The organism is Allobosea sp. GW823-FHT02B03, from assembly GCF_058797755.1.
The window spans coordinates 115,344-172,304 of sequence record NZ_JBXAJY010000003.1 but is presented as its reverse complement, the minus strand read 5'-3'; the positions used below and the strand labels follow the sequence as shown (position 1 = coordinate 172,304).

Annotated in this window: 46 protein-coding genes (1 of these 46 cut by a window edge); 20 read left to right on the top strand and 26 right to left on the bottom strand. The window is 67.2% G+C overall.

All coding sequences use genetic code 11. The annotated features are described in order from the left end of the window. Window positions 1–39: 39 nt before the first annotated feature. The 3 genes from AC1REK_RS10425 to AC1REK_RS10415 all read right to left on the bottom strand — a co-directional run bounded on the left by AC1REK_RS10425 (window position 40) and on the right by AC1REK_RS10415 (window position 5,280). Window positions 40–1,176 (bottom strand): DUF2778 domain-containing protein, encoded by a 1,137-nt coding sequence (locus AC1REK_RS10425; protein WP_492268094.1) that lies wholly within the window; start codon window positions 1,174–1,176, stop codon window positions 40–42. A gap of 245 nt (window positions 1,177–1,421) precedes the next feature. After that, window positions 1,422–2,369, bottom strand: a complete 948-nt coding sequence (locus AC1REK_RS10420) for a ring-cleaving dioxygenase (protein WP_492268095.1) — start codon at window positions 2,367–2,369, stop codon at window positions 1,422–1,424. Between the two features lie 556 nt (window positions 2,370–2,925). Beyond that, window positions 2,926–5,280 (bottom strand): bifunctional salicylyl-CoA 5-hydroxylase/oxidoreductase, encoded by a 2,355-nt coding sequence (locus AC1REK_RS10415; RefSeq protein WP_492268096.1) that lies wholly within the window; start codon window positions 5,278–5,280, stop codon window positions 2,926–2,928. Window positions 5,281–5,514: 234 nt separating this feature from the next. On the opposite strand from AC1REK_RS10415, the gene AC1REK_RS10410 reads away from it, so the two are divergent. The 6 genes from AC1REK_RS10410 (at window position 5,515) to AC1REK_RS10385 (ending at window position 11,106) form a co-directional block, all read left to right on the top strand. Beyond that, entirely contained in the window at window positions 5,515–6,276 is a 762-nt protein-coding gene (locus AC1REK_RS10410) for an SDR family NAD(P)-dependent oxidoreductase (protein WP_492268097.1), read from the top strand. A 2-nt stretch (window positions 6,277–6,278) separates the two neighbouring features. Beyond that, window positions 6,279–6,824: a MarR family winged helix-turn-helix transcriptional regulator gene (locus AC1REK_RS10405; RefSeq protein WP_492268098.1), complete on the top strand. Its 546-nt coding sequence runs from the start codon at window positions 6,279–6,281 to the stop codon at window positions 6,822–6,824. Next, entirely contained in the window at window positions 6,821–7,654 is an 834-nt protein-coding gene (locus AC1REK_RS10400) for an enoyl-CoA hydratase family protein (RefSeq protein WP_492268099.1), read from the top strand. Before AC1REK_RS10405 ends, AC1REK_RS10400 begins: the two co-directional genes overlap by 4 nt. A 1-nt stretch (window position 7,655) precedes the next feature. Further along, a complete protein-coding gene (locus AC1REK_RS10395) occupies window positions 7,656–8,846 on the top strand; it encodes an acyl-CoA dehydrogenase family protein (protein WP_492268100.1) in 1,191 nt (396 codons plus the stop codon). Between the two features lie 155 nt (window positions 8,847–9,001). Further along, the gene (locus tag AC1REK_RS10390) at window positions 9,002–10,648 is read left to right on the top strand and encodes a benzoate-CoA ligase family protein (protein ID WP_492268101.1); all 1,647 of its coding nucleotides are present in this window, start codon (window positions 9,002–9,004) and stop codon (window positions 10,646–10,648) included. A gap of 26 nt (window positions 10,649–10,674) precedes the next feature. After that, the gene (locus tag AC1REK_RS10385; RefSeq protein ID WP_492268102.1) at window positions 10,675–11,106 is read left to right on the top strand and encodes a RidA family protein; all 432 of its coding nucleotides are present in this window, start codon (window positions 10,675–10,677) and stop codon (window positions 11,104–11,106) included. A 172-nt stretch (window positions 11,107–11,278) separates the two neighbouring features. Here AC1REK_RS10385 and AC1REK_RS10380 read toward each other — a convergent pair whose 3' ends face one another. From AC1REK_RS10380 to AC1REK_RS10370, 3 genes are read right to left on the bottom strand one after another with little or no spacing between them, the layout of a single operon-like run. After that, a complete protein-coding gene (locus AC1REK_RS10380) occupies window positions 11,279–12,925 on the bottom strand; it encodes a sulfate adenylyltransferase subunit 1 (RefSeq protein WP_492268103.1) in 1,647 nt (548 codons plus the stop codon). Further along, entirely contained in the window at window positions 12,925–13,893 is a 969-nt protein-coding gene (gene cysD / locus AC1REK_RS10375) for a sulfate adenylyltransferase subunit CysD (protein WP_492268104.1), read from the bottom strand. The genes AC1REK_RS10380 and cysD overlap by 1 nt, the downstream gene beginning before the upstream one ends. Beyond that, window positions 13,824–14,582 (bottom strand): phosphoadenylyl-sulfate reductase, encoded by a 759-nt coding sequence (locus tag AC1REK_RS10370; RefSeq protein WP_492268105.1) that lies wholly within the window; start codon window positions 14,580–14,582, stop codon window positions 13,824–13,826. The genes cysD and AC1REK_RS10370 overlap by 70 nt, the downstream gene beginning before the upstream one ends. 313 nt (window positions 14,583–14,895) lie before the next feature. Between AC1REK_RS10370 and AC1REK_RS10365 the strand changes: the two genes are divergently transcribed. Both AC1REK_RS10365 and AC1REK_RS10360 read left to right on the top strand, forming a co-directional pair. Next, complete coding sequence (locus AC1REK_RS10365; protein WP_316020836.1) at window positions 14,896–15,081, top strand: hypothetical protein; 186 nt, start codon at window positions 14,896–14,898, stop codon at window positions 15,079–15,081. A gap of 71 nt (window positions 15,082–15,152) precedes the next feature. Then, complete coding sequence (locus AC1REK_RS10360) at window positions 15,153–15,554, top strand: nuclear transport factor 2 family protein (RefSeq protein ID WP_492268106.1); 402 nt, start codon at window positions 15,153–15,155, stop codon at window positions 15,552–15,554. A gap of 107 nt (window positions 15,555–15,661) precedes the next feature. Here AC1REK_RS10360 and AC1REK_RS10355 read toward each other — a convergent pair whose 3' ends face one another. The 10 genes from AC1REK_RS10355 to AC1REK_RS10310 form a co-directional block, all read right to left on the bottom strand. After that, entirely contained in the window at window positions 15,662–16,999 is a 1,338-nt protein-coding gene (locus tag AC1REK_RS10355) for a M23 family metallopeptidase (RefSeq protein ID WP_492268107.1), read from the bottom strand. 153 nt (window positions 17,000–17,152) lie between these two features. Beyond that, complete coding sequence (gene tssH, locus AC1REK_RS10350) at window positions 17,153–19,837, bottom strand: type VI secretion system ATPase TssH (protein ID WP_492268108.1); 2,685 nt, start codon at window positions 19,835–19,837, stop codon at window positions 17,153–17,155. A 9-nt stretch (window positions 19,838–19,846) separates the two neighbouring features. Further along, entirely contained in the window at window positions 19,847–20,962 is a 1,116-nt protein-coding gene (gene tssG / locus AC1REK_RS10345) for a type VI secretion system baseplate subunit TssG (protein ID WP_492268109.1), read from the bottom strand. Then, window positions 20,959–22,920, bottom strand: a complete 1,962-nt coding sequence (tssF, locus tag AC1REK_RS10340; RefSeq protein WP_492268110.1) for a type VI secretion system baseplate subunit TssF — start codon at window positions 22,918–22,920, stop codon at window positions 20,959–20,961. The genes tssG and tssF overlap by 4 nt, the downstream gene beginning before the upstream one ends. A gap of 6 nt (window positions 22,921–22,926) precedes the next feature. Further along, window positions 22,927–23,472 carry a type VI secretion system baseplate subunit TssE gene (locus AC1REK_RS10335; protein ID WP_316020830.1) on the bottom strand — a complete coding sequence of 182 codons (546 nt, stop codon included), beginning with the start codon at window positions 23,470–23,472 and terminating at the stop codon, window positions 22,927–22,929. Between the two features lie 219 nt (window positions 23,473–23,691). Then, complete coding sequence (locus tag AC1REK_RS10330; RefSeq protein ID WP_316020829.1) at window positions 23,692–24,174, bottom strand: Hcp family type VI secretion system effector; 483 nt, start codon at window positions 24,172–24,174, stop codon at window positions 23,692–23,694. Between the two features lie 156 nt (window positions 24,175–24,330). Then, complete coding sequence (gene tssC / locus AC1REK_RS10325) at window positions 24,331–25,833, bottom strand: type VI secretion system contractile sheath large subunit (RefSeq protein WP_316020828.1); 1,503 nt, start codon at window positions 25,831–25,833, stop codon at window positions 24,331–24,333. An 11-nt stretch (window positions 25,834–25,844) separates the two neighbouring features. Next, complete coding sequence (gene tssB / locus AC1REK_RS10320) at window positions 25,845–26,381, bottom strand: type VI secretion system contractile sheath small subunit (protein WP_316020827.1); 537 nt, start codon at window positions 26,379–26,381, stop codon at window positions 25,845–25,847. A 235-nt stretch (window positions 26,382–26,616) separates the two neighbouring features. Continuing rightward, window positions 26,617–28,047 (bottom strand): type VI secretion system protein TssA, encoded by a 1,431-nt coding sequence (locus tag AC1REK_RS10315; protein ID WP_492268111.1) that lies wholly within the window; start codon window positions 28,045–28,047, stop codon window positions 26,617–26,619. A 52-nt stretch (window positions 28,048–28,099) separates the two neighbouring features. Further along, window positions 28,100–28,579 carry an OmpA family protein gene (locus AC1REK_RS10310; RefSeq protein WP_492268112.1) on the bottom strand — a complete coding sequence of 160 codons (480 nt, stop codon included), beginning with the start codon at window positions 28,577–28,579 and terminating at the stop codon, window positions 28,100–28,102. Between the two features lie 145 nt (window positions 28,580–28,724). On the opposite strand from AC1REK_RS10310, the gene AC1REK_RS10305 reads away from it, so the two are divergent. The 3 genes from AC1REK_RS10305 to tagH all read left to right on the top strand — a co-directional run bounded on the left by AC1REK_RS10305 (window position 28,725) and on the right by tagH (window position 32,640). Next, window positions 28,725–30,623 carry a type VI secretion system Vgr family protein gene (locus AC1REK_RS10305; protein WP_492273792.1) on the top strand — a complete coding sequence of 633 codons (1,899 nt, stop codon included), beginning with the start codon at window positions 28,725–28,727 and terminating at the stop codon, window positions 30,621–30,623. Window positions 30,624–30,645: 22 nt separating this feature from the next. Continuing rightward, window positions 30,646–31,203, top strand: coding sequence for a DUF6931 family protein (locus AC1REK_RS10300; protein ID WP_492268114.1), 558 nt, complete (start codon window positions 30,646–30,648; stop codon window positions 31,201–31,203). A gap of 63 nt (window positions 31,204–31,266) precedes the next feature. Further along, window positions 31,267–32,640 carry a type VI secretion system-associated FHA domain protein TagH gene (tagH, locus tag AC1REK_RS10295; RefSeq protein ID WP_492268115.1) on the top strand — a complete coding sequence of 458 codons (1,374 nt, stop codon included), beginning with the start codon at window positions 31,267–31,269 and terminating at the stop codon, window positions 32,638–32,640. Window positions 32,641–32,652: 12 nt separating this feature from the next. Here tagH and AC1REK_RS10290 read toward each other — a convergent pair whose 3' ends face one another. Further along, window positions 32,653–33,426, bottom strand: a complete 774-nt coding sequence (locus tag AC1REK_RS10290) for a hypothetical protein (RefSeq protein ID WP_492268116.1) — start codon at window positions 33,424–33,426, stop codon at window positions 32,653–32,655. Window positions 33,427–33,698: 272 nt separating this feature from the next. Between AC1REK_RS10290 and tssK the strand changes: the two genes are divergently transcribed. Genes tssK through AC1REK_RS10260 form a run of 6 tightly spaced genes read left to right on the top strand, consistent with a single transcriptional unit; the run spans window position 33,699 to window position 43,748 of the window. Continuing rightward, window positions 33,699–35,036, top strand: a complete 1,338-nt coding sequence (gene tssK / locus AC1REK_RS10285; RefSeq protein ID WP_492268117.1) for a type VI secretion system baseplate subunit TssK — start codon at window positions 33,699–33,701, stop codon at window positions 35,034–35,036. Continuing rightward, complete coding sequence (tssL, locus tag AC1REK_RS10280) at window positions 35,033–36,502, top strand: type VI secretion system protein TssL, long form (protein ID WP_492268118.1); 1,470 nt, start codon at window positions 35,033–35,035, stop codon at window positions 36,500–36,502. The genes tssK and tssL overlap by 4 nt, the downstream gene beginning before the upstream one ends. A 46-nt stretch (window positions 36,503–36,548) precedes the next feature. Beyond that, window positions 36,549–40,196, top strand: a complete 3,648-nt coding sequence (gene tssM / locus AC1REK_RS10275) for a type VI secretion system membrane subunit TssM (protein WP_492268119.1) — start codon at window positions 36,549–36,551, stop codon at window positions 40,194–40,196. A gap of 2 nt (window positions 40,197–40,198) precedes the next feature. After that, entirely contained in the window at window positions 40,199–40,903 is a 705-nt protein-coding gene (gene tagF, locus AC1REK_RS10270; protein ID WP_492268120.1) for a type VI secretion system-associated protein TagF, read from the top strand. Further along, the gene (locus AC1REK_RS10265) at window positions 40,900–41,694 is read left to right on the top strand and encodes a PP2C family protein-serine/threonine phosphatase (RefSeq protein WP_492268121.1); all 795 of its coding nucleotides are present in this window, start codon (window positions 40,900–40,902) and stop codon (window positions 41,692–41,694) included. Before tagF ends, AC1REK_RS10265 begins: the two co-directional genes overlap by 4 nt. Continuing rightward, on the top strand, window positions 41,691–43,748 hold the full coding sequence (locus AC1REK_RS10260; protein WP_492268122.1) for a serine/threonine-protein kinase: 2,058 nt from the start codon (window positions 41,691–41,693) through the stop codon (window positions 43,746–43,748). The genes AC1REK_RS10265 and AC1REK_RS10260 overlap by 4 nt, the downstream gene beginning before the upstream one ends. 9 nt (window positions 43,749–43,757) lie before the next feature. On the opposite strand, the gene AC1REK_RS10255 is transcribed toward AC1REK_RS10260, so the two are convergent. The 5 genes from AC1REK_RS10255 to AC1REK_RS10235 all read right to left on the bottom strand — a co-directional run bounded on the left by AC1REK_RS10255 (window position 43,758) and on the right by AC1REK_RS10235 (window position 50,246). Beyond that, on the bottom strand, window positions 43,758–44,078 hold the full coding sequence (locus AC1REK_RS10255) for a hypothetical protein (RefSeq protein ID WP_327520507.1): 321 nt from the start codon (window positions 44,076–44,078) through the stop codon (window positions 43,758–43,760). A gap of 27 nt (window positions 44,079–44,105) precedes the next feature. Further along, window positions 44,106–45,746: a transglycosylase SLT domain-containing protein gene (locus tag AC1REK_RS10250; RefSeq protein ID WP_492268123.1), complete on the bottom strand. Its 1,641-nt coding sequence runs from the start codon at window positions 45,744–45,746 to the stop codon at window positions 44,106–44,108. Between the two features lie 109 nt (window positions 45,747–45,855). Then, entirely contained in the window at window positions 45,856–47,403 is a 1,548-nt protein-coding gene (locus AC1REK_RS10245; RefSeq protein WP_492268124.1) for a methyltransferase regulatory domain-containing protein, read from the bottom strand. A 43-nt stretch (window positions 47,404–47,446) separates the two neighbouring features. Then, window positions 47,447–48,688 (bottom strand): OmpA family protein, encoded by a 1,242-nt coding sequence (locus AC1REK_RS10240; RefSeq protein WP_492268125.1) that lies wholly within the window; start codon window positions 48,686–48,688, stop codon window positions 47,447–47,449. A gap of 34 nt (window positions 48,689–48,722) precedes the next feature. After that, complete coding sequence (locus AC1REK_RS10235) at window positions 48,723–50,246, bottom strand: caspase family protein (RefSeq protein ID WP_492268126.1); 1,524 nt, start codon at window positions 50,244–50,246, stop codon at window positions 48,723–48,725. Between the two features lie 263 nt (window positions 50,247–50,509). Between AC1REK_RS10235 and AC1REK_RS10230 the strand changes: the two genes are divergently transcribed. From AC1REK_RS10230 to AC1REK_RS10220, 3 genes are read left to right on the top strand one after another with little or no spacing between them, the layout of a single operon-like run. After that, entirely contained in the window at window positions 50,510–51,643 is a 1,134-nt protein-coding gene (locus AC1REK_RS10230) for a DUF4399 domain-containing protein (protein ID WP_492268127.1), read from the top strand. Beyond that, window positions 51,640–52,122 (top strand): DUF4399 domain-containing protein, encoded by a 483-nt coding sequence (locus tag AC1REK_RS10225; protein WP_492268128.1) that lies wholly within the window; start codon window positions 51,640–51,642, stop codon window positions 52,120–52,122. Before AC1REK_RS10230 ends, AC1REK_RS10225 begins: the two co-directional genes overlap by 4 nt. Window positions 52,123–52,171: 49 nt before the next feature. After that, window positions 52,172–53,950, top strand: a complete 1,779-nt coding sequence (locus tag AC1REK_RS10220; RefSeq protein WP_492268129.1) for an SUMF1/EgtB/PvdO family nonheme iron enzyme — start codon at window positions 52,172–52,174, stop codon at window positions 53,948–53,950. Between the two features lie 81 nt (window positions 53,951–54,031). On the opposite strand, the gene AC1REK_RS10215 is transcribed toward AC1REK_RS10220, so the two are convergent. The 4 genes from AC1REK_RS10215 to sufD form a co-directional block, all read right to left on the bottom strand. Then, window positions 54,032–54,370, bottom strand: a complete 339-nt coding sequence (locus AC1REK_RS10215; protein WP_316020763.1) for an SUF system Fe-S cluster assembly protein — start codon at window positions 54,368–54,370, stop codon at window positions 54,032–54,034. Between the two features lie 70 nt (window positions 54,371–54,440). Then, entirely contained in the window at window positions 54,441–55,679 is a 1,239-nt protein-coding gene (locus AC1REK_RS10210) for a cysteine desulfurase (RefSeq protein ID WP_492268130.1), read from the bottom strand. A 3-nt stretch (window positions 55,680–55,682) separates the two neighbouring features. Further along, window positions 55,683–55,889 carry a tautomerase family protein gene (locus AC1REK_RS10205; protein ID WP_316020755.1) on the bottom strand — a complete coding sequence of 69 codons (207 nt, stop codon included), beginning with the start codon at window positions 55,887–55,889 and terminating at the stop codon, window positions 55,683–55,685. Further along, a protein-coding gene (gene sufD / locus AC1REK_RS10200) for a Fe-S cluster assembly protein SufD (RefSeq protein ID WP_492268131.1) crosses the window boundary here: on the bottom strand, window positions 55,889–56,961 show its 3' portion. 277 nt of this gene lie beyond the right edge of the window; the window shows 1,073 of its 1,350 coding nt (coding positions 278–1,350); its start codon lies off the right edge, out of view; the stop codon is at window positions 55,889–55,891. The genes AC1REK_RS10205 and sufD overlap by 1 nt, the downstream gene beginning before the upstream one ends.

The window sequence follows — 56,961 nt, the reverse complement described above, 5'->3', positions numbered from 1 at the left end:
AACCGCGCCTTCGCGGTTCACGATCCGATCAGCTGCCGATCAGCCCCGGCCGGGCACCACGACGAGCCGCGTGATCTCGCCGCGCAGGAAAGCCTGCAGGAAACGGTCATAGTCCTTGACCGAGACGCAGCCATTGGAGTCGCCGCGCGGGCCGAGCAGGTAGCTGTGCACCAGGAGGCCGGTGCGGCCGAAGATCTTGCCGGCGCCGCCGACAGGATGCATCCGGATCGCCCTCACGCCATGGAACAGCGCCTCGCGCTCGGTCAGCGTATAGACATGCGGCGGCGTCGGCCCGTGCATCCGCACATGGACATAGCGCAGATCGTTCATCTTCTCGCCGAGGCCGGAATTCGCCACGAGCCGCTCGCCATTCGGCAGATAGAGCGTGCGGGCGCTGATGTCGTAGACCGCCGTCTTGGGGCCGACGCTCATCGGCGAAGCCATCGGAGATGGCGCCGGGGCCGGCTCGGGCGCCACCGTCAGGCCGCTGCCGCGACGCCCAGAGATATCGTCCTGCGGGGCGGCATAGGCGAGCTGCGTGCCGGTGGTCGGCGTCCTCGCGCCGAAAATCTTCTCGAGGAAGGACCGGTTGTCGACGGGCGGCTCGGCCGCGGCGGCGACATCCTTGCTCCGGCGCGAGGCGCTGCGGGCCGCGGCACGCGGCTCGGGCACCGACGGGAGCTTGAGATCGGACGGGCGCGGCACCGGCAAGGGGCTGATCAGGGCGATCTTCTGTGCCGGCTCGGCTGCCGGCGGGACAGGCGGCAGGATCGCCGCGACCGCGGGGCTGGAGACCGTGGACGGCGCGATCGAGCCGGTCGTCTCAGGATCGAGCGCGGCAAGCTTCGGCGCCGGCTTCGCTGACTGGAAGCCTCCGGCAAGCGGCCGGCTTTCGGCCATCGGCCGCGCGACATAGCCGGCGACATAGCCGGGTCGTAGCACTGGCAGCGCAGCGACGCTCGCAGGAGCGGCAGCCTTGACCGGCAACGTCCGAGCGACCTGCGTGGGCGCATCATGCGCACCACCGGCTTCGCCACGCGTGCCCTGCCAGAACGAAACACCTGCGGCGGCAGCCCCGCCGATCGCGAACAGCATGGCTAGCCGCAGGAACGGACCGGAGCGGCGCCGACGCCCGAGGCTATAGGCATAGCCGGTCGACCTGTTCGAATAACGCATACGCAACGCCTCGGGACACATGAGCACGCCGCCAGGACCCAGTGACGACACCCGTCGCTTATCCAGCGATCAGGGCGTTGCCGGCCGATCCGTGGTTTCGGGAAGCGCCCAACCTCGTGCCTTCATTGAGCGCGCGCTTGGTTAATCCTGGATGAATCGCAACGAAAAAAATCGACGCGACATCCGGCAACGAAAAGGCCGGTGCACCCGCCGACGGCAGGTGCACCAGCCCGTTCGGGACAGTGCTAGAGCGGCTTCAGCCCAGCCTCGATCGCCGCCCGCTTCGCTTCGAGGAAGGGCGGCAGCGACAGGGCTTCGCCCATGGTCTCGGCCGGCTCGTCGGTGGCGAAGCCCGGGCCGTCGCTGGCGATCTCGATCAGGATGCCGTTCGGCTCGCGCAGATAGAGCGAGCGGAAGTAGAACCGATCGACCGGCCCGCTATTGGGATAGCCGGATTCCCGCAGCCGCTCGGCCCAGGCGTCGTATTCGCCGAAGCTCGGCGTCCGTAGCGCCAGATGATGCACGCCCCCCGCCCCTTCGCGGGCCTGCGGCAGGCCGGGCTCGACCGCGACGTGCAGCTCCGCGGCAGGGCCACCCTCGCCGATCTTGAAGACGTGGATGTCCCCGGAAGCATGCGGCGCGTGCTGGTAGTTCGAGGCCCGCTCCAGCCCGAGAAGCTTGGTCAGCACGAGTTCCGTGCGCTCGATCTGCGGCACGGAGATCGTCACCGGCCCAAGCCCGCGAATCTGGTGCTCGGCCGGAACCGAACTCTTCTCCCAGACCGCGAAGGGAATCTCGCCGCCATCCGCGACGAGCGTCAGGCGCTGCCCCTCGGGATCCTCGAAATCGAGCGCCGCCCGACCATTGATCGTGACGATGTCCGAGACCGCGACGCCCGCCGCCGAAAGCCGCTGCCGCCACCATTCGAGCGAGGCTTCGTTCGCGACGCGCAGGGCGGTGCGGACGATCGAATGGGTGCCGCGCCGCGCCGGAGCCGTCGGCCAGTCGAAGAAGGTCAGATCAGTGCCGGGCGAGCCGGCACCGTCGGCATAGAACAGGTGATAGGCCGAGGTGTCGTCCTGGTTGACGGTCTTCTTGACCAGCCGCAGGCCGAGCGTCTCGACATAGAAGCGGTGGTTCTGCGCGGCCTGCGCGGTGATCGCGGTGACGTGGTGGATGCCTGTGAGTTGCATGGCGTGAGCCCCTATCCTGGCGGCGTCACCTTTTCGGCGACGCACGCTGTTGCATCGGTCGCCACCAAGATAGGCATTGCCGCTACGCCATAAACCCGGGCCCGCGACAATCGTACATTGCAAGAACGCAATGAACTCTATGGCTTCGCAGGCGGCGCTCCGGCCGGGGGCGGCGACAATGCCGGCTTGTCAGCCTGATCGCCTGGGTTAGTCGGGGTAGTGCAGTCCTGAGGCTTCTTCTCGCAGTCATACACCATCGTTGGCGCTGCCGACTGGCCCGCCTGCCCAGCCGAGGGCAGGATCATGTTCTGCCCCTTGTCGACCTGGGTGGGATGGGTCGTCTGCGGACCCACACCGGGCTGCTCGGGTGGACTCGGCGTGGTCGAAGGCTGGGCCGGCGTTGTGGTCTGGGCGAAAGTCTGGCCTGCGCCGAGCGCGAAACCGATGAGCAGTGCGAGTACGGTCGTTCCAGTGCGGCCTCGTGCCATGGCCTTGCCTCCCATCATCCGAAATGAGCTTCGGACGACAACCCACCGGCAGGCCGCGAGGTTCCGCGTTATTCCGCGGCCCGGGCCGGCTGCGCCGCGACTGCGCCCTCGCCATGGCGGCTAGGCTTTGCCTTGAGCTTGAGCTCGCGCAGCTCCTCGCGCTCGCGCGGCGTGTTGCGCATCAACTGGTCCTTGCCGGGCAGGTACTGGACCGGCTGGGCGACATCAGCCTCGTACCAGGCGGCCGCGCGCAGCACGAAGGAGGGGTCCGCCAGATGTGGACGCCCAAGCGCCACGAGATCGGCCCGGCCGGCCGCGACGATGGTGTTGGCCTGGTCGGCCGAAGTGATCGCGCCGACGCACATCGTCGCGACACCGGCCTCGTTGCGGATGCGATCGGAGAACGGGGTCTGGAACATGCGGCCGTAATGCGGCCGGGCCTTGGGCGTGGTCTGCCCGGTCGAGACGTCGACGAGGTCGCAGCCAGCCGCTGCGAACGCCTCCGAGATCGCCACCGCGTCCTCGGCGCTGATGCCGCCTTGCTGCCAGTCGGTCGCCGAGATGCGGACTGACATCGGCTTGTCGGCCGGCCAGGTTTCGCGAAGCGCGGCAAAGACTTCAAGCGGATAGCGCATCCGGTTTTCGAGCGGGCCGCCATAGGCGTCGCTGCGCCGGTTGGTCAGGGGCGAAAGGAAGCTGGCGAGCAGATAGCCATGGGCGCAGTGCAGCTCCAGCATGTCGAATCCGGCGCGCAGGCCACGCTCGGCCGCCAGCACGAAATCGGCCAGGACCCGGTCCATGTCGACCCGCGTCATCTCGCGCGGAACCTGGCTCTCGGGATAATAGGGCAATGGCGAGGCGGAGAGGATTGGCCAGGCGCCCTCTTCCAGAGGGCGGTCCATGCCGTCCCACATCAGCTTGCTCGCGCCCTTGCGCCCGGCATGGCCTAGCTGGAGGCAGAGCTTCGCCGCCGAATTGGCGTGCACGAAGTCGACGATCCGCTTCCAGGCCGCCTCCTGCTCGTCGCTGTAGAGCCCCGCGCAGCCGGGCGTGATCCGGGCATCGGCCGAGACGCAGGTCATCTCGGTGAAGACCAGCCCCGCCCCGCCGATGGCGCGGGCGCCGTAATGCATGAGGTGCCAGTCGCCCGGCAGGCCCTCCTGCGCCGAGTACTGGCACATCGGCGAGACGACGAAGCGGTTCGCGACCTGCATCTCGCGCATCCGGAAGGGCTGGAAGGCCGGCGGCACCGGCGAACCGTCCCGTCGCACCGCCTGGTCCGCGCCGAGATCCTCAGCGACGAGCCTGTCGACGGCCGCGACGAATTCCGGTGCGCGCAAGGCGAGATTGTCATAGGTGATCGCCTTGGAGCGGGTCATCAGCCCGAAGGCGAAGCGCAGCGGCTCGAAATCCCAGAAGCGCTCGAGCTGCTCGAACCAGACCAGCGAGACATCGGCCGCGTGTTGGGTCTTCTCGACCTCCTCGCGTCGTGTCGCCTCGAAGGAAGCGAGCGCCGCCTTCACGTCGAGCCCGGTCCTGCGGAAGGCGCCGTGCAGCGCGATCGCATCCTCCATGGCGAGCTTGGTGCCGGAGCCGATCGAGAAATGCGCGGTCGCCTTGGCGTCGCCGAGCAGCACGACATTGTCGACCACCCAGTTCTGGCAGCGGATCATCGGGAACTGCCGCCAGAGCGAGCGATTGGTGATCAGCCGATGGCCCTGAAGCTCCTCGGCGAAGACATTCTCCAGGAAGGCAGCCGAGCCCGCCTCGTCCATGGCCTCGAGTCCGGCGCGGGCGAAGGTCTCCGGGTCGGTCTCCAGCACCCAGGTCGATTGCCCCGCCTCGTACTGGTAGCAATGCGCGATGAAGACGCCGTGCCGCGTCTCCTTGAAGAAGAAGGTGAAAGCGTCGAAGGGCCGGGTCGAGCCCATCCAGACGAAGCGGTTCGGCCGCAGATCGACCTCGGGCGCGAAGCGCTCGCGATCGCCCTCGCGAATGCGGCTGTTGATGCCGTCGGCTCCAACGACGAGGTCGTAATCGCGCTTCAACGCGGCAATGTCGACGACCTCCTCGGTGAAGCGCAGCGCGACGCCGACCTGCCGCGCCCGCTCCTGCAGCAGCATCAGCAGGGTGCGCCGCGAGCAGCCGCAGAAGCCATTGCCCGAGATCCGCTGCTGCGTGCCTTTGAAATGGATCGAGATGTCGTCCCAATAGGCGAAGCGCGAGACGATCGCCTCATAGCTCGGCTGATCCGCCGCCTTGAACAGATCGAGCGTCTGGTCGGAGAAGACGACGCCGAAGCCGAACGTGTCGTCATGGCGGTTGCGTTCGAACACCGTGACGTCGAGCGCCGGCCAATCGCGCTTCATCAGGAGCGCGTAATAGAGCCCCGCCGGTCCGCCGCCCACCACCGCAATGCGCATGACGCCTCTCCGCAAGCTGACCGAGTTATTTTAGGTCTGAAATAATTTTCTTTCAACAGGAACGCGAAAGGTCAAGGGCGCCGGCGCGAAACGCCGTCGCACAGGAGACTCAAGGCACTGCAAAATAAGTTCATTTCTTAATTCCAATCACGATGGGTCCGGCATCCCTCCAGTCTCTTGCAAAATGCTTCAGACCTAAAATATATTGACCCGCAAGACGGGAGTGGCGGCTTCATGGCATCGACTCTGGCGGGACAGCATGCCCTGGTGAGCGGCGGCGGACGCGGCATTGGCCGCGCGATCGCCGCGGCGCTTCACCATGCCGGCGTCCGGGTCTCGATCATCGGTCGCAACGCCACCATCCTGCAGCAGGTTCTGGACGCTGGCGAGGCCGACCGGGCCGCGACCGTCGACGTCACCGACGAGGCCGCAATGGCCCGGGCCCTGGCGGAACTCTCGGCCGAGAAGCCTTTCGACATCGTCGTCGCCAATGCCGGCGCGGTCGAGACCTCCCCCTTCCGCAAGAGCGATGCCGCCCTGTTCCGGCGCATGGTCGAGATCAATCTCGTCGGCACGGTCAACAGCTTCCGCCCGACCCTGCCGGCGATGCTGGAGCGCGGCTCCGGCCGGCTGATCGCGATCGCCTCGACCGCCGGGCATCGCGGCTACCCCTATGTTTCCGCCTATGTCGCAGCCAAGCACGCTGTGGTCGGGCTGGTCCGTTCGCTTGCGCTTGAAACCGCCCGCAGCGGCGTCACCGTCAACGCCATCTGCCCCGGCTATACCGATACCGACATGGTTGCCGGCAGCATCGCCACGATCACCGGCAAGACCGGCGTGACGGCGCAGGATGCGCTGGCGCAGTTGGTGAAGGATAATCCGCAGGGCCGGCTGATCACCCCCGAAGAGGTCGCGGCGAGCGTGCTCAACCTCTGCCAGCCCGAAAGCCGCGGCATCACCGGCCAGTCCCTCCTGATCAATGGCGGGGAGTTCTGAGCATGGAAATCCCCGTCAATGCCCTCATGCTCGACCGCGAGACCAAGGCGAGCGAGCGCCCCGGCGACCACAAGGACGAGCTGCGCCTCTGGCTCCGGCTCCTGACCTGCTCGACCCTGATCGAGAGCGAGATCCGCACCCGCCTGCGCGAGGACTTCAAGACGACGCTGCCGCGCTTCGACCTGATGGCCCAGCTCGAAAAATCGACCACCGGCATGACGGTCGGCGAGGTCTCGCAGCGCCTGATGGTCTCGAACGGCAATGTCACCGCCGTCGTCGCGGGCCTCCTCGCTGACGGGCTGGTCGACAAGCGCCCGGCCGCCCAGGACCGACGCGTGCAGGTGCTGACGCTGACCGCCCAGGGCCGCCGGGCCTTCAAGGCGATGGCGGAGCGGCACGAGGACTGGATCGCCGAGCTCTTCGCCGGGCTCGAGCCTGCCGAGACGGCGCAGCTCTTCCATCTGCTCGGCCGCACCAAGGCCTCGCTGCACAACGCCATCGGCCGCCGCCAGAGCGGCACGCCTGATCCGGCGGGAGACCAGACATGACCAGCGCCAACCCCGTGACCCTGCCGCTCGCCGGTTTCACGCCGCAGCATTTCCAGCTTTCGGTCGCCGGAAAGGTTGCGACCGTGACGCTGAACCGGCCGGAGAAGAAGAACCCCCTCACCTTCGAGAGCTATCGCGAGCTCGCGGACTTCTTCCTCGCGGCGCAGAAGGAAGAGGATATCAAGGCCATCGTCGTGACCGGCGCCGGCGGCAATTTCTCCTCGGGCGGCGACGTCTTCGAGATCATCGGGCCGCTGGTCGCGATGGAGACCAAGGACCTTCTGAAGTTCACGCGCATGACCGGAGAACTGGTCAAGACGATGCGTGCCTGCCCGCAGCCGATCATCGCCGCGATCGACGGCATCTGCGCCGGCGCCGGCGCGATCATCGCCATGGCCTCCGACCTGCGCCTCGGCACCGCCGAGACCAAGGTCGCCTTCCTGTTCAACCGCGTCGGCCTCGCCGGCTGCGACATGGGCGCCTGCGCGATGCTGCCGCGCATCGTCGGCCAGGGCCGCGCTGCCGAGCTGCTCTACACCGGCCGCATCCTGCGCGGCGACGAGGCCGAGCGCTGGGGCTTCCTCAACCGGCTCGTCGCCCGCGAGAACGTTCTGGCGGACGCCCAGGCGCTCGCCGCCGAGCTCGCGGACGGCCCGACCTTCGCCAACGCCATGACCAAGCGCATGCTCGAGATGGAATGGGCGATGTCGGTGGAATCCGCGATCGAGGCGGAAGCGGTGGCTCAGGCGCTGTGCATGCAGACCGAGGATTTTGCCCGCGCCTACCACGCCTTCGCCGCCAAGCAGAAGCCGGTCTTCGAGGGCAACTGACATGGTCTCGCTCGGGGATACGCTGGACTGGCCCTTCTTCGAGCCGCACCACCGCGACTTCGCCGGGAAGCTCGCGGCCTGGGCGGATGCGACCCTGCCCGGCCTGCCGCATGACGATGTCGACGCCGCCTGCCGCGCCCGCGTGAAGGCGCTGGGCGAGGCCGGCTTCCTGCGTGCCACGGTTCCGGCCGCCCATGGCGGGCTGCACGCCGCGCTGGATGTCCGCACGCTCTGCCTTGCCCGCGAGATCCTCGCCGCCCGTGACGGCCTCTCCGATTTCGCCTTTGCCATGCAGGGCCTCGGCACCGGCTCGATCTCGATCGCCGGCAGCGAGGCGATGCGGCAGCGCATCCTGCCCGGCGTGCGCGACGGCAAGCGCATCGCCGCCTTCGCGCTCTCGGAGAAGGAAGCCGGCTCCGACGTCGCTGCGATGGCGACATCGGCGACGCCGGACGGCAATACGCATATCCGCCTCGACGGCGAGAAGACCTGGATCTCGAATGGTGGCATCGCCGACCATTACGTCGTCTTCGCACGCTCGGGTGAGGCGCCGGGCGCCCGCGGCCTCTCCGCCTATCTGGTCGAGGCCGACACGCCGGGACTCAGCGTCACCGAGCGCATCGACGTGATCGCGCCGCATCCGCTGGCGACTTTGCGCTTCGATGCCTGCCGCATCCCCGTCGAGAACCGCATCGGCGGGCCGGGCGACGGCTTCAAGGTCGCGATGGCGACGCTCGACATCTTCCGCTCGACGGTCGGCGCCGCCGCGCTCGGCTTCGCGCGGCGCGCCCTGCACGAGACGGTGAGCCACGCGAACGGCCGCAAGCTGTTCGGCGGCACGCTCGGAGACCTCCAGCTTTCGCAGGCCGCCATCGCCGACAGCGCGGCGGAGGTCGATGCGGCGGCGCTGCTGGTCTACCGCGCCGCCTGGACCAAGGATCGAGGCGCGCCCCGCGTCACCCGCGAGGCTGCGCTCGCCAAGCTCGTCGCCACCGAGAACGCCCAGCGGGTCATCGACCGCGCCGTGCAGATCCATGGCGGGCTCGGCGTCACGCGCGGCGTCAAGGTCGAGGAGCTCTACCGCGAGATCAGGGCGCTGCGGATCTACGAAGGCGCCAGCGAGGTCCAGAAGATCGTGATCGCGCGGGACCTGCTGAAAAACATCGACGGACAGAACAAGGGCAAGATCTAGCTCCAGCCCTCATCCTGAGGAGCCGCGAAAGCGGCGTCCCGACGGATGATCGGGGAGACTCCGGAACCAACCGGAGCATTCTTCGAGACGTGCTCCTGGGGGGCGCTCCTCAAGATGAGGGCTGCGGACAAGACAGACGAAGCCAGGGGAACGAGATGGGTACCGCAGATCTCTTGCGGTCGGGACATGTGGACAGCTTTGCGCGGGACAACCTGCCGCCGCGCGAAAGCTGGCCGCGTCTCGACCTCGCAGCCGCCGGGCTGAGCTATCCCGAGCGGCTGAACGTGGTCACCGAGCTGGTCGACCGTCATGTCGCCGAGGGACGCGGCGACCGCCTCGCCGTGATCGGACCGAGCGAAACCTGGAGCTATGTGCAGCTCGCCGAGACGGTGAACCGCATCGCCAATGCGCTCACCCACGATCTCGGCCTCATCCCCGGCCATCGGGTGCTGCTGCGTGCCGCCAATACGCCGATGATGGTCGCCGCCTATCTCGCCGTGCTCAAGGCCGGTGGCGTTGCCGTCGCGACGATGCCGATGCTGCGCACCGGCGAACTGCTCTACCCGATCCGCAAGGCGAAGATCGCGCTTGCCCTCTGCGACCATCGCGTGGTCGCCGATCTCAATTCTGCTCAATCGCTTGCGCCGGAACTCTCGACCATTGTGTCATGGGGAGACGGCGCGCTCGAAGCCCTGATGGCGAAGCCCGGTTACGAGGCGTTCGCCGCCGCGGACACGGCGCAGGACGATGTCTGCCTGATCGCCTTCACCTCCGGCACGACCGGAGAGCCCAAGGGCACGATGCACTTCCAGCGCGACCTCCTGGCGATCTGCGACAGCTATGGCGCGCGGGTGCTGCAGGCCTCGCCGGATGATCGCTTCATCGGCTCGCCGCCGCTTGCCTTCACCTTCGGCCTCGGCGGCATCGTGCTGTTCCCGTTGCGCATCGGCGCAGCCATCGTCCTGCCCGAGAAGACCGCGCCAGCCGATCTTGCGACCGCGATCGAGCAGGACCGGGCCAGCGTCTGCTTCACAGCGCCGACCGCCTATCGCGCCATGCTCGCCCAGGCCGAGGGGCGCGACCTCTCCTCCCTGCGGATCTGCGTTTCGGCCGGCGAGACCTTGCCCAAGGCGACCTTCGAGGCCTGGCAGGCCAAGACCGGGCTGCCGCTGATGGACGGCATCGGCGCGACCGAGATGCTGCACATCTTCATCGGCGCACCGCGCGACAAGATTCGGCCGGGCGCGACCGGCCTGCCGGTCCCTGGCTACGAGGCCAGGATCGTCGACGAGGAGGGCAAGGAAGTGCCCGACGGAACGCCCGGACGCCTCGCCGTGCGCGGGCCGACCGGCTGCCGCTATCTCGCCGACAGCCGCCAGGCTCGCTATGTCGAGAATGGCTGGAACATCACCGGCGACACCTATTTGCGCGATGCCGACGGCTATTTCTGGTACCAGGCCCGCTCCGACGACATGATCGTCTCGGCCGGCTACAACATCGCCGGCCCCGAGGTCGAGGCCTGCCTCATAGCGCACGAGGCGGTGGCCGAATGCGGCGTCGTCGGCGCGCCCTGCCCGGATCGCGGCCAGATCGTCAAGGCCTATGTCCTGCTGCGGCCCGGATTCACTGCCGACGCGGCGATGGCGAAGACGCTGCAGGAGCACGTCAAGGCGACGATCGCGCCCTACAAATACCCGCGCGCCATCGCCTTCGTGACAAGCCTGCCGAAGACGCCTACCGGGAAGCTGCAGCGTTTCGCGCTGCGCGAGATGGCCCGGGCCGAGGCCGCCGACGCATCCTGAAGACCAGACCATTGCAGGAAGACGCCATGTCCAGCGGTGCGCCGCCCTCCGACCTCGCCACGCGCAAGCCCCGCCCCGTCCTGCCGGAGGGCTGGCCGCAGCCGCGCGGCTATGCCAACGGCATGATCGCGCAAGGAAAGGTCCTGACCACGGGCGGCCTTGTCGGCTGGGACGTGAACGGCGTCTTCGCCAGGGATTTCCTCGGCCAGGTCGGCCAGACGCTCGCCAATATCAAGGCCGTCGTCGAGGCCGGCGGCGGCGAGGTCACCGACATCATGCGCCTGACCTGGTACGTCACCGATATCGAGGCCTATCGCGGCTGCCTCGCCGAGCTCGGACCGGTCTACCGCGCCCATCTCGGCCGGCATTTCCCGGCCATGGCGGTCGTCGCCGTCTCTGCGCTGGTCGAGCCCGAGGCGATGGTCGAGATCGAGGCCACGGCCGTGCTGGCTGGCTGAAGACCGGCCTGATCCAGCACCCTCTCCAGGACGGTCATCCCGGACAAGCGGCAAGGCCGCGCCGATGCGGGATCCATGCCTGAGCCTGTCCGCATGATGCTCCAGCATGGGTCCCGGATCTATGCTGCGCTTCGCCCGGGATGACAGGAAAAATGGGGCGCGCAGAAGAATCTCAGATCCCCGCCCCATCCTGCAGTTCGCCAACTCCCTCTCGGCGCCAGAGCCGTTTATGCGCGCGGTGGGCCAGCGGCCGCAGGACGAAATCGCCGACCGCCAGCGTCGCCGCGACGCCGCCAGAGGCGCCGAGCGCGATCGTCGCCCCGGCCAGCATCAGGCTCGACCCGGCCCGCCAGCTCAGGCCGCTCGCGAAGGCGCGGCGCTGGGCCGAGCCCGGCCGGCCGACCTCGTGCGCGAGCGCACGGCGCAAGCGTAGCGGCAGGCTCGTTTCCTGCCCTGTGGCACCTGCCCCGAGCCGCGCCGCCGGTCGCAACTCCTCGACGAAGCCGAAGGCGACGGTCTGGTTGCTCAGCCGCTCGATCAGGATGAAACCGCCGAGCTCGCGGCTCCCCGCATAGTCCAGCACGGCCAATGGCCGGTCGAGCCGCAGCATCGCGAGACCGATCGCGTTCATCGGCAGGTCATCGGCCGGCACTTCGGCGAAGCTCTCGACATCGAGCCTGTGCTGCAATTGAGTGACGCTGGCATTTGCCGTCGCGGTGCCGAGCTTCAGGATGAACTCGGCGCCCTCGCGCAGGGGTGCCTCGCCGGTCCAGAGCAGCCGTGCCCGCAATTCCTGCCGGGCGACAGGGCCATCGGCGAGCGAGGCGATGACGTCGCCGCGCGAGACGTCGACCTCGTCGGCAAGCGTCACGGTGACGGACTGCCCGGCGCTCGCCTGCGAAACCTCGCCGGATGGCGCGAGGATGCGGGCGATCGTACTGGGACGCCCGGTAGGCAGCACTGCGACACTGTCGCCAATGCGGAGGCGGCCCTGCGCGACCATGCCGGCATAGCCGCGAAAGTCGAGATCAGGCCGGTTGACCCATTGCACCGGCAGGGCGAAGCCTGCCTCGTCGCGCGCCTCGGCCGCAACGGTCACAGCCTCGAGGAAAGGCAGCAGCGCCGGCCCGCGATACCAGGGCGTCAGGCGCGAAGCCTGCGTGACGTTCTCGCCGTCGCGGGCCGAGACCGGGATGAAATCGATCGTGCTGAAGCCGAGCCCCGCCGCCATGGCGCGGTAGTCCTGCTCGATCCGGCGGAAGACCGCCTCGTCATAGCCGACGAGGTCCATCTTGTTCACGGCCACAACGATCCGGCGCACACCGACAAGCGAGACGATGAAGGAATGGCGCCTTGTCTGCGGCAGCAGCCCCTTGCGGGCATCGACCAGGATGATGGCGAGATCGGCGGTGGAGGCACCGGTCGCCATGTTGCGGGTATACTGCTCGTGGCCGGGCGTGTCGGCGACGATGAAGCTGCGCTGCTCCGTCGAGAAATAGCGATAGGCGACATCGATGGTGATGCCCTGCTCGCGCTCGGCCGAGAGTCCATCGACCAGCAGCGCGAAATCCGGCGCCTGCCCTTGCGTGCCGAACCTGCGGGAATCGGCATCGAGCGCGGTCAATTGATCGTCGAAGACCGCACCGGCCTCGTAGAGGATGCGCCCGATCAGGGTCGACTTGCCGTCGTCGACCGAGCCGCAGGTGATGAAGCGCAGCAGGGCGCGGGCGCTGCCCTCGGCGTTCTGGCCTTCGTCATTGGCCGGGCGGAATGCGCCCACGGGCGCCGGCGCGCCCCTTGTCTCGGCGAGCGCGCCCATCAGAAATAGCCTTCCTGCTTCTTCTGCTCCATCGAGCCGGAACCGTCATGGTCGATGACGCGGCCTTCCCGCTCCGATGAGCGCGAGGAGCGCATTTCGGCGATGATGTCGGTGAGGCTCGCCGCCTCGCTCTCGACCGCGCCGGTCAGCGGGTAGCAGCCGAGCGTGCGGAAGCGGACCATACGGGTCTCCACCACTTCGCCGGGCAAGAGGGCCATGCGCTCGTCGTCGCGCATGATCCAGGCGCCGTTCCGGTGCACCACCGGGCGCTGGGCGGCGAAATAGAGCGGCACCACCGGGATGTTCTCGAGCGCGATGTAGTCCCAGACGTCCTTTTCGGTCCAGTTGGACAGCGGAAAGACGCGAAAACTCTCGCCTGCCGCCTTGCGCGTGTTGAAGAGCCGCCACGGCTCCGGCCGCTGGTTCTTCGGGTCCCAGCGATGCTGGGCCGAGCGCAGCGAGAACACCCGTTCCTTGGCCCGGCTCTTCTCCTCGTCGCGACGGGCGCCGCCGAAGGCCGCGTCGAAGCCATATTTGTCGAGGGCCTGCTTCAGCCCCTGCGTCTTCATGACGTCGGTGTGCAGGCGCGAACCGGAGCTGAACGGGTTCACGCCGGCGCGCACGCCTTCCTCGTTGATGTGGACGATCAGGTCGAGCCCGAGCCGGCGCGCCGTCTCGTCGCGAAAGGCGATCATCTCCCGGAACTTCCAGGTCGTATCGACATGGAGCAGCGGGAAAGGCGGCTTGCCGGGTTGGAAGGCCTTCATCGCGAGATGGAGCAGCACGGCCGAGTCCTTGCCGATCGAATAAAGCAGCACCGGTTTCTCGCAGGTCGCGGCGACCTCGCGGATGATGAAGATCGCCTCGGCTTCGAGCTTCTGCAGATGGCTGAGCTGGATCACGCCGCGACCTCCGCAGTCGGCTTGGCGCGGACCAGCCGGCCATCGGGGCCGAGATGCAGCCCGCATTCCTTCGCAGCCTCCCCCTCCCACCACCAGCGCCCGGCCCGCTCCGGCTCACCGGGCCGGATCGCGCGGGTGCAGGGCTGGCAGCCGATCGAGAGGAAGCCCTGCTCATGCAGTGGGTTGAGCGGCACTTCGTTCGCCCGCGCGAAGGCGAGCGCCTGCTCGCGCGTCCAGTCGAGGAGCGGGTTGAACTTGATGAGGCTGCGCTCGGCATCGGCCTCCGCAAGTGCGACACCGCCGCGCGCCGCCGACTGATCGGCGCGCAGGCCGGTGATCCAGGCGGCAGCGCCCTCCAGCGCGCGGCCGAGCGGCTCGACCTTGCGTACGCCGCAGCAGGCCTTGCGGGCCGCGATTGAGGCGTAGAAGCCGTTGATGCCATGTTCGCGAACGAAACCTTCGACCTCGTGATGGCGCGGATAGAACGGCTTGATGGCGAGCCCGTAGCGAGCCTCGGTCTGGGCCCAGAGCGAGTGAACCTCGGGAAAGAGCCGTCCCGTATCGAGCGTCACGATCTCGACCGGCAGGCGCTGCGTGGCGATCAGATGGGTGACGACCTGATCCTCGAGGCCGAAGCTGGTGGTGAAGACGAGCCGGCCGTCGATCGTCTCGCAGAGCCCAGCAAGTCTTGCAGCGGCATCCGTCGTTCCGAACGAGACAATCAGCTCCTCGGCCTGATGGCTGAGCGCTTTCACGAGGCCAGATCGCTCGGTCGACCGGGCTGAAACTCGGTTGATACCGTCGCCGCCACACTCCGCCGCCTGCTTCATGGAACGCCCGAATGTTCTGTAAAACGAACATTCTCAATATCCCCGGGACCGCAGAACATCAATTCACAGACGGTAGCGTGAAATTCCATATTTGCCCGGCGATGGAGAAGATCCTCCCGGTCCGAAGCCTCGTCCGGCAGCCTTCGGAACCTTCCGGCGAGGGCCCGCGTTTGATCGGCAAGGCTCCGAACCGGTCGCAAGACGACCGGCGGAGCGACGTGACCGACAGGGGGAAGCCATGACGAAAACAGCCAACAAGGCCGTCGAAAGTCTGCGCAAGGAACAGCGCAAGCAGAAGCAGGAAGGCAATGGCTCGGCCGAGAAGCGGCTCGACGAAGCCCTGCGCGAGAGCTTTCCCGCCAGCGATCCGGCGGCGCCGGTGACGCCGACCACGCCGGGAGCACCGAAGCAGCGGCGGGCCTGATCTTCCCTCGCCCGGTTGCGCCCGTGGCACGCCGATGCCATCTCGATCTGCCATCGTGATGGAGACGGAGCATGCCCGAGCGCGCCAGAGTGGAGGCTTTCATCACCGCGGTCGTCAGCGGGGACCATGTCGGCGCCATCCGCGACTTCTATACCGAAGGCGCCAGCATGCAGGAGAATCTCGGCGAGCCTCGCCGGGGTCGCGAAGCCCTGATGGCGCATGAGGCGAAGGCGCTCGCGCGGCTGGAACGCATGCATACTCATCCGCCTCGCGCCCTGGTGGTCGATGGCGACCGCGTCGTCGTTCATTGGGTCTTCGACGCGATCGGCAAGGATGGCAGTGCGCGACGCCTGGAGGAACTGGCGATCCAGCGCTGGGAGGGCGACCGCATCGCCGAGGAGCGCTTTTTCTACGATACCGCCACGTCCTGGCGCGAGGTCGAAGCGCCAGCCGACGGCAAGAGCCCCAGCTAGAGGCCGCCTCGCCGATCCGATTCCTCGCGGCGCATCGGCGTCCGCCGAAGGCTTCCGGCATTCCGTACAGCTGCGCTCAGAAGGGCGGCGACCGACCGGCCCCTGCCTTAGCGGACGCCGCCGAGCCCGACGGAGAGCTTGTCGCCGATCTCGATGAACTTCAGCGGATTTCGCGCCTGATCAGACAGGCGTGTCTCATAGTGCAGATGCGGCCCGGTCGAGCGCCCGGTCGAGCCGACGCGGCCGATCACCTGCCCGGCTGCGACGAGTTGGCCTGGCTTGACGTCCAAAGCGCTGAGATGGGCGTATCGCGTGGTGACGCCGTTGCCATGGTCGAGCTCGACGAGATTGCCATAGCCGCCGGAGATCTCGGCGCGCAGCACCTGCCCGGCGCCTGCCGCCCGCACCGGCGTGCCGGTCTCACCGCGGAAATCCATGCCGGCGTGCATAGCCGTCTGCCCGGTGAACGGGTCGCTGCGCGGGCCGAAATTGCTGGTCGTGCTGTCATCCCCCTCGAGCGGCCGCTGGAACGGCACGATGGTCGCAAGATCGCGCCAGCGCCCGTAGACGGAACGCGCCTGATTGAGCTGCATCAGCGCGTGCTCGAAGCTGCCCGGCCTGATCGAGGCCGAGAGCGGAACCAGCGGGCCGCCCATGCCAGCACGCGCCGCCGGCAGCTTGACCTTGGCCGGATCGAGGCCGATCTCGCCCAGCGCAACCCTGACCTCCTGGACCCGGCCGACGAACTGCCGCCCCAGCCCGGCAATCTGCTGTGACTGGCCGTTTTCGACACGGTCGAGCGACTGGCCGAGCAAGGTGATGCGCTGATCGAGGGACAGGGCCTCGCTCGCCTTGACCTGCGCCGCAACCTGGCGGCGCTGCTGCGCCAACACCGCCGGATTGACCTTGTCGATGATGCTGGACTCGCCAGCGAACTGATTGCCGCCGGGCGCCTGCGCCCCGCCCTGAGGCAGCACCGGCCCGACCGCCTGCCCTGCGAGCGCCCCCAGCAGCGCCTGGCGTGCCTCGAGTTCGATCTGCCGGGTGATCAGATCGGCAAGATGGTCCTGCGCGCCGCCCCCGGCGGTGGGTGCCTGCCCCGGTTGCGCCGGAACACCGGGCGAGGCGCCCTGCGCCATGATCGCGCCGACCAGGCGGCGCTGCAGCGCCTTCAGTTTCTCGTCATAGCTGCTCTGCAGGAAGGCCTGTTCCTGCTCCAGGGCGGCGACGCGGCCTTTTTCCCGATGAAGCAGATAGCCGGCCGTGCCGGCGGCGAGGCAAGCCACGATGGCGATCGACCAAGGCAGCAGGCCGCCACGACCGCGCGAGGAACCACCCGAGCCAAAGCCCCGCCGCCGCGGCGGTTGACCAAGCCCGGTCTGCGGGCTGGACGCCGGCGCGACGGCCCTCTCCTCGTCGCGCCGCTTCAGTCGAACGGGTTGCATGACCCTGGTTCCAATACACGGCTGCCAGATCGCGCTGTCGGCGAGCCACGGTGGCGTGACGCGAAGCGAGGCGGCGTCACCATTATCGAGCATAAGTATAGTGCAAACAGAGGGTTGCCGCGATAGTCCCGGCTCGCCAATGCCGTCCCTCCGTCAGACGCAGACGTAGCGAAACTCGCCATTCTCGACGCTGACGCTCGCCTCGGTGAGCGGCCTCTTTTCCAGCTGCAGGTTGAGGATGCTGCGCGAGAGCACCGGCAGCATCGAGTTGGTGATGATGTTGTCGATCATGCGCCCGCCCGAATCCGGGTCATTGCATTGCGCGACGATGTGCTCGACCACGGCATCGTCATAGGTGAAGGCCGCGCCGTGATTGTCGCGCAGGCGCTTGCCGATGCGGCCAAGCTGGAGCCGCACGATGCCGCCGAGCATCTCGCCGGAGAGCGGGTAGTAGGGGATCGTCACCAGGCGCCCGATCAGCGCCGGCGGAAAGACCTTCAGCAGTGCCGGCCGCAGCGCCAGCGCGAGCGCCTCGGGATCGGCCCGGCTCGCCGCGTCGCCAGCCAGGCGCATGATCTCGTCGGTGCCGACATTCGAGGTCAGGATGATCAGTGTGTTCTTGAAGTCGATACGCCGGCCGGTGCCGTCCTCCATCTGTCCCTTGTCGAAGACCTGGAAGAACAGCTCGTGCACATCGGAATGTGCCTTCTCGACTTCGTCGAGCAGCACCACCGAATAGGGCTTGCGGCGCACCGCCTCGGTCAACCTGCCACCTTCGCCATAGCCGACATAGCCGGGAGGCGCGCCCTTCAGCGTCGAGACCGTATGCGCCTCCTGGAACTCGCTCATGTTGATCGTAATGACGTTCTGCTCGCCGCCATAGAGCGCCTCCGCCAGGGCGAGCGCCGTCTCGGTCTTGCCGACCCCCGACGGGCCGCAGAGCATGAACACGCCGATCGGCTTGTTGGGGTTGTCGAGCTTGGCCCGGCTGGTCTCGATGCGCTTGGCGATCATCGAGATGCCATGCCCCTGCCCGACCACGCGCCGGTTCAACGTCTCGGCCAGATGGAGCACGGTCTCGATCTCGTCCTTGACCATGCGGCCGACCGGGATTCCGGTCCAGTCGGAGACGACGGAGGCGACGGACTGCTCGTCGACATGGGCGTAGATCATCCGGTTGGCGGGATCGATCTCGCCGAGCGAACTGAATTTCTCCTTCAGGCTGGCACGCGTGGCCTCGGGATCGGCGGCAGGGTCTGCCTGCGCCTCGGCATCGGCGGCGGCGGCCTCCCCGGCTGGCTTCTCGCCGAGCTTGCCGCGCAGCAGCGTGATCTCCTCCACCAGCGCCAGTTCGGACGCCCAGTCGGCTTCCAGCTTCTCGAGCTTCGTCTTCAGCGCAGCGCTTTCCTCCTCGATCTTGCCGAGGCGCTCGTCGGTCGCATCGCCCAGATCCTGATCGGCGATCAGCGCCGCCCTTTCCTTCTCCAGCGCCGCGAGGCCGACGCGGGCATCCTCGATCGCGGCCGGAACCGCAGTCTGGCTGATGGCGACGCGAGCGCAGGCGGTGTCGAGCAGGCTCACCGCCTTGTCGGGCAATTGCCGCGCCGGGATGTAGCGCGAGGAAAGCTGCACGGCGGCGACGATCGCGGCGTCGGAGATGCGGACCTTGTGATGCTTCTCCATCGGCCCGATCAGCCCGCGCAGCATGGTGCAGCAGCGAACGACATCGGGCTCGTCGACCTGCACCGGCTGGAAGCGCCGGGTCAGCGCCGGGTCCTTCTCGAAATACTGCCGGTATTCCGACCAGGTGGTCGCCGCGATGGTGCGCAGCGTGCCTCGCGCCAAAGCCGGCTTGAGCAAGTTGGCGGCATCGCCCGTGCCGGCCGCGCCGCCGGCGCCGATCAGCGTGTGCGCCTCGTCGATGAACAGGATCACCGGCGTCGGCGAGGACTGCACCTCGTCGATGACCGAGCGCAGACGCTGCTCGAACTCGCCCTTCATCGAGGCGCCGGCCTGCATCAGGCCGATATCGAGGGCGCAGACCTTGACCCCGCGCAGCGGCGGCGGCACGTCGCCCGCGACGACGCGTTGCGCGAAGCCTTCGGCGATCGCCGTCTTGCCGACGCCGGCCTCACCCGTGAGGATCGGATTGTTCTGGCGCCGGCGCATCAGCACGTCGATGACCTGGCGGATTTCGTCGTCCCGGCCGAGGATCGGGTCCATCGTGCCGGAGCGCGCCTTTTCGGTCAGGTCCTGCGAGAAGCGGTCGAGCGCTGTCGTGCCCTTCGGCCCGTCCGCCTGCTCGGCGCCGGGCGTGCCGGCGGCGCGCAGGCCAGAACCGTCCATCGGCCGCAGGTTCTCCTCCTCCGAGTCCTTCCAGATCTTCGCATGGCCGGCGGCGAGTTCCTCGACCGGGATCTTGCCGAACTCCCGCGAGATCGCGGTCAGCGCGCGCTTCAGCTCCAGCGACTTCAGCGCCGCAACCAGGACATGGCCGGTCCTGATCTGCGTCTCTCCGAAGAACAGGGTGGCGTAGTGCCAGCCGCGGTCGAGCACGTCGACGACGTTGTTGGCGACGCCGGGCATCTCCGTCTCGTTCTTGCGGAAGCCCTCGATGACGCCGCCGATATCGGTCGCGAGCCGGGCCATGTCGAGCCCGTAATGCTGCGCTGTCAGCCCGATATCGGTCGAGCGGCGCTGCAGGATCTGGGCGAGCCAATGCGCCAGCTCGACATTGCGGTTCCCGGCTCCCTTGGCCTGGCGCAGCGCCTGGATGAAGGCTTCGTAGCCGACGCGGTTGAGCTTGCCGGTGACGGCTTCGAGACTGATGTCGGCCATGCCTGTCTCCTATCGTCGGTCTTTTGGGCGAGCGTCCTGAGCATGGGGAGCCTGGCTTTGCCGGCTGCGCTTCTGGCGCATGCGCTCGGCCGGGTGGAAACGCGCATCGCGCCGGAGCGTCCCGTCGGGCACGTCCCAGTTTGGCGAGACCCAGCTCGACCAGCCGAGCGCCCCGAAGCGCCCGAGCTGCATCGGCCTGACCTTGCCGACCGGCAGGGCAAGCTCGACATCCCATTCGAACTGCTCGCCGAGATAGAAGAACACCGCATCGGCCAAAGGCTCGCAGCGGTCGCCATTGGGCAGGAAGCGGTCGAACTGCTCCATGTCGCGGGCGACGATCCGCAGCCGGAACTTGTCCTCGACGCTGTAGACGCTGGCCCCGACCAGGGCATTGCTGCCGAGCGCACAATGCCAGAGGCCGAGCCTGGTTCGATCGGCCGGATCGAAGGCCAGCCACATGCCGACGAACTGCTCGACCTCGACCTCGATGTCGAACAGCCCGGTGAGCAGGCTGCGCAGGCGCGAGGCGGACTTTGCCTGCGCTCCAGTCAGCCCGGCATGGGCGAGTTTTTCGGCATCCGGCACGCTGTCCAGATTCTGGTAGGGCTTCGAGCCGAGGCCGGTCATGCTTCCGACATAGGCGACGAACCGGTCGAGATCGGGCCGGTCATGTTGGGCGATCGGCCGAGAATCCGCCCAGGCCCGAAAGAAAAGCTGCAGGAAGCGGTGGTTGAAGATGTCGAGGAAGCGCGGAAAGGCGTCGTCGCGCGCGATCTGCCAGTGATAACTCTCCTCGGTGGTTGCCAGAGGCAGCGCGCCCTGCGGCCCGAGCAGGCCAAGGAACTTGACGAAGAGCCGCAGCCGCCCCTGCCCGTCCCGGTCCGCCTCCGCGAGCGTCGAGGCCGGGAAGTCCATATAGGCCTGCTCGCCGAGCGCCAGGTACTCGTCGCGACGCGCCGCCACGTCGCCGATGCGCTCGCGCTCGGGGAAGCTGCGCTCGATCCGCCGCAGCACCGCGTAGAAGTCGTGACGCCAGGGTTCGGCCCGCAAGGCTTCGATGAAGGGCGGCTCGACGCGCAAGCCCTCGAGCGCGTCCGGCGGGACCGTATCGTGCTGGGCGCTCACAGAATCCGCCTCGCGCCAGCGCGCGGCGGAAAGCGCATGATCTCGCCGCGCTCGACGGTGCGGATCACCGTCTGGGTGAAGTGGTTCATGGCCGCGTATTCGGCAAGGAAACGGTCGAGCACCGCGCCGAGCAGGAAGACGCCGCTGCCCTCGAAGGCCTTCTCGTCGAATAGAACGGTGACTTCGAGCCCCCGCGCCGCGCCGGTTCCGCCCCGTTGCGGGAAGCGGCGAACGACCGGCCGGCTGTCGACGCTCTTGACCCCGCGGATGCGGCGCTCAATCGCGCCGTCGGCGAGATCGGCGAAAAGCGAGAGCATCTCGCGCAGCGCCTCGCCATTGCGTCCGGCACCGTGCTGGACAAGACCGAGTTGGTTGAGGCTGAGCAGGTTGATCAGGCGCCAGGTGACGACGCCGGTGCTCGCCGTCTCCGAACGCAGCCTGAGCTGCGAGACGATAGGCTCGCGCGGCGGCGTCGGCCCCGCGAGGCAAACGATGTCGAGCGCGACATTGTCGATCAGGCGGAAATCCGCTCCGCCGGTCCCGGTCGGCAAATGCTCGGTGAGGTGACGGTTCGAGCAGAGCGCCCGCACGCTGAGCTCTGCCGCCGAAGTGGCGTCACTGACCGTCGCGGGTTCGGCCAGCGAGATGAACATCTCGGTGCCAACATAATCAGTCTCACGTCCCTCGCGACGCTCAGCCGCCCCGCGGCGGCGCGGCAGCCGGCGTTGCGTATAGAGCAGCCCCTGCGTCGGCGAAGCCCCTTCTGGCGAGGAGTAGAGCGGGTGCACCTTCTGCTTCTCGCGGCCGCCGACATAATGCGCGTAGACATCGAGGATGCTGTGCGGCTCGTAATCCAGCATTCGGCTGCGATCGGGCACCACGTGGTACTCGTGCTCGTTCTTGCGCACCGGAATGCGGTCTGTCGTCTTCTCGAACAGGTTGACGGCCGGCGCGGCATAGAGCGCGAACATCGCGCGCTGCACCGCCGCCGCGAGCCGCGTGTTGACCTCGTTGAAGGCGAAGATCACGTCGACATTCTTGGACTTGAGCCGCGGCATGATCCGCTCCAGGCCGCCTATCCTGAAGCCGAGGAATTTGCGTGGGAACCAGAAATACTCGCGCAGCAGGTCGAAGCCCCGGAACACCCGCGTATCGGCAGGCAACAGGGCCTCGTCCTCGTCGAAGCCGATCTGCTCGAGCGTGCACTCGGCCCCGGAGGTGATCACGGGATCGCCGAACTCGTCGAGATGGCGGAAATAGATCCCGACGCAGTTGGCGAACAACTGCTCGTAGAGAGCGACCGCATCGGCTTCGCCACCGAGAAGATGCACCTTCAGCTCGCGGCATTTGCAGCCGGCAAACCAGCTCATCGGCAGCTTGGCCGCCTGCGCCGCGCCCGGCTCGTCTGCAGGATCGCTGGCGGTCCGGTGGGTCAACGACAGGCGAAGCCCCGAGAGCACGCGTGCGTCGGGCGGCAGGCCCAGTGCCTGCAGCGGCCCGGGCGCGGGAATATACTCGGCCCCCGCCACGTCGAACGGCCAGAGCATCACCTCCGCCCCCAGCCGATAGCGGCAGGCGACGCGCCGGTCGCGCTCGACATAGGTCGCGTCGAGATAGGCCCCACGCGGAACGTGCACGCCCTCGCGCAGCCCCGGATCGGCATAAAGCGGCATCATGCCGGCGAGTAGTGCCGAGGGAGTGGGCGCCAGATAGTTCGGAATCAGCTGTTCGAGCAGGTTGTTGGTGAATTCGGGGAACTCGTGCTTGAGCTTGAGCTGGACCCGCGCCGCAAGGAAGGCGGCTCCGTCCAGCAGTCCCCGAACCATCGGATCCATGCGCTCGCCGACCAGACCGCCGAGCCGCTCCGCGATCCCCGGATACTCCTCCGCGAATTCCTTGGTGTGTTCCTCGAAGAGCCGGAGCTCGCGATTGTAGAAATCCAGGAACTCTTGGTTCATGAGGCGCTATCGGCTCTTGATCGCGATCTTGCCGGTGTCGAGCTCGACATCGGCGACGAACTGAACCGGCACGTCGACCGGCTCGCAATTGAGGTCGGCCCGGACGAGGAAGCGGACCTTCAGCTCGGCCTTGTCGATGCTCTCGTCCCGCTCGACGGCGATGGACTGGCGGATCAGGCGCGGCTCGTAGCCGATGAGCACATCAGCCAGTTCGTCCCGGATCGAGCCGACGCGGTATTCGTCGATGGAACGGTTCGCGATGTCGGGAAAGCCGTGATTGAGCACGGAGCGCCGGACATGCTCGAAACGCGAGAGATCGGCCGAGGATGCGAGGTTGGTCGTGTTGACCAACGCATCGAGATCGACCGCGATCTCCTGCCGCAGCTTCTGTTCGGTGATCGCGGCCCGCGGCGCGGCACGGCGCCCGGCGATGACGCGTTCGCCGCCGGCGTCGCGCAGATCGAGCGGCGTTTTCGCATCCTTGCTGCGATGCGCCTCCCGGAACGCGAACATCAGTGGCGGGCGCAGCCTGTTCTTCGCTCTCGCGTCCATGACCAAGCCCTCCATCCGCCTGCCCGACAATCGGGCATCGCCGCGCCCGAGCCGCAACCTCTGCAAGAGGCTGCAGGAACCGCCTCCGCAAGCTCCTGCCCCTCGTCGGATCGGCCTGTCGCCGACCGAACCGCGGCCGCTGCGGCACCTCTCGGGAAGGCAGCCGCAGCGTTCCCGCGCCTGACGGGCCCCGCCGCGAACGCGCCAGGGCCCGGCCCGTCACTCCTTATTGGCCTTGATGTCCCAGGTCCCGGTCGAGGGCGCGCCAAGCGTGCCGTCATCCTTCTGGAATTTGTACTCGAACTTGATCTTGGCGAAGTTCAGCGAGAACTGGTCGGTCGGCACCGGATTGCCGCCGGTCGAGTCGCCGGACTGGTAACTGGAGACGAGTAGATCCTGCAGGGTAACAGTATAGAATTCCTGCTGATCCTTGCCCTGCTTGCGGACGAACAGAACAGCCTTCTTGATGTGCTTTCCGGAGGCGCAGGACAACATCAACACAGGCGAAGCCTTGCTGACATTGGCCGTGCAATGCAGGTCCTGGAAGCTGACTTTGCCGGCACCGCCGCCGGAACCCGAGGAATGGGTGCCGGAATTGCTCGCCCCCCAGGAGAAGGATTCGATCTCGATCGTTTCCTTGTGCTTGGAATCGTGGCTCTCGCCCTTGATTCCCTCAATCTCGAGCAGGAAGTCGCTAGCCATCTTTCTCTCCAGTGTTTGACCGTCATCTGACGAAGTCGATTGCGACGGCGCATCGCTCGCGGGGTGGCACCGGCGCGCGACCGCTCAGCCCCGATGCGAGCGGGCACGGGGTAGGCACAGGCTGGAGACTTCGCGCGCCCGAAAGCGCGCGACGCCTTATTCCTTTCGCCCAGGCAGGCGCGAGACCAGGCTCAGGCCGATATCCATCCCTTCGAGCTGGAAATGCGGCCTGAGATAGAACTTTGCCGAATAATATCCGGGGTTCTCCTCGTCTTCGAAGACGTCGATGCGCGCATCGGAAAGCGGTCGACGCGCCTTCGTCTCCTCGCTGGAATTGACGGGATCGCCGTCGATATAGTCGGTGATCCACTCCTGCAGCCAGCGACGCAGGGGTTCGCGCTCCTTGGTGGAGCCGACCTTGTCGCGCACCATGCATTTGAGGTAGTGCGCGAAACGTGAGACGGCGAACATGTATGGCAGCCGCGAGGACAGATTGTCGGACGCGGTCGCCGCGACGCCATCGGGCCCGAAGAAGGCCTTCGGCTTGTACAGCGACTGCGCGCCGATGAATGCGGCCTTGTCGGTGTTCTTGCGGTGGATCAGCGGGATCAGCCCCGATTTCGCCAGCTCGGCCTCACGCCGGTCACTGATCGCGATCTCGGTCGGGCATTTCAGGTCGACGCCGCCATCATCGGTCGGGAAGGTATGTGTCGGCAGGTTCAGGACCTCGCCACCCGACTGCACGCCGCGGATACGGGTACACCAGCCATATTCCTTGTAGGCACGATTGATGTTGACGGCCATCGCATAGGCCGCGTTCATCCAGGCGTATTTTTCGCCTCTGTGGCCGTCGGTATCCTCCTCGAAGGCGAACTCCTCGACCGGCTCCGACTTGGCGCCGTAAGGCACGCGCGAAAGCACGCGCGGCAGGCACAGCCCCATATAGCGGGAGTCCGCGGCGTCGCGCAGCGACTTCCAGGCCGCATAATCCGGTGTGTCGAAGACCTTGCCGAGATCGCGCGGATTGGACAGCTCCGTCCAGGCATCCATGCCCATCAAGGTGGGGTCGGCGGCGGCGAAGAAGGGGGCATGGGCTGAGGCCGCGACCTTGGAGAGATCGCGCAACAACTGCACGTCTGTTGCCAGATGGCTGAAGTGGTAGTCGCCGATCAGGCAGCCGAAGGGCTGACCGCCGAGCTGGCCGAACTCCTGCTCATAGACCTGCTTGAAGAGCGGGCTCTGATCCCAGCGGGCGCCGGGGTAGGTCTTGAGATTGCGGTAGAGCTCGTTCTTGCCGACATTCATCACCTTGATCTTCAGCTGCGAGTCCGTCTCGGAGTTGAAGACAAGGTAATTCAGACCGCGCCAGGCGCTCTCGATCTTCTGGTATTCGGGCGCGTGCAGCACCTCGTTGATCTGCTCGGTCAGCTTGGCGTCGAGCCGCGCGATCATCTCCTCGATCGTGTCGAGCACGTCGGTCTTGATCAGCGTCGAGTCGGCGAGCGCCTGGTTTACGAGGGTCGCTACCGCATTCTCGACTTCGGTCGCGGCGCGCTCGGTCTTCGGCTTGAAGCTCTGCTTGAGAACGTTCGCGAACTCGTCCGCGTCCCGCGTCTCGGCTACTGCTCCGCCGGGCTGCTGGATTTGTGTTTCCGCCATGGCCGCCTCGCTCAACCGTTGCCGTTTTGCTTGTTGCCGTCAGCCGACTTCTCGCCGAGCTTGTCCTTCATCGCAGCCATGAGTTGCGGGTCGGCCAGCAACGCCTTGATCTGGTCGCTCGCCGCCATCTTGCCGTCCATGTAGCGCAGCAGGTTGGCGAGCTGCTCGCGCGCCTCCAGCAGCTTCGCAGTGGCCGGAATCTGGCGGGCGATGGCAGCCGGATTGAAGTCGTCGAACTTGGTGAACTTCAGAGCCACCGAGAGCTTTTCACTGCCGTCGCCGCCGAGCTTGTTGGGCACGTTGAAGGCGACACCGGGCTCGATCGCCGCCATGCGCTGATCGAAATTGTCCATGTCGATGTCGAGGAATTTACGCTCGGAGATATCGGGCTTCTCGACGGCGGAAGCGTTGCCGGAGAGGTCGGCGAGGACGCCCATCACAAAGGGCAGTTCGATCTTCTGCTCGGCGTTGTAGGGGTCCTCATATGTGATGTGGACCCGCGGCGGTCTGTTTCGGCGAATGAACTTCTGCCCAGAATCCCCGGCCATGTCAGCGCCCCTTCCTCTAGAGGCATCACGCAAAGGTAGCGTGACACCACGCCAAGTCACCTAGCTCGCTATACCATACACAATTGCCGTCAGCTTGACAGTTCCTGTTGAACTGCTCACGCCGTGCCGATCAGCCATGCAAACCAATCGCGAATTCGTGAATTCGTCGACACCGGCAGGCATGACGACGCCAGTCGCAAGGGGACTTCTCCCGGGCGAGTAAGTATCCGGGAGCCTATTCGTCGACGCTCCTGCGTATGCCTACTTCAGGAAGGATATCGCTCAGCAGCGACATGAAATCCTGTTGCGCGAGCGCGCAGGCTTTATCCATCAGGAGCGGCACAGGGTTCGAGGGCTCGACGAGTCGATAGAAGGCGGCCACTGCCCTCATCCGACTGACGGCCTCGGCGCGGTTCGCGACACTCTGCGCCGCAGCCTCGGAGGCCGACGCGGTCGCGGTGACAGCGACCGGCTCAGTAGCCGGCTCGGGCTCGCTCTCCGCGCCGCCGCGCTCGTGTTCGGTCGCTTCTGCCTCGCTCTCCTCCTCCGAGCTCTCCTGCCAGGCGTCGCTTGGCTGCTCCTCGTAGCCGTCGCCTCCGGAATCCTCGTAATCCTCCGACGCATTCAACCGCTCGAGCGGGAGCTGGAAGCGCGGCTCGGTGCCGATCTCGAGGATCGCCTTGTCGACATGCTCGGGAAACATGATCTGGATCACCTCGATCAGCGACTTGCCGATCAGCCGCTGCGCCTGTCCGATCAGCAGCACCGCCGGGCTCGAAGGCTCGGAGTGGCGGAAATAGGCGAGGCAGGCGGAAAGCGCGGCACGCGCCTCCGGCACGGAGGCGCAGGCGCCGGCCGGCAGGACAAGCGGCGCCAGCGAAACCGCGGCCGGAGAGCCGGCATCCGCAGCAGGCTCGCCCGTCTCCTGCGGAGCACTCCGGCCGGCAAAGGGTTCGAGAAGGCTGATGATCTGGCCGACCAGGGCCGAAAGACGCGGAAAGCTCAGCGCCCCGCCGCCTCCCGCCCGCTCGTTCCAGATCGCGCGGATCTGGGCTATCGCTTCGCGGATCGCCACGACTTGGTCGAACCCCGCCTTCAGCTCCGCAGGGTTGTGTTTGGCGAGTTCGTCGAGCGCGGCCTGGATCGCGCCCCCGTCAGGGTGCTGCTCGGTCTCGTCAGGCTGGATCGCACCAGTGGCGACGAGCTGACTGCGGAAGACCAGCGGGCCGATCCGCTTGCTGGTCAGGAGCGGCGCATGCTGCAGCGGCAGCACCACCGTGGCGAGGTCGTCGAGACTCTGCAGCGCGGCCTCGCGCAGGGTGAGACTCTCCCCCTCGGCACGGGGATGCACCTCCTTCCAGTATTGCGAGAGATGACCCGCAATCAGGTCAAGGCAAGCGGAAAAGCCGGGGATGTCGCGGTTGAGCAGGCAGAGCTTGCCGGCCAGCACCAGCACGCGAATGTCGCGGCTGAGCTTAAGGACCTTAGCGATATCGGCGAAGGCGACAGGGAAATCGATCGCCGACCGCTCGAAATAGGATGTCGGCAGCATCACTTCGAGATGCGCAATGATGTTGGTGAGGTCCGCGTCTTCTTCGGGATCCGGGCCGCAAGGGCCATCCACCAGAACCGGCCCGGCCAGATCAGCGAAGTTCAACGCCGCCATGAGCCCCCTCGGTCAAAATGCGGACGCCACGCGGCGCCGGCACGAGCACTCGTCAATCGGCCTGAATCCGGGTCTCGACGCGGCGATTGTCCCCCGAGAACGGATCTGCGGCGATCGGCTTGCTCTGGCCGTAGCCGCGCGGCACCAGCTTGGCGGCGTCGACGCCACGCAAGCTGAGATAGTTGACCACGGCCTTGGCGCGCCGCTCGGACAAGTTCAGGTTATAGTCGGCCGAGCCTCGGGCATCGGTATGCCCTTCGACCAGGAAGTTGTTCGTCGCCAGTTGCGGATCCTTCAACGCCTTGGCGAATTCGTCGAGATTGTTCTTGGCCTCGGGCTCGAGCGCATCGGAATCATACTTGAACTTGACGACGAGATCGAAGGCTGCCGGCGGCTTCACGGCATGGCCGGCCTTGTTGCATTCAGCCTCCGTGCCGATGCAGAGCCCGCGCGAAACGCCGAGACTGGGCTTTCCACCTCCGAAATGCTTGATGATGTCGTCCGCCTTGTAGCTCTGCGACAGTGCCGGCAAGGATGAAAACGCCCAGCCTCCCGCAGCGAAAACGGCGCCGACACACACAATGGCCTGCTTGCGCACCGTCTTCCTCCCGTTTAATTTCACGCTGGCGGTTGAAGACTTACGGCGTGGACTATGACTCGCAGCCTCCGCTGCGTCAATGTCGTCTCCAAGCACAAGCCACGAGGTTTCGTTGATGCCCGCCGAACTTCGTCAGTCAAAAAGACTCGCCTCATTTACGACTCCTCTGGGGCAAGACTTCTTTTCACTTATCAAGTTCGAGGCCCGCGAGGCTCTTAGCGAATTGTTCGTCTATCAGGTCGAGGCGACGAGCACGACTGCCAATGCCGATCTGCAAAGCATCATCGGCGAGAAATGCGCCGTCAAGATGACTTTAAAGAACGGGCAGGACCGTATCTTCAACGGCGTGCTGGTCGATGCACAATGGCTCGGCCGCGAGAACGACATCGACAGCTACCGTTTCATCCTGCGGCCCTGGCTCTGGCTGCTCTCACAACGCTCGGATTGCCGCATCTTCAAGGACAAGACGCCGATCGACATCATCAAAACGATCTTCGGCAAGGAAGCCAAGGCGAGCTTCGACGACCGCGTCAGCGACAAGCCGACCGCGATCGAATACTGTGTCCAGTATCGCGAGACCGATCTCGACTTCGTGCTCAGACTGCTCGAGAAGTACGGGATCTATTACTATTTCAAGCACACGGACAACGATCACCAGCTCGTCCTGTCCGACGCCCGCTCCTCGCATGATCCCGTTACGGCCGCCGCCGAGCCGACCTTCGCCGGGGCCGGCACAGACTACCCCTTCATGCCGAAGGATGGGCGACAGCGCCGCCAGATCGAGCACATCACCCAATGGTCGACGCTTCGGCGCCTGCGCACGGGCAAGATCGAGCTCAAGGACTACGATTTCGAGAAGTCGGCCGCCGACCTGACTGCCAAGGCCGAGGAAGGTTTCGCGCGCAGCAAGGCCTATGAGAGCTACGACTATCCCGGCGCCTATCTCGACCGGGGCAAGGGTGAGCGCTTCGCCAAGGTGCTGGCCCAGGCCGAGCAGGCACAGGACGACCGCCGTCAGGCCATGGGCGAGGCGCCGAGCCTGCATCCGGGCTCACTGATGAAACTCGGCGTGCACCCGGTCGGCTCCGAGAACGCCGAATATCTCGTGGTCCGCGCCACACACAGCTTCGGGGTCCAGAGCTACCGCTCCTCGAAGCGCGCCGACGATGCCATCTATCAGGGATCCTACGAGTTCCAGAAGGCCGACAAGCGCTTTCGCGCGCCCCTCCTCACGCCTTGGCCAACGATCGTCGGACCCGACACCGCGAAGGTCGTCGGGGAGAAAAACAAGGGCGAGGAAGGCGATATTGACGTCGACAAGTTCGGCCGGGTCTGGCTGCGCTTTCACTGGGATCGGGAGAAGGATTCGACTTCCTGCCGCGTCCGCGTCGGCCAGTCCTGGTCCGGCAGGAACTGGGGCGGTCAGATCATCCCGCGTATCGGACAGGAGGTCATCGTCGAGTTCATCGAGGGCGATCCCGACCGCCCGCTCGTCACAGGCACGGTCGTCAACGACCTGCACATGCCGCCCTACGATCTGCCGGGCAGCAAGACCCAGTCCGGCCTCAAATCGGAATCGACCGACGGCGGCGGTAAGCGGGGCAAGTTCAACGAGATCAAGTTCGAGGACCTCGCCGGCAAGGAGGTCTTCAGCATGCAGGCTGAGAAGGACCACAAGACTGTGGTCTTCAACAGCGAGACCCGCGATGTCGGAGAGAAATTCGAAGGCGGAGCGACCGATTTCGCCCGCACTACCCAGATCATGGGCGGCAGCGACAAGCTGCACGTCAAGGACGGCAAGCGCTATGTCGAGGCCGCCCTGGAGATCAAGCTGGTCTGCGGCCAGAGCACCATCACCATGACGCCGACCGACATCACGATCTCGTCGCCGACAATCAAGGTGACCAGTACCATCAAGACCGAGGTCCACGCCGACGCGACCACGATCGTCACGGGCGGCATCGTCAAGATCAACTGAGCAAGGTGCAACCGAGCAAGAAATGTCCCGCCTCCGCTTCAGTTCGGCCCGCGAGGTCTTCGAGAGCTTCCCGGCGCTGCGCCAGCTCGTAGGCACTCCGCCCACCACCGAGCCGCCTCTGACCTTCCTCACCCGCCTCGCAGCAGGGACGGAGCCCCAGCAGGCCATTGGCTTCTGCGCCTTCCTGCTGCCGCGGCGCGAAGCCGTCTGGTGGGCCCTGCAGAGCGTCCAGCGCATGCGGGCATCCGGAGCATCGGCCGATCCCGGCCTGCAGGCCGCCGAGGCCTGGGTTCGCGATCCCGGCGATGCCCTGCGCCGTGCCGCTCTCGATGCTGCCGAAGCCGGCGACAGCGCCGAGCCCGGTACCTGGGTCGCCTGGGCGGCCGGCTATTCCGGCGGCAGCATGCTCGCGAGCCATCCGGTCCCCTGCCCGCCCGACCTCACGGCCAAGACGGCGCGTATCGCGGTGTTAACCGCGCTCGGCCGTGTTCCGGCGCGCGAGCGTGATGCCGCATTGCGGAATTGCGTCGAAGCATGCTTTCGTTTGGTCGATGACGAAGGCGGCGGAACGCGGACGTAGAGCTGGCGTGGTCATGCCGCCGGAGCGGCGGAAGCCTTGTGACAGCGATACGGGCATTTCCAGATGGCGCTGACGCTGACGATCGAGAACGAGACCTCGCTGCCCGATGGCGGCCCGCTCAGCGTGACCCTAGGCGGCGGCCGCGGCCTCGACATCGGCCGCGACCAGCATCTCGACTGGGCGCTGCCCGACCCGACGCGCGCCATTTCCGGCCGGCATTGCGAAATCCGCTATCGCGACAACGCCTATTGGCTGCGCGACATCTCGACCAACGGCACCTTCGTCAACGGCGCAGCCCACAGGGTGCAATCGCCCTATCGGCTGCAGCATGGCGACCGGCTCGAGATCGGCCACTACATCATCGCGGTGACCATCGACGAGGCGGACCGCCAGGCCGCCGCGATGGCCGAGCGCCCGCCCACCCCGCCACCGCCCGGACAATCCGTCTGGGACGGGAATGGCGACGAGGCTCCGCCGATCGCGCGCCGGGACCTGATGCCGCCGCACAAATACAAGCCGGTCCATGCCGGCTTCATCGACTGGGCGGCCGACATCCCCAACCCCGCCGACACGGCCCCGCCGTCCTTCACCCCCTCTGCTCCGCCGCCTACCCCCGCGCCGCCCCGGCAGGACGATCTCGCCTGGGCCCCCTATCGCCCCCCAGCGGCGCCGGAACCCGAACCGATCGCCCCGATCCCGACACCACGCAGGCCGCTAAGCCAGCCGCCGGCGGGCGATCCCTGGGGCGAGCCGACGACCGCCGCCCCGCAGCCATCCGGCTTCGGGGCGCCGCCCCATCAACCGCCACCGACGCCCTCGCAGCCTCCTCAGCCTGTTCCCGCAGGCGTGCCTGCGATCTCGCCGGCCGAGTTCATCGCCCGCTTCGCGCGAGGCGCCGGCCTGCCGGCTGAAGAATTTGCATGGCAGGACCCCGGCGCCTTCGCTGAGCAGACCGGTATGCTGATGCGGCTGATCGCGGTCGAGCTGAAGCAACTGCTGGCGGCGCGGGCCGAAAGCAAGCGGGTTGCCCGCAGCGCCAACCAGACGATGATCCAGGCGCAGGACAACAACCCGCTGAAGTTTTCGCCGACGATCGACGATGCACTGAAACTGATCTTCGGGCGGCCGACCAGTGGCTATCTCAACGCCCAGAGGGCGTTCGAGGAGAGCTTCAAGGATCTGAAAATCCACCAGATCAAGACCTACTCGGCCATGCAGCACGCGCTGCGCATGCTGGTCGAGGATCTCGATCCCCAGGCCGTCTCGGAAAGCGTCAGTACCGAGCGTGGCCTCGAAGGCCTGCTCTCCTCGCGCAAGAGCAAGCTCTGGGACGCCTATGTCGCGCGGTGGGAGGCCAAGACCGCCCCCTATGAGGACGGACTGGTCGACGCGTTCATGCTCTATTTCGCCGAGTGCTACGACCGGGGCGGTCGCTGAGCCTGACCGCGCTCACAGTCCGAGCAGCATGCGGATCGCCTGCGGCTCAAGCTCGCGCGGCGTCTCGTCGAAGCTCGCCCGGTAGTAATCGAGCATGCTCAACTGCTCGAAGCGGTTCCGCAGGCCCTTCTCGTTCATCGCCGCGCCTCTCTCCTCGAGGTTCGCGATCATGTTGTGGTTGGTGCCGTCGGGCTCTTCGAAGACGAGCTCTGGCACCTGCGGCTTGACGCGTAGCGCGGCCTCGCCGGCGGCGATCCCAGCCAGCGCTCCTGGCGTCCAGATCCGGGCATAGGCGTCGGCGACATCGCGCTCGGGCGCGCCGGTTCCCGTCAGCACAGCACGGCAGGCATCGGCGAAGGCCTCGACCATGCCGCTCCGCTCGGCCCACCAGTCCGCACGGTTGAAGTTGGCGTGGATGGGCTCGACATAGGCGAACTCGTTCTGGAGCAGCCTGGCCGGTTCGCCTTGCAGGTAGAGCCACGGCTCGGCATTGTCGATCAAGAGCTGCCCCGGCAGCAGATGCGCGGCCTGATCGTCGCCGGTAGCGCTGAAGAACTGCTGGCTGGCCCCTTTGCAGACCACCATCGGCGCCGCGGACAGCGGCCTGCCGGGCCGTCCGGGGGCCCGGATCAGGACCATAAAGGCGAGCACCTTCGCGACCCGGGCATTGCGCGAGCGTCCGTGCCAGATCGCAAGGTCCGGATCGCTCTGGAAACGCTCGACTTCCACCAGCCGAAAGAACTCGGCTTGCTCGACGATCGGATCGGGAGAGCTGCGCTTGCCCATCTCAGACGCCGTGGAAGACCTGAAAGCGGCCGCCGCGATCACAATCCAGCGCTTGTGAGACCTGCGTCATGCTCCTGCTCCACCACACAAGGCTGCGTGCAGCCGTCAACCTACAGCCATCTGCCCCGGCTTGCGACGGTTTCGCAGCCCTGCCGCAGCGAAAGCGCTTCCGACTGCTGAAGTGGCACCCTGCGAATACGTCACGTTGCAGGGTGACGCTGGTTGACGAGCTGTATATGCTTCTGCCCTAGCCTAGAGATAGCGAGAACCGGATGTCGTGGTACAGCAAGGTTGTCTGGTCTGAAGGCCTGTTCCTGCGACCGCACCATCTGCAGCAGAACGACCGCTACCTCGAGAACCTGCTGGAAAACCGCGTCCGGCACACCACGCCCTACCCGTGGGGGTTTTCGGTGCTGGAGATCGACCGCGACCTCGCCCAGCAAAGCCGCATCGGCCTGCGCCGCGCCGTCGGCGTGATGCCGGACGGCACCCCCTTCGCCATGCCCGACAACTCGCCGCTGCCGCCGGCGATCGAAGTGCCGGACAATGCGGCCGGGCAGGTCGCCTGGCTCTCGCTGCCGCTCGCCTCGGCCAATACCCGCGAGGTCGAGGACAGCCTGAACGGCAGCGCCAGCCGCTTCTTCCCGTCGACGGAGATGCTGATCGATTCCACCGCCTCGCTGCGGATCGAAGAGGAAATCGACATCGCCCATCCGCGCATGGCGCTGGAGCTGCGCAAGACAGCCAAGCCCGGCTTTGTCGGCCTCGCCCTCGGCCGCATCCTGGAAGTGCGCGATCGCGCCGTCCTGTTCGACGAGAAGTTCGCCCCGCCGATCCTGGTCTGCTCGGCCCATCCGGTCGTCGACGGCTGGATGGACCGCGTCATCGGCTGGATCGACAACAAGCTGGAAGAGCTTGCCCGCTATGCTGCGGACCCGACGGCGGGCGGCGGCCTGCAGAGCGCCGACTATTTCATCCTGCAGATGCTCAACCGGCACATCCCGGTGCTGAAGCATATGCGCGGCTCGCGCTTCGTGCACCCCGAGCGCCTGTTCGTGAGCTTGCTTGCCATCGCCGGAGAGCTCGCCACCTTCACCACCGCCGAGCGCCGCGCCCGCGATTACCCGACCTATGATCATGACGACCTCGAGGGCTGCTTCACGCCGGTCGTTCGCGACATCCAGGATTTTCTCTCGGCACAGCTAGGCCGCCGCGCTATCCGCCTCGAAATCGTCGAGCGTGCGCCGAACGCCTTCATGTCGACGATCCGCGACCGGGCCCTGGTGCGCAATGCGACGCTGATCCTCGAGGTCGCGGCGCGCCGGCCGCTGACCGAGATCCAGGCGCAGTTCCCGCATCTCTTCAAGGTCGGGCCCAATACCAAGATGAACGAGATCGTCCATGCCCACCTGCCGGGCATCAACCTCGTCCATCTGCCGACGCCGCCGCCGCAGATCCGGGCGCTGACCGACCACGTCTATTTCTATCTCGACCGCACCTCGCCGCTCTGGCCGGAATTCAGCACGGCGAGTTCGATCGGCATGCACTTCTCCGGTGACTGGCCCGACCTCGAAATGGAGCTCTGGGCCGTGCTCGAGGGCAGGAGATGAGCGACAAGGGCTCGCCGTACGATCCGTTCGGCCGCTCGGACCGAACGATCATCAAGCCGAACCCCGCCGGAAGGCGAGCGCCCTCACCGTCAGGCCCCGATCCCCAGGCCGCCACGCCGGGCTACCCGCCGCAGCCGGCCTCGCCCTATGGCTACAACCCGTCGACGGCGCCCCAGTACCCGCATGCCGCGCCGCCCTCACCCGGCGTTCCCGGCGGCGAGGAGTGGCTCTCGACCCCACCGCCGCGGCCGAGCGCCCCGCCTCCACCGGGCCCGCAAACCCTGCCGAAGCGCGAGCAGATGCTCACGCCGAACGCCAATCCAATGCTCAAGGCGGCCGGCCCCCTGCTCTTGCTGCTCGGGCGTATGCGCGCCTCGCTGAGCAGCGCGCCGGCAACTCAGATGATCGGCCAGGTCGGCGAAACGATCGAGGCCTTCGAGCAGGAGGTCCGGGCGGCCGGGGCCTCGCCCGAGCAGACGCGCACCGCGAAATACATCCTCTGCGCCTTCGCCGACGACATCGTCCAGAACATCCCCGGCGAGGATCGCCATGTCTGGACGCAGTACAGCATGCTCTCGCGCTTCTTCGGCGAGCGCACCGGCGGCGTGCGCTTCTTCGAGGAACTGGACCGTGCCAAGCGCGACCCGGCCGTCAACTACGACCTGCTCGAACTGATGCATGCCTGTCTGGCACTCGGCTTCGAGGGCATCCACCGCACCTCGGCCGGCGGCGCCGCCAATCTGCAGATGATCCAGCGCAGTCTGTTCGAGACGCTGCGGCGGGTGAAGCAGCCCGATCCGGAACTGTCGCCGCGCTGGCAGGGTCAGGCCCTGGGCTCGCGCATCGCCGGCTTCAGGATCCCGGTCTGGTCGGTCGCGGCCGTCGCCGCCGTCGCGGTGCTCGGCCTCTATTTTATCTTCCGCGCGCTGCTCGGCGGCAATGCCGAGGCCTCGGCCTCCGCCTTGCTCGCAGTCCATCCCAAGGGCGAGCTCTCGATCGTCCGGAAAGTCTTCGCCAAGCCGCCGCCACCGCTACCGCCACCGGCGCAGCAGCCGAAGGTCTGCGCCGCGGTGCGCCCGCCGATCACCTGCCAGGTCACGCCTAACCTGATCATCGTCCGGCTCGTCGACATCACCCTGTTCGAGCCCGGCCAGGCGGTGGTGCGCGACGAGTTCCGCCCGCTGATCGAGCGGATCGCCGCGGTGCTGAACGAGGAAGGGGGAGCGATCAAGGTCGTCGGCCACACCGACAGCCAGCCGATCCGTACCGCGCGCTTCCCCTCCAACCAGCAATTGTCGCTGGAGCGCGCCAAGGCGGTGGGCGAACTGCTCAAGACCAAGCTGAACCAGAAGGATCGGATCAGCGTCGAGGGCAAGGGCCCCGACGCACCGATCGCCAGCAACACCACACCCGAGGGACGCGCCAAGAACCGCCGGGTCGAGATCCTGATCCAGCGCGAAAGCTAGGTCCAGAACGAGCAGCGAGAGAAGCCATGAGGGAGGTCGACACGAAATGAACGTCGCGATCTGGCTCAGGATCGTCGCAATCGCTGTCGGCACGCTGGCCCTGGCCCTGCTGGTCTGGTTCGGTGGCCCCTTCGTCGCGATCGGCGACGTGCGCCCGTTCGAACCGCTCTTCGTGCGACTGCCGCTCGTCCTGCTCCTCGTGCTCGGGGCGGCCGCCTGGATCGCCCTCACCATCATCCGCAGGCGCAAGGCCGTGGCGGCGTTGAGCGAGGCACTGTCCAAGGAGGAAAGCGCGACTAGCGATAGCGCGGCGCTGAGCTCGGCGATGCGCGATGCGCTCGCAACGCTGAAGCGGACCCGCGGCAAGGATGGCGGCGACTATCTCTACGACCTGCCCTGGTATGTGATGATCGGCCCGCCCGGCGCCGGCAAGACGACGGCGCTGGTCAATTCCGGCCTGAAGTTCCCGCTGGCGCGCGGCGGCCAGGCCCCGGCCGCGGTCGCCGGCAATGGCGGTACCCGCTATTGCGACTGGTGGTTCGCCGAGGAGGCGGTGCTGATCGACACCGCCGGCCGCTACACCACCCAGGACACAGACACCAAGGCCGAGCGCGCGAGCTGGCTCGCCTTCCTCGATCTCTTGAAGCACAACCGCCCGCGCCAGCCGATCAACGGCGTCATGGTCGCGATCAGCGTCGAGGATCTGCTGACCTCGACGCCGGAACAGATCGCCGCCCATGCCGAGGCGATCCGCGCCCGTCTGCTCGAGCTGAACGAGCGCCTGAAGATCGACTTCCCGGTCTATGCCGTCTTCACCAAGGCCGACCTGATCGCCGGCTTCAACGAGTTCTTCGGCGGGCTCTCCGAGCCGCAGCGGCGCATGGTCTGGGGCCACACCTTTCAGACCCTCGACAAGACCCGCAACATGATCGGCGATGTACCGCCGGAGTTCGACGCGCTGATCGAGCGCCTGAACGAGCGCCTCTCCGACCGCCTGCAGGACGAGCCCAACCCGACCGCGCGCGCCCAGCTCTTCGGCCTGCCGAGCCAGATGGCGGCGCTGAAGCCGATCGTCGTCGACTTCCTCGGCCGGGTCTTCGAGCCGACGCGCTACCAGCAGAGCGCGACGCTGCGCGGCTTCTACTTCACCTCCGGCACCCAGGAAGGCACGCCGATCGACCAGCTGATCGGAGCGCTCTCGCGCAATTTCGGCAGCGAGCATGCCGGCGCCGGCAGCTTCTCCGGCCGCGGCAAGAGCTACTTCCTGACCGACCTGATCCAGAAGGTGATCATCGGCGAGTCCGGCTGGGTCTCGACCGATCTGCGCGCCACGCGGCGCTCGGCGCTGCTGCGTGCCGCCGGTTTCACCGCTGTCGCGCTGGTCGCGGCGACGCTCGCCGGCCTGTGGTGGACGAGCTATTCGCGCAATAGCGACCTGATCAACCAGACCAATTACGCCCTCGCCGACTACCGTTCGAGCGCCGCCCCGGTGCTGCAGGAGACGACGATCTCGGAGCGTAATTTCAGCCGCGTCCTGCCGCTGCTGCACAAGCTGCGGCACATGCCGGCCGGCTATGCCAGCAAGGACGAGCCGACGCCCGTCGCCGCGACCTTCGGCCTGAGCCAGCGCGAGCGCCTGCAATCGGCGACGCAGATCAGCTATCAGGAGGCGCTGGAGCGGATGCTGCGCTCGCGCATCATCTTCCGCCTCGAAGAGCAGCTCGAAGCCAACGCCAACAATCCCGGCTTCATCTACGAGGCGCTCAAGGTCTATCTGATGATCGGCGGCCGGGCGAAGCTGGACCGCGATCTCGTTCTCGCCTGGATGAGGCTCGACTGGGCCGAGAATCTCTTCCCGGGCTCCGCCAACGCCAAGGGCCGCGAGGCGCTGGAAGAACACCTGACCGCTTTGCTCGATCTCGACGAGGGCGACGAGCCGCTGGTCAAGCTCAACCAGACCCTGATCGAGACCAGCCAGCAGACCCTGCGGCGGATGAGCATCGCCGAGCGCGCCTATGAGCTGCTGCGCACGCAGGGGCGCAACGCCAACCGCGACTGGGTCGTAGCGCAGCGCGGCGGCTCCGATGTTCGGCTGGTGTTCGAGGGCGTCTCGGGCGAGGACCTCGACTCGATCCGCGTACCCTATTTCTACACCTATGACGGCTTCCAGAACGCCTTCGTCGACCGCCTCGGCGATATCGGCGAGCGCATCGAGAAGGAGCGCTGGGTTCTCGGCGAGAATGTCGACCAGGCTGCCATCACATCGCAATATGCCAGTCTTTTTCAAGATCTTCTGAAGCTTTACTCACGCGACTTCACAGCGTCCTGGCAGCGCGCCCTGCGCCGGCTGAAGCTGCGCCCGCTCAATGCCGACAAGCCCAAATACGTGGCGCTTTCGGCGATCGCCGCGCCGACCTCGCCCTTCAAGCAATTGCTGGAATCGGTCCGCGACGAGACGCAGCTGACCAAGGAGCGCGCCGCGCGGCGACCTTCCGCCGCGCAGGCGGCGGCGCAAGCCGGCAAGGAGGCTGCGGCCAAGACGCTGGAGGAGCGCGCCAATGCGGCGCTCGGCCGGCTCGGCACCTCCCTGCCGCTGAGCGCGCCGGGCGTCGACCGCGTGCTCTCGGGCGGCAGCGAAGCGCTCGGCGCCAATATCGAGGCCGGCTTCAAGCCGTACCATGTCCTGGTCGATGGCGATCTCGGACGCCGCCCGGTCGATCAGGCGCTGCAGATCTTCGCCGAGATCAACCAGAACCTCGCGACGGCGGCGACCACGCCGGCCCAGTCGGCGGCGGCAAACGCGGCAATGGTTCCGCTGATCGCCTCGCTGCGCGGTAATTCCTCGCGCTATCCTGCCCCGTTCGATGCGATGATCGTCTCGGCGGTCAACGATTTCGAGGGGGACGCCACCAGTGCCACCATCTCGCTGCTGCGCCAGGCGCTGGGCGACGAGGTCAGCCGCACCTGTACCAATCTCCTGGCCAACCGCTACCCCTTCACCAAGGGCAGCACCCGGGACATCGCCCTCTCCGACTTTGCGCAGCTTTTCGCCCCCGGCACTGGCGCCATGGACAAATTCCTGAAGGAGCGGCTCGATCCCTATATCGACAAGTCCGGCGCGCAATGGACCTGGCGCGCCGACAGCCGCGTCGCCCGCTCGCTCTCCCCGACAACATTACGCGAGTTCCAGCGCGCCAGCGACATCCGCGAGGCCTTCTTTCCGACCGGCGGCAACCTGCCCTCCTTCCAGATGGTGGTGGTGCCGACCGCCCTTTCCTCCGACGCCTCCGGCGCCAAGCTCGAGATCAACGGCTTCACGGTGGCGAGCCAGCAGGGCGTCAACACCCCGACCCCGGTGATGTGGCCGGGCGCCGGGCTGGCGAGAACCTCGATCACCCTGACGCTCGGCGGCAGCGCCGGCAGCAACAATGCGGGCGGAATCTTCGGCGGCGGCTTCTTCTCGAACAGCCCGACGCCGGCCGCGCCGAGCGAGGTCAAGCTGTTCGAGCGCGACGGCGTCTGGTCGTTCTTCCGGTTGCTCGATGCCGGCTCGGTGCTGCGCCAGGGCGACAATGTCGTCTTCACGCTCGCCTCCGGCGGCCGCCAGGTCGGCTACCAGTTCGGCGTAGGCTCGCTGAAGAACCCGCTGGTGCTGCCGGCACTGCGCGAAATCCGCTGTCCGACGGGGATTTAGACATGGCGTGCGGGCTGTTCGGGAAGCTGCCGGGCAAGCGCGACTTCATCGCCCTGGGGGCGCCCACGGCCTTTCTCTCGGTCTACGAACCCTGGCTCCAGGGCGGGCTGACCGCAAGCCGACTCGATCTCGGCGCCGGCTGGCAGGATGCCTTCCTGCACGCGCCGATCTGGCGCTTCTGGTTCGGCTCCGCCTATGGCGGCAACTCCGTTGCGGGCGCCTTCATGCCCTCGGTCGACGGGATCGGGCGCTACTTCCCGCTCACGGTCTTTGCGGTCGCGGGTCCCGGCGCGGCGATTCCGCCTCCGGAGACAGACCCGCAGGATGCCTGGTTCGACCGCGCCGAGGATTTCCTGCTCAATGCGCTGGAGCCCGAGGCGAGCTTCGAGACGGTTGCCGAGGCTCTGGCCCAGTTGCCGGTTCCGAATGACGAGCTGAAGGCCGCCCCGCCGGTCGATATGGTCAGGCTGTCCGACGGCACTATCGTCAGCGCGCTCGAGCCGGCGAGCTTCCCTGCCCGACTGGCGGCGCTGCGGATCGAGGACCATGCGCGTTCCTACGCCCATGCCTGCTATTTCTGGACCGTCGGTGGCGAGAACTTCGAGCCGCTCGCCCTGGTCGGCCAGGCTCTGCCGAGCCCCTATCTGTTCAGCGGCCTCCTGACCGGCCGCTTCGACGCCTTTCTGGGTGTGGGAGCAGCGTCATGAACCATGTCGGCGCCACGCTTGCCTTCGAGACAGGCGCGATCAGCCATCCCGGCCGCGTGCGCAGCCACAATGAGGACAATCTGGTGACGCGGCCCGAATTCGGGCTCTGGGCCGTGGCCGACGGCATGGGCGGGCACGAGAACGGCGCCATGGCGAGCGCGACCGTCGCCGCCGCGCTCGACGGCATCGGTCCCGCCATCTCGGCCGCAGACCTCTTGGCACGGCTGGAGCAGAGCGTGCTCGCCGCCAATGCCGAGCTGCGCCGGCGGGCCCAGGCGCTCGCGGGCGCGACGATGGGCTCGACGCTTGCCGTCCTGCTCGCGCATGACAGCCACTTCGCCTGCGTCTGGTCCGGCGACAGCCGGATCTACCTCGTCCGCCACGGATACATCACGCAGATCTCGCGCGATCATACCGAGGCCCAGGATATGATGGATCGCGGCCTGCTCAGCGCCGAAGAGGCACGGAACTGGCCGCGCCGGCATGTGATCACCCGCGCCATCGGCGTCCACGACCTGCCCTCCCTCGAAATCGACCATGGCGAGCTCGAAGGCGGCGACACCTTCGTGCTCTGCTCCGACGGCCTGACCGGCCATGTCGAGGATGACGAGATCCTGCGCGCAGCATCCGGCCCGGATGTGCAGGGTGCGTGCGATGCCCTGCTGGCGCTGACGCTCGAGCGCGGAGCGAGCGATAATGTCACCGTCGTCATTGTCCGCTATCATCAAGATCGCCGCGTGCAGACCCGCTGGATGCCGAACATGCGTCAGCCGAAGAACGAGGCCTCATGACCGATTCCGAGCGCACGATCATCATGCCGCGCAACGGGCTTTCAGCCGGCACCAGGCTGAACGGCATCTATGAGATCGAGCGCCTGATCGCCGTCGGCGGCATGGGCGAGGTCTACAAGGGCCGCGCCATCCAGACCGGCGATGCAGTGGCGATCAAGATGGTCCGCCCCGACATGGCGCAGGACGAAGCAGTCGTCACCCTGTTCCGCAAGGAAGCCGCGGCGCTGCACAATGTCTACAACGAGGCGATCGTCCGCTACTACGTCTTCACCGTCGATCCCGGCACTCAGGCGACCTACCTCGCCATGGAGTTCGTCGACGGACAGCCCCTGTCGGAGCGGCTCAAGCAGGGCCCGCTATCGCCGGAGGAGGTCGACCTGCTGCGCCGGCGCATCGCCAGCGGCCTCCACGCCGCGCACATGCTGGGGATCACCCATCGCGACGTCTCGCCCGACAACATCATCCTGCCCGGCGGTCAGGTCGGGCGCGCCAAGATCATCGATTTCGGCATCGCCAAATCCAACATGCTGGGCGAGAAGACCGTCATCGGCACGGGCTTCGCCGGCAAATACAACTATGTCTCGCCTGAACAGCTCGGCCTGTTCGGCGGCGAGGTCACCGGCAAATCGGACATCTACAGCCTCGGTCTCGTCCTCGCCGAGGCGCTCGGCGGCCGCCCTCTCGACATGGGCGGCACCCAGATGCAGATCCTGGAGAAGCGGCGGCGCGTGCCTGACGTCGCCTCGCTGGACAAGGGCCTGCAGCCGCTTCTCGCCCGCATGCTCGCGCCCGATCCGAAGGACCGCCCGGCCGACATGGCCGAGGTCGCTTCCTGGCAGCCGAAGGGCAAGCCGGCGGCAGCCGGCGGAGGCGTTCCCTGGAAGGCGCTCGCCGGCGCCGCGGTGCTCGTCCTGATCGCTGCTGGCGGTTTCGTCGGCTGGCAGTTGCTGGGGCAGGACGGCGACGCGCCCACCTCCACGGCACCGCCCGTGCTCGCCGGCCGCAGCGATGCGCCGCCGGCACCAAGCCTGCAGGGCGTCGCGCCCGAGCCGAATGCTCCAGACCTGCCCCAGGCCCGCCCGGGCGAAACGGCGCCGCCAGCCCCCCAGGCACCGCCGACCCCGCAGCCACCGGCCGGCAGCTTCGCCTCCGGCCGCCAGGAGCCGCAGCAAACGCCCGCGCAGCGCCGGCCAGCCTCGACATCGCCGCCGGCAGCCACACCTGCCCAGGTCCCGCCGCAGGCGCCCGCGACGCCGTCACAGAATACCGCCCGAGCGGAGCCTCCAGCGGCCGCCCAGGTCCAAGTGCCACCGGCGGCCCAACTGCCGCCTGTCACCATTCCTCCTGTCACGGTTCCCCCTGTCGCCGCCCCCTCGGCGCCAGGGGAGACCAAAATCGCCACGAACACGCTCGACCCCGAGCCGCGCACGCCGACGGAGCGCATCGAGCGCTACATCGCGACTTACGATGGCGGCGCCTGCTTCTTCCTCTGGCCGACTGCGATCGGCGACCGGCGTGCGACCATCGAGGGCTTCGGCAGTTCAGCGCCGCCCTTCGTCGCGTTCGACACGGCCTTCAAACGGAGCCAGGGCTTCGAAGCCCAGATCAGCCTGCGTTCGATCTCGACGGCGCAATGCCCGATGGCCGATTTCCTGCGCCAGCTCGGGCGCGGCATCGATCGCAGCCCGGTCATGCAGATCGGCGCCTTCACCATGAAGAGCGGAGACACGCTGAGCGGCACGGTCGAGAGCGACCCGAAGCAGAACCTCGCCGTGCTGCTCGTCGGCGATGACGGGCTGGTCTACAACCTCGCCAACTTCACGCGACGCGAGGGCGGCAAGGCGAGCTTCAATCTCCGGCTCCAATCGACGGCCGCGCCAGGAACCCCGGTCCGACCGCAGGCGGTGATAGCGCTGGTCAGCCCCGCGCCTCTGCCGACCTTGTCCGGGCCGAACCCCGCTCCGGCAGGCGATGTCTTCCCGGGCCTAAAGCAGGACGCGTCGCGCATCGGCGGCAAGCTCGGCGTCGGCATCAAGTATTTCCGGATCGAGTGAGGCCCGGCTTCAGTCCTCGCGGTAGAGGACGCCCCAATCGTCCTGCCAGAGCCCCTGCCGGTCCTCGACGACGATCGGCGCCTTGATCTCGTTGGCCAGCCTGACCGCCGAGCGGAAAGCCTCGACCGGCTCCAACTCGTCGCTGAGGAAATCGTTGACGAGATGACCGCCGGCGAGTTCCGCCGGACAGGCGATCCTGCCGAAGGTCTTGCCGTCGCGCTGGCCAAGGCTCAGCGTGATCGCATCCGGTTGCTGCTCGTCGACCTGTTCGAACCGGTTCTTCGCCGCCGCCATAACCCGCTCCCGGATTGCCGCAACGGCAACGATCATGAGCCAGGAATCCCGGGCCGGCAAATCCTAGCGTGAGGGCTGCCGCGCTGGAGCTACGGGCGCTGGGCCGCCGCGCACCACCTTGTAGCGGTCGAGGCGCACCCTGATCATCTCGTTGAACTTCTTGTGCACCTCCGAGACCGAGAGCGTCTTGGTCTCGCCGCCGGCCTCTGCATAGAAGATCGGCCGGTTGGCCTGGGCTGGGCGCGGCAGCAATTCGGCCGCGCTGGCGCCGGGCGTCTCCTCCATCGTCTCGATGAAGGTCTGCGCCGCATCGGGGCCGAGGAAGTGGATCAGGTAGATCTCGCCGCCGGTGAGATGGCGCCCCATCGCCTTCTCGAGCCGGAGCGTGTCGCGCTTCAGCATCTCCGCTGCGAGCAGGGCCGAGAGATAGGGTTCGCGCCTGAGATCGAGAATGCGCTGGCGCTCATTGGCGTCGGCGACGACGAACTGCCGGCCATTGCGCGCGATCAGCGCAGCCTCGGCCACCATGCCGTGTTTGCGTCCGAACTCGAAGACGACGCCAAGCCAGGTCTGCTCGATGAACTGGTACAGCCCTGTCGCAGAGGAGGTCTTCGCCTGGACCGTGGTGGCGAAAGAGGATTCCTTGTCAGCGACCGCCATCAGCAGCGTCGGGTCGGCCCCGACGATCCGTCCGGCGCGCACGATGAGGTCGACGAGATGTCGGCGGATGCGGATCGGCCCGAAGGTCAGGATCTGGTCAGGATCGCCCCCGATGGTGATCGGCGCACGCGGCAATTGCTGGCGCGGCAGCGCCGCCGGAACCGGCGCGGCGCCGGGCTTCGCCGGCAGTTTCGGCGGCACCAGCAGGATGTTCGAGGGCGGCAGCACCGGCAGCGGCAGGGCCGGCGCCGGTGCTGCCCCGGAGGCGTCGTCCGCCGTCTGTTCGGTCAGCGCCGCCAGCGAGGGATCGTTGCTGAGTGCGAATTGCGTCGCCTGCCGCGCCGCTTCGAGATCGCCCTCGACCGAGGACAGGATCAGCGAAGGCCGCATCGGCGCGTGCAGCGACGGCGCGTCGACCGTTTCAGCTGGCGTGAAATCGGGATCCGGGACCGGCTCCGGAGCAGGCGTCAGCGTCGCCACCGCCATGCCCGCCATCACCGCCACGATGACGGCACCGGCGCCCGCCAGCACCAGCAGCCGGGCGCGGCCTCCGCCATCCACCGGCGACGCCCTCATCCCTGACGCCGGGGCGCCACGCCCCGGACCGGCAGCGCCCGGTGCCGGGACCGGAGCAACATCGCCCGTTACCGCCTTGCGGGCGGCCGTGAACCAGCCGCGCCCGTCCTTGGCGGCGGCTTCGAGTTCTCCAATCATCCGCCGGGCGTGCTCGATCGAGATTCCCGCCTCGCGCTCCAGCGTCGACGCCGCTGCCTTGGGCCCTCGCTCGGCCAGTACCCTGACCGCGAAGAACCAGAGCTGCAGCGAGGTCCGGCGGCTCTCCAGCGGCGTCCCGGCGCAAGGCGAAACCATGAAATTGCAGTGCTCACAGGCATAGGCGCGCAACTTGACCCGCGGCACGAAGGCCGAAACCCGGCCGCAGGCCGGGCAGGCGATGCTGATGCCGCCCCGGCTCGCCTGCATCATCACCTCGAGGCAGGCATCTTCCCGGAACGCGGCCTGAAACTGCTTGAAGCGCTGGCTCATGCCTCGCTACCGCCGGCGATATCGGCCGTGCCCGCGATCACACAGCTCCACGGCCGCCTTCTGCTCGGGCAACGCTGCAGGATACGCGTGCAACGGACCTGCGACAATGTCAGCTCGCCAGCAGGCCGAGCCGCGCGACGTCGCGCAGATGCATTTCGACCTCGTCCGCGGTCGCGCGCTGCGGCAGGCGCGCGCTGTCGCCTCCCGAGGCATGCGCCTCGGCCAGGAAGTCGTTCATCTCGGCCAGCAGCATCGGCGCCGTGCGCGTGCCGTCGAGCAGGCTGACGAATTTGCGCACCACGACGCCATCCAGCGCCACGGCGCGGTGGCGCAAATCGGTGACCTCATTGCCGGTCAGCGCCTGCCGCCGCGCCAGCAGGCTCGCCACCGGCCGCTCGCTGACGGCCGTGGTGAGCCGGTGCGGCTCCAGGCTGATCTCCAGCAGGCCGGCCCGGTAGATCGCCGTCAGCGCCTCGTTGAGCCGGCTGGTCTCGCGCTCGATAAGAGGGCTGAGGCTATCGCTGGCTTCGCGCAGGGCAATCGCAACAAGCTCGGCATGGCCGATGCTGCCGGGCCAGGCCCGGCCGAGCGCTCGCAAGGCTGCCTTGGCGCTGTCAAGGTCGACGGCAAGCCGGACGTCGCTGCCGAACAGGAACCCGCCGACGCCGGGCCTGTCATCCTTCTCCTCGGCCTCGCGAACATTCGCGGCCAAATGATAGGGGGCGAGCGTAAAGCGCGAGAAGCCGCGGTGAAGCACGATATCCGAGCGGCACAGCAGCGTCTGGCGAAAGCAGCGTCCGATCAGAAGGTCGAGCGACTGCTCCTGGCGCAGCGGCTCGTCGACCGGGATCGCGTTCAGGATCTGCTGGGCCGGCCCTTGCGCCCCGCCGAAATTATTCGGGAACGAGGCCTCGGCGAGGAATTGCAAGCCGTGCGGCGCTGCGGCGTCCAGCACCTCGTGCAGTGCGAACGCCCGCGCCCCGGGATTGAGATCGTCATGGTAGAGGACATTGTCCGGGATCTCGTCGATCTGCTGCAGGCGCTCGCGCAGCGCCGCCCCGTAGAAGGAGCCGGGATCGGTCGCCTCGGCGAAGCGCTTGATCGCGGCCCGTGCGACCCTGACCCGCTCCTGCGGCTCCTCGGTGTCGCGCGTCTCGTAGAGCATGATGTCGCGGGCGAGATCACGCAGCCGGCAACCCGGCAGAGCGTTGTAGCTGACATAGGCGATCCCCTGAGGCCGCAGCAATTCGCCGAACAGAGCCAGGATGCGCTCGCGCACGAAGGGCGGCACCCAGGAATAGACGCCGTGTACCAGGATGTAGTCGAACGTTCCAAGGCCGGCATCCGCCGCCATGATGTCGAGATGGTGGAAAGCGATGTTGTCGAGACCGAGTTCGCCGGCCTCGGCCTTGGCCCGGGCGATCGCGCTGGCGCTGAGGTCAATGCCGACGAAGCTGGCGCCGGGTGATTGCAGCGCCATCGGGATCAGATTGCCGCCGCTGCCGCAGCCGAGTTCCAGCACCCGCATCGTCGCCGTCGGCGCCGGCTGCATGCCGTGGAAATGTGCGATCGTCGCCAGATGGCCGGGATGGGTCTGGGAGAAGGCATGGCCGGGATAGGCGACGGCATCGTAGGGGTTGGTCCTGGTCTCGCTCATGCACGCGGCCCGTCCGTCACGCCAACCTCCCGCGCCATGCCGCTCAGCAGCCGATGACCTTGAACTCGACCCGGCGGTCGAGCGCGTCGCTGGCGTCGTCCTTGCCGGTTCCGATCAGGTTTTCGTTGAAGCCCTTGCCGGTCGCGATCATGCGGTTGCGGCTGTCGGGCGCCCCGGCCTGGAGCAGTTCCATCACATACTGCGCGCGCAACACCGAAAGCCGCTCGTTGAGATGCTGCGTGCCGGTGCGCGAGGTGTGCCCGACGATCTCGATGCAGGCGCCCTTCTGCCTGGCGCGCGTCGCGATCTGGCTGAGCCACATCGGATAGGGTTCGGTGATCTGCGGATTGGCGATGAACTGCGTGGTTCCGGGCTGGAACAGCAGCTTGACCATGAGCTGATTGCTGGCGAGGCCCCCGTCGACGAGATCGCCGAATGCATCGACGGCATCCTCGTTGCGGCCGAGCTTGCTCGCGGCGAGATAGGCGCCGACCCGCACGCGATGCTGATCGCCGCCCGGCAGGCTCCGCGCCGTGCGATAGAAGGCCAGCGCCTCGCGATAGCGCCGGGCCTCGTATTCGAGGATGCCGTCATTGATCAGCGCCGCAGCGTTCAACCGCTCAAGATAGACGGGATCGATCGGCTCGCCGAGCCTCGTCCCCTGGCAGACCTTGATATAAGCCTCGGTCGCCGGGTCCTTCGTCCACATCGGCGCATCGCGATAATAGGTCGTCGGCGTCACGTCGACGCCCTCGGTCCGCGCCCGGGCGACGCCCTTCGAGACGACACGCTTCGATTTCAGGTCGGCGAGCGTCAGGCAGATCCGGTAGGCGTCGCGCACCCCCTTCGCGTCGCCGGCGTTGTTGACCGCCGTGAAGGTGCCGACCAGCACGACCGGCTCGCGGGCCAGAGTCTCGGTCGTGAAGGGCTGCAGCTGGAAGCGCGGATAGGATTTCGAGACGATCTCGGCGAGGCTCTGCTGCATCGAGCGGGTCGAGGTCGACTGCGCTCCGGAGATGCCGTCGATCAGCGGGTCGATCACCAGCGCGATTCCGTCGCCGGCCAGATCGGCCTTGGAGAACAGGTCGGCAGCCGCACGCTGCAGGGCTTCCGGAAACGCGATGGGCGTCGGCGCAGGTGCAGCGGCCGGTGGCGCCCCGGCAGGTGCGGGCGCCTGAGCGAGCGCCGCCGCGGGACTGGCGAGCACGGCAACAAGGACGCAATAGGTCAGGGAACGTCGGCGTGCACGGCCACTTGCCGAAGACATGGTCCGAGACGAGTCCATCGTTCGCTCCCCCATCGGTCGTCACAAACCCTGCTCAGCGGCAACCCTGCAGTGAACTCCCGCCAGCATCGCCGAGCTGGGCTCGCATCAGCTCCTCGGTGCAGTCGCGCGCTCCGCCGGGCCGGCGGTTCTTGCTGCCTCGCGCCGGGGCAGAAGCGTCGCTGCCGCCAAGCGTGTCGCTGGACCTGCGGTCGACGACCGTGCGTTCCTGCGGCTGCGGTTCCTGACGGGGCGGGCGGACGCTTGGCAGGAGAGGCTTCTCCGGCGCGGTCAACTCCTTGACGATGCCGCCGGAGTTGATCATCGCCGCGACAGCCCTCTCGCGCTCCAGGCGTTCCTGGGACAGCTTGACCTTCTCGGCCTCCAGAGCCGTGAGCTCCTGCTCGCGCTGGGCGAGTTCCCTTGCGAGCCGCTCGCGCTCGCCAGCGTCAGACGGCTTCACCGCGGGCGCGACCGCGACCGGCGCCTGCCTGGGTGCATCGACAGGCAGCGGCGCCGCGCCCTTCGCATCGGTCTTTCCGGCATCTCGGTCGGCGAGATCGCTCGCGGCCTGCTGCCGGCTCTTCTCCGCCTGCCGGAGCCGTTCCAGCAGGGCCCTCTCCCGTGCCGCGAATTCGTTCTCGAGCTTTTCTCGCTCGCTCGCCGAAACGCTGCGGCGTTCGAGCAGGTCCAGCCTTGTCCTGGCGTCGACGGCGAAGAAGCTGGCGGGGAAGCGCTGGATGAAGGCCTTGATCTCCGCCACATCATCGCTGCTGCGCAGGCGCCGCCAGATATCGGCGTCGGTCTCCTCGCGGTTCAAGTAGAAATCGCCGAGCAGCGACAGCGACAATTCCGGCGTCTGCTTGCCGCCGGTCGCGTCGTAGACCGCCTTCTGCACCCTGCGGAACATCGTCGCGATCTCAAGCCCGGGCTGCCTCATCTCCTGCACCAGTGCCGCCGTGAACGGACTGTTGCGGCCTGAGCCATCGGCCGCGACATCGTTGGCCTGCGTCGCATAGGCCGTGACCATGCCCTGCGCCCGCGCGATCGGCGCAAGACCGGTGCCGACGGAGAAGCTGCGCGTCGCCTGGTTCTTCGAGAGCTGCGCGACGAACGGGTTGTTGCGGCAGGCGTCGAGCACCATGATCTTGACGCCCTTGGCGAAGCCGAGCGCCGTGATCACTTCGCTGAGCTTCAGCGTCTCGTACTGGACCGAGACCTCGTCATCGATCCTGGCCTCGACCGGCACCAGGAAGTTCTCGCCGTTGAACTGGAAGCCGTGGCCGGCATAGTAGAACATCACCGCGTCGGCGTCCCGGGCCAGCCTCGCGAAGCGAAAGAGCACGGTGTCCATGCCGCGCTTGTCGAGATCGACACCGTCGACCACCTCAAAACCGACCTTGCGAAGGGCCTCAGCGGTATCGCGCGCATCGTTGACGGTGTTCGGCAGGGCCGGCGCGTTCTTGTAGGCGGAGTTGCCGATGACCAGCGCAACGCGCCGGTCCTGCGCCAGCGCCGGCATGGCCAGCAACTGAGCAAGAAGAGCCGCCAGTGCACAGAGCTTGAGCGCAGCGTTCATGGCACGCATTCCCTGCGTCAACCTAAAGAAAGAACCCGGCGAAATCCAGACCTATCCATTATTGCCACAGGCGCTTTGCTTGCTCCTGCGATAGGGGCCTGTTAGCTTCTGTCGTCCAGGCCGCGCCCTCAGGAAGAGCGCCGATGCGAGGTATCCGGCTGAAGCTTGTTGTCGGTGTTTCAGCGGCTTTCGCCTTGCTGGCGGGAAGCGGCGACGCACAGGAGCGATCGAGACAGCGTCAACCGGCCCCGGCGAACGCCAAGGTGTCCTTCGTCGATCTCAGGGACAATGCAAGGGTTCCCGGCAAGGTGCTGGTGCGTTTCGCCGTCACCGGGATGGAGATCGCTCCGGCCGGAACGCAACGTCGCAATGCGGGCCACCATCACCTCTTGATCGACACCGATCTGCCGCCACTCGGCCAGCCGATCCCGAGCGATTTCAACCACCTGCACTTCGGCGGCGGCCAGACCGAGGCGGAGATCCTGCTCTCGCCGGGGCGCCACACCCTGCAACTGCTCTTCGCCGATCACGATCACGTGCCCCACGACCCACCGGTGATGTCGGAGAAGATCACCATCGAGGTCGAGGCCGCGCCCGAGGAGAAGCCGCGCACCGCCGCCGCACCCAACGCCAGCGTCTTCTTCGTCGGCCTGCAGGACGGCGCGACAATCCCTCCCCGCTCCATCGTCCGCTTCGGCACCGCGAACATCGCGATCGTCCCGGCCGGCACGAGGCAGGACAATGCCGGGCACCACCATCTCCTGGTCGATACAGACCTGCCACCGCTCGATCGCGAGATTCCCAGCGATTTCAACCATCTGCATTTCGGGCGCGGCCAGACCGAAACCGAGCTGACGCTGCCGCCGGGCGAGCACACGCTGCAGCTGCTCTTCGCCGACCACGAGCATGTCCCGCACGATCCGCCAGTGATGTCACAGAAGATCAAGGTGCGGGTAGAGGCGGCCTCCGCAACGCAGGCCCCGGCCGTGCCCCAAGGCGCGGGGGGCAAGCCCGGGCGCACGCCCGCGCCGAACGATGCCGTCGTCTACTTCGTCTATCCGCGTAATGGCACGACGATCTACGCGACCTCGACGATCCGCTTCGGGCTGCGCAATATGGGCGTCGCGCCGGCCGGGGTCATCAAACCCAATACCGGCCATCACCATCTTCTGATCGACGTGCCGACGCCGCCGCTCGACGTCGCCATTCCCAGCGACCTCAACCACCTGCATTTCGGCAACGGCCAGACCGAACGCAAGATCACCCTTCCCCCCGGCAAGCACACGCTCCAGCTCATCCTCGGCGACGATCAGCACGTGCCGCACGATCCACCAATCCTGTCGGAGCGGATCGAGGTCTTCGTCGGCAATCCCCGCAAGCGGAGTCAGCGTCGATGAGCACGCCTGTCCGCAGCGCCGACCTGGCCGCCACCTTCTGCATGCGGCGGCTGACCACCCTGGTCGGGCTCGTCCTGCTCGGCCCGCTGCTTGCGGCTGCACCCGCCGCGGCCCAGACGGCGCAGCGACAGCCATCGCCGCGCGGCGCGCTGCTTTATTTCCACTATCCGCTCGACGGGCTGCGCGTTCCCGAGCGCTTCACCGTGCGGATGGGGCTGAAGGAGATGGGCATTGCGCCGGCCGGCATCGACAAGCCGCTGACCGGCCATCACCACCTGCTGATCGATGTCGAGCCGCCACCGACCGACCAGCCGATCCCTGCCGACTACAACCACATCCATCTCGGCAACGGTCAGACCGAGGTCGTGGTGACCCTGCCGAAAGGCACCCATACGCTGCAATTGCTGCTCGGCGACCACCTGCATACACCGCATCAGCCGCCGGTAATGTCTCAGAAGATCACAGTCTATGTCCGCTGAACCTTCACGCCCGTGACGGCGCGGGCGGCCTGTCGGAGAGCTGAACCGAATGTCCTGGTACCGCCGGCTCGCGACCCTGCTTCTGGCTCTGGCCGCCCTCCTCGCTCCGGCCTGGCTGCCGACGCCCGCCCGCGCGCAGGGCGGCGCGTCCCCTGCCCGGCTGGCGCTGGTGATCGGCAATGCCAGCTACAAGGACGCCGCGGTCGCCAGCGCGGTGACAGACGCCCGCGCCGCGGCCGATATCCTGCGCCACGGCGATTTCGACGTCACCGACGTCGAGAATGCCGACGGTGCCGCGTTGGAAAAGGCACTGAGCGCGTTCAGGGACAAGCTGACGCGCGGTGCCCATGTCGTCGTCTTCTATGCCGGCCATGCGGTCCAGTTCCGCGGCCGCAATTTCCTCGTCCCGGTCGATGCCGCGATCAGATCGCCGGGCGACCTCGGCCGCGCCGCAATCGACTTCGACCGCCTGCTCGATGCGTTGATCGTCAGCCGGCCGGCGAGCGCGGTGATCGTGCTCGACGCCACTCGCGACAATCCCTGGCAGGCGGCGCTCGGTGGCAACCTCAAGGGCCTAGCGCCGATCGAGCCGATCGAGAATATCGCGGTGATGGCGCCTGCCGCGCCCGGACGGACCATCGCCGAGACGGCCGGGCGCTCCAACCCTGCGGTCGAGGAATGGTTGAAGGCGATCCGGACGCCCGGGCTCGACATGGCCGCCGCCCTCACCCGCAGCCGCGATGCCGTGGCCAGGCGAAAGCAGCAGATCTGGATCTCGTCGCTACCCGCAGCCGGACTCGTGGTCATGCCGACCACAAGGCCGGCTGTCGCCGCACAGGCGACACGCGGCGTCATCACCGCGCCGCCGCCGCCGGGGCCGCAATCCGACCAGCTCGGGCCCTATGAGCTCTCCTTCTGGGAGACCATTCGCAACAGCGAGAATCCGGCCGAATACCGCGCCTATCTCGACGCCTATCCCAATGGCCGCTTCGCCAGCCTGGCCCGGACGCGGGAGGAGTTTTTCAGGAACCGCGGCCAGGGACGCCCGGCCCCAACCTCGCCACCGCAGACGGCCAGCGTCGCGCCCGGGCGAGCGAGCCCTGCACCGGGCCCCGCCAGAATCATCCGCGATTGCGACGATTGCCCCGAGCTCGCGCTGGTCCCCGCGGGCGGCTTCGAAATGGGCTCGAACGAGATGTTCGAATTCGAGAAGCCGGTGCGCACGGTCACGATCGGCAATCCCTTCTATATCGGCACGCGCGAGGTCACCTTCGCCGAATGGGACGCCTGCGTCGCCCAGGGCGGCTGCAGCCATCGCCCTGGCGACCGCAACCTTGGCCGCGGCAACCGGCCGGTCACCGACATCCACTGGAACGATGCCGGCGCCTATGTCGTCTGGCTTTCGCTGAAGACCGGGCGGAAATATCGCCTGCCGACCGAGGCCGAATGGGAATACGCCGCCCGCGCCGGCACCACCACCAGCTATCCCTGGGGGAACGCGATCGACAAGGAGAAGGCCAATTGCATCGGCTGTAATGCGCAGCCGCGGCGCCAGGCGATCGAGGTCGGCCAGTTCCCGCCCAACGCCTTCGGCCTCTACGACATGGCCGGAAACGCCGCGGAATGGGTCGCCGATTGCTGGAGCGAGAGCTACCGGGCCTCGCCGCGCGATGGCAGCGCCTATTCGCCGCCCGGCTGCCGCGAGCGCGTGTTGCGTGGCGGCTCCTTCAACAACGACCCGCGCTATCTGCGCTCGGCCGCGCGCTTCAAATACGAAAGCGATGTGCGCTTCTACACCAACGGGTTCCGCGTCGTCCGCGAGCCCTGACGCGCCCTAGGCCGTGGCCGGAAACGAAGAAGGCCGCTGCGGGAGCAGCGGCCTTCCCAGTTTCTCAGCCGGAGCTTCCGCTCACCACATGTCGAGCGCGACGCGCGCCTCGTCCGACATCCTGGACTGGTCCCAGGGCGGATCGAAAGTCATGTTGACCGTAACCGCGGCGACGCCCGGCACGGCGCCGACCGCGTTTTCGACCCAGCCCGGCATCTCGCCGGCGACCGGGCAGCCGGGCGCGGTCAGCGTCATGTCGATCGTGACCTCGCGATTATCGGAGATATCGACCCGGTAGATCAGGCCGAGCTCGTAGATGTCGGACGGGATCTCGGGATCGTAGACCGTCTTCAGCGCCGCGACGATGTCGTCGGTCAGCCGGTCGATCTCCTCCGGCGGCAGGCCGGTGCTGGCGCCCATCGTGGGCGCGTTCGGCTTGATTTGCTCGGCAGTGTCGCTCATGGCGCTTCCAGTTCAGGCAATCGGCGGTTCAGGAGAAGAGGTCTTCCGCCTTGCGCAGGGCCTCGACCAGCTTATCGACTTCCTCCAGCGTGTTGTAGAGGCCGAACGACGCACGGCAGGTCGACGTCACCCCATATCGGGCGAGCAGCGGCATCGCGCAATGGGTACCGGCCCGGACCGCGACGCCGGCCCGGTCGATCACGGTCGCGACATCATGCGCATGCGCGCCCTTCATCTCGAAGGCGATGATCGCGCCCTTCTCCTTCGCCTTGCCGAATATGCGGATCGAGTTCATCTCGCCGAGCCGCTGCATGGCGTAGTCGTGCAGGCGTGCCTCGTGCGCCGCAATGTTCTCGCGGCCGAGCACCATCATGTACTCGAGCGCGGCACCGAGGCCGACAGCCTCGATGATCGCCGGCGTGCCGGCCTCGAAGCGGTGCGGCGGATCGTTATAGGTGATCGCGTCCTCGCTGACGGTCAGGATCATCTCGCCGCCGCCCTCGTACGGAGGCAGCTTGGCCAGCCATTCGCGCTTGCCCCAGAGCACGCCGGAGCCGGTCGGCCCATAGTTCTTGTGGCCGGTGAAGGTGTAGAAGTCGCAGCCCAGGGCCTGCACGTCGACCGGCAGATGGACCGCCCCCTGGCTGCCGTCGACGACCAGCGGAATCCGGTAGCTCTGGCAGATCTTCGCGACCTCGGCGATCGGGACGATTGTGCCGATCGCGTTCGACATATGCGTCAGCGCCACCACCTTGGTGCGCGGCGAGATCAGCTTCTCGAATTCCTCGACGAGGAAATTGCCGTCCTCGTCGACCGGCGCCCATTTGATCACGGCGCCATGGCGCTCGCGCCAGTAGTGCCAGGGCACGATGTTGGAGTGGTGCTCCAGGATCGAGAGGATGATCTCGTCGCCTTCCTGGATCTTGAGATACTGCCCGAGCGAGGAAGCGACTGCGTTCAGCGCCCCGGTCGAGGAGCGGGTGAAAATGATCTCCTCGAGATGGGCGGCATTGAGGAAGCGCCGCGCGCTCTCGCGCGCCGCCTCATAGGCCTCGGTCGAGGCATTGGCGAGATAATGCAGGCCGCGATGGACGTTGGCATAGTCCTCGCGCATCAGCTTCGTCATCGCCTCGATAACCGCCTCGGGCTTCTGCGCCGAGGCGGCATTGTCGAGATAGACCAGCGGCTTGCCGTAGACTTCGCGCGAGAGGATCGCGAAATCCTTGCGGATGGCCTGGACGTCGTAGGGCTTCGCGATCACGTTCATGGCTCAACCCTTTCCGGGCTCGGGCGTGCGATTGGCGACGAGGATGCCGGCATGCCCCCAATCCTCGCGCTCGATCTCCTGGATCACGATATGGGTGTTCTGCGGGTTCTTGCCGAGCACGCGCACCAGAGTCTGGGTGAACTCCTTGACGATCTCGGCCTTCTGCTCGCGGCTCGCGCCCTTGGTGATCTGCAGGTTGACGTAGGGCATCAGACGGCCTCCAGCTTCGGCGCCGCCTCGCGCTGCGAGAGCCAGCGGTCGATCTCGCGCATGACGATCTCGCGCACCGCCTCGTCGCCGACAAACTCGGTGACCTCGCCGGCGAAGGCGGTCAGCACCAGCGCCTCGGCCTGCGGCCGCGGCAGACCGCGCGCCATCAGGTAGAAGAGCTGCTCGCCATCCATCTGCGCGACGGTGGCGCCATGGCCGCAGACGACGTCGTCGGCGAAGATCTCGAGCTCGGGCTTGTTGAACATCGTCGCGCCGTCGTTGAGGAGCAGCGCGTTGCTCTTCATGCTGCCGTCGGTCTTCTGCGAGTGCTGGCGAACGACGACCTTGCCCTGGAAGACGCCGGTAGCCTCGCCCTCGATGATGTTCTTGAACAGCTCGCGGCTTTCGCCATGGGCGGCCGCATGGTCCATCACCAGCGTGACGTCCGAATGCTCCTGCTTGCGCAGCAGGTTGATGCCGCGCAGCGCCGCCCGGCTATGCTCGCCGGCATAGCGCACGAAGCTCTGCTGGCGCAGCACGCCGCAGCACGTCGCGAGCGCGACCGAGGCGAAGCTGGCATGCGCTCCGACCTCCGCGAGCAGCGACTTCACCAGCACCGTCTCCGGCCGCTGGCGCGTGACGATGCGGACATGCTCGACCTCGGCATTGTCGCCGACGGCAAAGGACAGCGCGCTGTTGACCTGGCTCGGGGCCGGGCCGACGCTCTCGCACTGCTCGACGACCGTGGCCTTCGCCCCGGCACCGACCGTGACCAGCACGCGGGAGAACTGCGCAGTCTCCTTCGCGCCGGAATCGATCCCAAGCAGCAGGATCGGCCGCGAAAGCTCCACGCCGGGCGCGATCTCGATGACGATGCCGTCCCGTGCGAAGGCGGCGTTCAGCATCAGCGCGCTGTCATCGCGAGCCACTTCCGGCAGCGCGAGCGCGGCGGCCGTCGCCTCCGGCGCCTCGGTCAGCGCCTCGGCGAGGCTGCGGACGGTGACGCCCTCCGGCAGGGTGTCCAGATCGGAATCGGCCGGGCTGAAGATGCCGTCGATGCTGACCAGGCGCG

What these genes read in the sequence shown, in the direction of transcription:
- AC1REK_RS10425 (WP_492268094.1), bottom strand. Translation starts at nt 1,176, where the DNA reads ATGCGTTATTCGAACAGGTCGACCGGCTATGCCTATAGCCTCGGGCGT.
- AC1REK_RS10420 (WP_492268095.1), bottom strand. Translation starts at nt 2,369, where the DNA reads ATGCAACTCACAGGCATCCACCACGTCACCGCGATCACCGCGCAGGCC.
- AC1REK_RS10415 (WP_492268096.1), bottom strand. Translation starts at nt 5,280, where the DNA reads ATGCGCATTGCGGTGGTGGGCGGCGGACCGGCGGGGCTCTATTACGCG.
- AC1REK_RS10410 (WP_492268097.1), top strand. Translation starts at nt 5,515, where the DNA reads ATGGCATCGACTCTGGCGGGACAGCATGCCCTGGTGAGCGGCGGCGGA.
- AC1REK_RS10405 (WP_492268098.1), top strand. Translation starts at nt 6,279, where the DNA reads ATGGAAATCCCCGTCAATGCCCTCATGCTCGACCGCGAGACCAAGGCG.
- AC1REK_RS10400 (WP_492268099.1), top strand. Translation starts at nt 6,821, where the DNA reads ATGACCAGCGCCAACCCCGTGACCCTGCCGCTCGCCGGTTTCACGCCG.
- AC1REK_RS10395 (WP_492268100.1), top strand. Translation starts at nt 7,656, where the DNA reads ATGGTCTCGCTCGGGGATACGCTGGACTGGCCCTTCTTCGAGCCGCAC.
- AC1REK_RS10390 (WP_492268101.1), top strand. Translation starts at nt 9,002, where the DNA reads ATGGGTACCGCAGATCTCTTGCGGTCGGGACATGTGGACAGCTTTGCG.
- AC1REK_RS10385 (WP_492268102.1), top strand. Translation starts at nt 10,675, where the DNA reads ATGTCCAGCGGTGCGCCGCCCTCCGACCTCGCCACGCGCAAGCCCCGC.
- AC1REK_RS10380 (WP_492268103.1), bottom strand. Translation starts at nt 12,925, where the DNA reads ATGGGCGCGCTCGCCGAGACAAGGGGCGCGCCGGCGCCCGTGGGCGCA.
- cysD (WP_492268104.1), bottom strand. Translation starts at nt 13,893, where the DNA reads ATGCGGGCTGCATCTCGGCCCCGATGGCCGGCTGGTCCGCGCCAAGCC.
- AC1REK_RS10365 (WP_316020836.1), top strand. Translation starts at nt 14,896, where the DNA reads ATGACGAAAACAGCCAACAAGGCCGTCGAAAGTCTGCGCAAGGAACAG.
- AC1REK_RS10360 (WP_492268106.1), top strand. Translation starts at nt 15,153, where the DNA reads ATGCCCGAGCGCGCCAGAGTGGAGGCTTTCATCACCGCGGTCGTCAGC.
- AC1REK_RS10355 (WP_492268107.1), bottom strand. Translation starts at nt 16,999, where the DNA reads ATGCAACCCGTTCGACTGAAGCGGCGCGACGAGGAGAGGGCCGTCGCG.
- tssH (WP_492268108.1), bottom strand. Translation starts at nt 19,837, where the DNA reads ATGGCCGACATCAGTCTCGAAGCCGTCACCGGCAAGCTCAACCGCGTC.
- tssF (WP_492268110.1), bottom strand. Translation starts at nt 22,920, where the DNA reads ATGAACCAAGAGTTCCTGGATTTCTACAATCGCGAGCTCCGGCTCTTC.
- AC1REK_RS10335 (WP_316020830.1), bottom strand. Translation starts at nt 23,472, where the DNA reads ATGGACGCGAGAGCGAAGAACAGGCTGCGCCCGCCACTGATGTTCGCG.
- AC1REK_RS10330 (WP_316020829.1), bottom strand. Translation starts at nt 24,174, where the DNA reads ATGGCTAGCGACTTCCTGCTCGAGATTGAGGGAATCAAGGGCGAGAGC.
- tssC (WP_316020828.1), bottom strand. Translation starts at nt 25,833, where the DNA reads ATGGCGGAAACACAAATCCAGCAGCCCGGCGGAGCAGTAGCCGAGACG.
- tssB (WP_316020827.1), bottom strand. Translation starts at nt 26,381, where the DNA reads ATGGCCGGGGATTCTGGGCAGAAGTTCATTCGCCGAAACAGACCGCCG.
- AC1REK_RS10315 (WP_492268111.1), bottom strand. Translation starts at nt 28,047, where the DNA reads ATGGCGGCGTTGAACTTCGCTGATCTGGCCGGGCCGGTTCTGGTGGAT.
- AC1REK_RS10305 (WP_492273792.1), top strand. Translation starts at nt 28,725, where the DNA reads ATGTCGTCTCCAAGCACAAGCCACGAGGTTTCGTTGATGCCCGCCGAA.
- AC1REK_RS10300 (WP_492268114.1), top strand. Translation starts at nt 30,646, where the DNA reads ATGTCCCGCCTCCGCTTCAGTTCGGCCCGCGAGGTCTTCGAGAGCTTC.
- tagH (WP_492268115.1), top strand. Translation starts at nt 31,267, where the DNA reads ATGGCGCTGACGCTGACGATCGAGAACGAGACCTCGCTGCCCGATGGC.
- AC1REK_RS10290 (WP_492268116.1), bottom strand. Translation starts at nt 33,426, where the DNA reads ATGGGCAAGCGCAGCTCTCCCGATCCGATCGTCGAGCAAGCCGAGTTC.
- tssK (WP_492268117.1), top strand. Translation starts at nt 33,699, where the DNA reads ATGTCGTGGTACAGCAAGGTTGTCTGGTCTGAAGGCCTGTTCCTGCGA.
- tssL (WP_492268118.1), top strand. Translation starts at nt 35,033, where the DNA reads ATGAGCGACAAGGGCTCGCCGTACGATCCGTTCGGCCGCTCGGACCGA.
- tssM (WP_492268119.1), top strand. Translation starts at nt 36,549, where the DNA reads ATGAACGTCGCGATCTGGCTCAGGATCGTCGCAATCGCTGTCGGCACG.
- tagF (WP_492268120.1), top strand. Translation starts at nt 40,199, where the DNA reads ATGGCGTGCGGGCTGTTCGGGAAGCTGCCGGGCAAGCGCGACTTCATC.
- AC1REK_RS10265 (WP_492268121.1), top strand. Translation starts at nt 40,900, where the DNA reads ATGAACCATGTCGGCGCCACGCTTGCCTTCGAGACAGGCGCGATCAGC.
- AC1REK_RS10260 (WP_492268122.1), top strand. Translation starts at nt 41,691, where the DNA reads ATGACCGATTCCGAGCGCACGATCATCATGCCGCGCAACGGGCTTTCA.
- AC1REK_RS10255 (WP_327520507.1), bottom strand. Translation starts at nt 44,078, where the DNA reads ATGATCGTTGCCGTTGCGGCAATCCGGGAGCGGGTTATGGCGGCGGCG.
- AC1REK_RS10250 (WP_492268123.1), bottom strand. Translation starts at nt 45,746, where the DNA reads ATGAGCCAGCGCTTCAAGCAGTTTCAGGCCGCGTTCCGGGAAGATGCC.
- AC1REK_RS10245 (WP_492268124.1), bottom strand. Translation starts at nt 47,403, where the DNA reads ATGAGCGAGACCAGGACCAACCCCTACGATGCCGTCGCCTATCCCGGC.
- AC1REK_RS10240 (WP_492268125.1), bottom strand. Translation starts at nt 48,688, where the DNA reads ATGGACTCGTCTCGGACCATGTCTTCGGCAAGTGGCCGTGCACGCCGA.
- AC1REK_RS10235 (WP_492268126.1), bottom strand. Translation starts at nt 50,246, where the DNA reads ATGAACGCTGCGCTCAAGCTCTGTGCACTGGCGGCTCTTCTTGCTCAG.
- AC1REK_RS10225 (WP_492268128.1), top strand. Translation starts at nt 51,640, where the DNA reads ATGAGCACGCCTGTCCGCAGCGCCGACCTGGCCGCCACCTTCTGCATG.
- AC1REK_RS10220 (WP_492268129.1), top strand. Translation starts at nt 52,172, where the DNA reads ATGTCCTGGTACCGCCGGCTCGCGACCCTGCTTCTGGCTCTGGCCGCC.
- AC1REK_RS10215 (WP_316020763.1), bottom strand. Translation starts at nt 54,370, where the DNA reads ATGGGCGCCAGCACCGGCCTGCCGCCGGAGGAGATCGACCGGCTGACC.
- AC1REK_RS10210 (WP_492268130.1), bottom strand. Translation starts at nt 55,679, where the DNA reads ATGAACGTGATCGCGAAGCCCTACGACGTCCAGGCCATCCGCAAGGAT.
- AC1REK_RS10205 (WP_316020755.1), bottom strand. Translation starts at nt 55,889, where the DNA reads ATGCCCTACGTCAACCTGCAGATCACCAAGGGCGCGAGCCGCGAGCAG.